We start from the raw sequence: 46,024 nt of genomic DNA on the forward strand, positions 1-46,024 counted from the left end.
CGCGGCGCTCCCCGCGCTGCGCCGGCTCGCCGGGAACCTGCACGAGGAAGTGGAGGGCTCATGACTGCGACCCGGAGCGGCGGCGACACCGGCGGTGCGTCGGACGACGGCCGCGGTGCGGCGGGGACCGGCGCTGGTGCGGCAGAGCACGGCAGCGGCGGTGCGGCAGAGCACGGCAGCGACGGTGCGGCAGAGCACGGCAGCGACGGTGCGGCAGAGTACGGCAGGGACGGTGCGGCCGTCGCCTGCAGCGGGCTCGAGTACGCCTTCGGGGAGACCAGGGCCGTCGACGGCGTGGACCTCTCGGTCCGCGCGGGCGAGGTCTTCGGTCTGCTCGGGCCGAACGGCGCGGGCAAGACCACCGTCATCCGCTGCATCACCACCCTGCTGCCGGTCCCGGCCGGCCGGGTGCGGGTGTTCGGGCACGACGCGGCGAAGGAGCGGATGGCGGTGCGGCGCCTGCTCGGCTACGTACCGCAGCAGCTCTCCGCCGACGCCGGGCTGACCGCGCGGGAGAACGTGGCACTGTTCGCACGGGTCTTCGACGTCTCCCGGCGCGAACGGGCCGAGCGCGTGGGCCAGGCGCTGGCCGCCGTCGGCCTCGACGGCACCGCCGACCGGCTCGCCAAGACGTACTCGGGCGGCATGATCCGCCGCCTCGAACTCGCCCAGGCGCTGGTCAGCGCACCCCGGCTGCTGATCCTCGACGAGCCGACCATCGGCCTCGACCCGATCGCCAGGACCAGCGTGTGGGAACACATCGACGCCGTACGCAAGGCCACCGGGATGACCGTGCTGGTGACCACGCACTACATGGACGAGGCCGAGCAGTACTGCGACCGGCTCGCGCTGATGCACCGGGGCCGGGTACGGGCGCTCGGCACCCCCGAACAGCTCAGAGCCGACCTGCGGGAGCGCCGCCGTGCGCAGAGCGGCAGCCCCGGCTCCGCCGACGGTGCCACAGCGGCCCCCGCCCACCACGGCAAGGACACCGAGCCCACCCTCGAGGACGTCTTCCGGGACGTCGCGGGCAGCGGGCTCGACGAGCAGGGAGGCGAATTCCGCGATGTCCGTTCCACCCGCCGCACCGCCACCCGCGTCGGCTGAGACCGGCCGGGCCGGGCTCGGGCTGCTGCTCGTCCCGCCGAAGGCGCGCACCGGCTGGCGGATGGTGCCGGCCAGGGCCGGGGCCATGTGCCTGGTCGAGCTGCAGAAGCTGCGCCACGACCGCACCGAGCTGTACACCAGGGCCGTCCAGCCGGCGCTCTGGCTGCTGATCTTCGGTGAGACCTTCACCCGCATCAGGGCCATCCCGACCGGCGGCATCCCGTACATCGACTATCTGGCGCCCGGCATCATCGCCCAGTCCGCGATGTTCATCGCGATCTTCTACGGCATCCAGATCATCTGGGAGCGGGACGCCGGAATCCTCACCAAGCTGCTGGTCACACCGACCCCCAGATCCGCCCTGATCACCGGCAAGGCGTTCGCCGCCGGGGTGAAGGCGCTGATCCAGGCGGTGGTGGTGATCGTCATCGCCGCGCTGCTCGGGGTCGCCCTGACCTGGAACCCGCTGCGGCTGCTCGGGGTCGCCGTGATCGTGATCCTCGGCTCGGCGTTCTTCTCCTGTCTGTCCATGACGATCGCCGGGATCGTGCTGACCCGCGACCGGCTGATGGGGATCGGACAGGCCATCACCATGCCGCTGTTCTTCGGCTCGAACGCCCTGTACCCGGTCGCGATCATGCCCGGCTGGCTCCAGGCGATCAGCAAGGCCAATCCGCTGAGCTATCAGGTCGACGCCCTGCGCGGGCTGTTGCTGGGCACCCCGGCCCATCTGGGCCTGGACTACGCGGTGCTGGTGGTCGCCGCAGCACTCGGCGTGCTCGCCGCTTCGTCGCTGCTGGGCCGCCTCGCCCGGTGACGCGCCCGGTTGCCGAGAGCCCGGACGCTCGACCCCGGAGTGTCACGGACTCAGGACGCTCCCGTCCAGCTGCGCGAGTGTGGTGGCCAGGACGTGGGTGCCGGTGACGAGCTGACTGAGGTCGGTCCACTCTTCGGGGCAGTGGCTGCGCCCGCCCCGGGAGGGGATGAAGATCATGCCCATGGGGCCGAGGTGCGCCATGTGGGCCGCGTCGTGGCCGGCGCCGCTGGGTACGGGCATCCAGGGGATGCCCAGCGTGTCGGCGGCCTGGGCGATCACGTCCTGTACGGATCGGCTGGCGAGTACGGGGTCCTGGTCGTTGAGCCATTCGACGTCCACTTCGACGCCGCGCTGGGCGGCTTCGCCGGCGATCTGTCCGGCGAGCGTGTGGCGCACGCCGGACAGCCAGGTGTGGTCGACGCTGCGGGTCTCGGCCCAGATCTTCGCCTCGTCGGGGACGATGTTGTACACGCCCGGCGAGGATTCGATGCGGCCGGTGGTGGTGACGCCGTGCACAGGGGCGCCGCAGCCCACCCGCTCGATGGTGAGGACGGCCTCGGCGGCGGCGATCAGGGCGTCGTGCCGCTGGCCCATCGGCATGGTGCCGGCGTGGTCGGCGCGGCCGCGGAAGGTGGCCAGCAGCCGCTCGATCCCGGCAATGGCGGTGACGACCCCGATCGGGATACCGTGCTGTTCGAGCAACGGGCCCTGCTCGACGTGGAGTTCGACGTATGCGTGCATGGTGTTCGCGCCCCAGCCGAGCCCCAGTGCCCGGTCCGGGTCGGCGCCGAAGTTCTGCATCGCCTCGCCGAGCCGCAGCCCGGTGGAGTCGGTGCGGGCCAGATGCCCGGGGGTGAGGATGCCGGCCAGTGACCGGCTGCCCATGCAGCTGATGCCGAAGCGGTTGGCCTCCTCACCGAGGAAGTCGACGACGAGCAGGTCGTGGGCGAGGTGGGTGCCGGTCTCGCGGATGCGCCTGGCGGCCTCGATGCCGCCCAGTACGCCGACGATGCCGTCGAAGCGCCCGCCGCCGTGCACCGTGTCGGTGTGTGATCCGGTGACCAGGGGCGGCCCGCCGTGTGTACCGGGAAGTCGGCCCACGACGTTGCCCGCGGCGTCGGTGGTGGTCTCCAGACCGGCGTCGCGCATCCGGTCCCGGATCCAGACGCGTTCGGCGCGGTAGGGCTCGGAGAACACCTCGCGGCTCCAGCCGGGGGCGTCGGGGTCGGCGTACTCGGACAGTGCGGCGAGGTCGGCTGCGAGCCGGTCGGCGACGGGTGCCAGCCCGGCCGTATTGAGGTGCAGGGGCATGGGCGGATGTCTCCTCGGTCCTGTTGACTGCTGGTCGGGTTCAGCGGGTGGGACGCGTGAGCGCGGCGGCGAGTGCGCAGGTGACAGTGACGGGTTCGACGACGGGGACGCCGAACTCTGCTGCCAGTGGGGCGGCGAGCGCGAGCATTCCCGCGCAGCCCAGGACGAGTGCCCCGGCACCGGCGGCCAGGGCGCGCTCGGCCGCGGCCCGGTAGGGGGCGAGGTCGGGTTCGTGCGCGAGGCCGTGGGCCACCGAGGTGTGAGTGGGCTCGACCGCGGCACAGCGGTCACCGAGGCCGGCGGAGCGCACCTGGTTCCACTTGCGCTCGACGAGGGCGCTGCCGAGGGTGAGCACGGCAAAGCGGTCGGCTGCCGCGGCCGCGGCGTGCAGAGAGGTCTGCCCGATGCCGAGCACCGGATACCGGGACTGTCTGCGCGCCTCCTGCAGGGCGGGGTCACCGTGGCAGGCGATGACCGCGGCGGCGTACCGGTCCTCGGCCGACCGCAGCCGGTCGAGTACGAGCGGTGCGACGGTGTGGTGGTCGGCGGGGCAGGTGATCTCGGCGGGGGCGTCGTCGAGCTGGTCGACGGTGAAGCGCACCGGACTGCCGAGGGCCCGGACCGCTTCCCCCAGTGCTTCGGTGACCGGCCGCGAGCTGTTCGGGTTGAGGATGAGGAGCGTCGGTGCAGTCATGCGGGCAGTGCCTCTCGGGGTCGGGAGGTGTCGGCGTCGGCTCCGGTGGTCCCTGCCGGGGTCAGCGCGGCGGCGAGCGGGCCGCCCGCTGTCCGGCAGGCCAGGCCGACCGCGAGATGCAGGAGGAAACCGAGCGCGACGCCGGTGAACCAGGCGTAGGTGAAGACCCAGTGCAGCGGGGCGACGGCCTGTGCGGTGAAGAGGAAGGCGACCACGGCGGCGAGGACGCCGAGCCCGACGGGGTTGAATCCGGCCCAGGCGCGATAGCGGCCGCTGCGCCGGTACAGAGCGGGCACATCCAGAGTGCGGCGGCGCAGTACGAGGAAGTCGGCGAGCAGGATGCCGGTGACCGGCCCGAGGACGGCGCCGAGGTTGTCGAGGACGGAGAACAGCGTCTGGGAGCTTGCCATCAGCTTCCAGGGCATACAGACGAATCCTGCAGCGATCGAGATGTAGGCGCCACGGCGGAACGTCAGCATGCCGGGCAGCAGGTTGGTCAGGTCGTAGGCGGGAGAGATGACGTTCGCCGGGATGTTGACGGAGATGGTCGCGGTCGCCAGGAGCAGTGCTCCCACGGCGCTCAGGACCGGATTGCCGAAGGCTCCGAGCACGTCCGTCGGGTTCCAGTACGTCTTGCCGTAGAGCTCTTTGACGGTCGAGACGATGACCGCGGCCATGCTGAAATACAGCAGACTGGCGATCGGCAGTCCGACCATGGTGCCCCAGAACTGACCGCGGTTGGAGCGGGCGAAGCGGGTGAGGTCGGGGATGTTGAGGACGGTGGTGGACCAGCTGCCGGCGATGTACGTGGCCACCGCCGGCCCGAACGCGACCGTCCAGAACCAGTGGGTGCTGTGTGCCGACGGGGCGGTGAGCAGGGTGCCGGTGCCGCCGGCCCGGCTGACGGCCCAGATCAGCAGGACCGCCATCACGACGAACACCATGGGCCCGGCCCAGGTCTCGAAGCGCCTTACGGCGTCCATGCCATGACGGACAATCAGGAAATTGAACGCCCAGTAGATCACCATGGTGATCCACAGGTTGGCCGGCATTCCCAGCCAGCCTGTGCGGCCGAGCGACCCCCAGCCCGGGACCACGTTGTCGAGCAGCAGGTTGCAGGCCGTGGCTGCCAGGTAGCTCTGCACACCGAACCAGCCGATCGCGGTGACGGCGCGCAGCAGAGCGACGATGTTGGAGCCGAAGGTGCCGAAGGCGCTGCGGGCCCACACCGCGAAGGGGATACCGAAGCGGGCGCCGATCCGCCCGTTGAGGCCGATCACGAACGTCTGGACGAGGTTGCCGGCCAGCGCGACGGTCAGCGCCTGCCATACCGACATGCCCAGGGCGACGAGCCCGCCGACCCAGGTGAAGTTGAAGATGTTGTGGACCATGCCCATCCACAGCGTGGCGAAGTGCCACCAGCTCCAGGTGCGTTGCGCGGCGGGGGTAGGTTCCAGGTCAGGGTTGGTCAAGGAGCTGTCGGCGTCCGAGGCCGCGAGGGAGACCGGGCAGCCGTCAGCAGTTGTGGTCATGGGACTGACACCTCCGATGGGCAGGACAGGAAGGGTGGAGCCAGGGCCCCCGGTACGGGCGGCGTGGTGCGGTGCGCGACGGAGCACGGGGCCCGGCCGGTGCCCGCGTTGGAGACGAAGCCGGTGCTGCCTACTGCCGGAGCGTTCTCGGGCCGGTCAGAGGTCGGCGGTGGCGGTGAGGGTCTGGCTCAGGCGCCGGCCGGCGTCATGCAGCAGTTCGAGCAGTTCGCGGGCGCGAGCGGCGTCGATCCGGTATGCGGGACCGGCCAGGGACAGTCCGCAGGCGAAGGTGCCGCGGCACATGACCGGGACGGCGATGCCGACGGCGTGCTGGTCGGCTTCGCTGTGAGTGGTGGCGTGCCCGGCCTGGCGGATACCGGCGAGCTGCGTGCGCAGCCGCCGGTCGGCGGCGTCCTTTCCGGGACCGTCCGGCCAGGCGTGCTCGATCACATCGTCGACCACCGCTGCCGGGGCGTGGGCGAGGACGATTTTGGCGGAAGCCCCGGCGTGCAGCGGCAGGAGGCTTCCCTGCTCGAAGGAGAGCCGGATGGCCTGCGGGGACTCGGCCCGGTCCACGACCAGTGCGGAGCGCCCCACGAGCACGGTCAGGATCGCGGACTCCCCGCTGGTGGTGCTCAGTTCGGCCAACAGCGGCGATGAGTACCGGGTGAGCCGGTCGTTCCAGCCGCTGGTGCGGGCGAGTTGAGCCAGGCGCTCGCCCGCCACGAACACTCCGTCCCGCGATTCGATGAACCCGAACGCGACCAGTTCGCGGACGTACCGGTAGACCGTGCTGGACGGCAGGCCGGTGCGCTCGGCGAGAGCGTCCACGCGCAGCGGGCCATGGTCGGCCAGGGCCGCCAGGACGGCCAGGCCCTTGCCCAGCGAGGTCTGCGGGGCGGCGTGGCGGGCGGGCGCGGAGGTCATGCCCGTTCCGCCTCGCCGAACTCGACGAGCCGGCCGCGGCCCGGACGGGAGGACAGCTTGCCGTCCTGGTGGACCGTCTCGCCGCGGGAGATCGTCCGTGTGACGCGGCCGCGCAGCTTGAGACCGTGGAACGGGCTCCACCCGGCGTTCGACTGCATGACCGTCTCGTCCACCTCCCACTCGGCCTCAGGATCGAATACAACCACGTCACCGTCCAGGCCGGCGCGCAGATCACCCTTGCGGTGGCCGATGCCGAACAGCTCGGCGGGCCGCCAGGAGCTGACCCGCACGAGCGACTCGATGCTCACCCCGCGCTCGTGCAGGCCGATCGCAGCGGTGACCGGAAAGAGCGTCTCCACGCCGGGCGCGCCGGAGGCGTTGTCGAAGATGTTCGGCTTGTCCTTCTCGACGATCGGCCAAGGCGCGTGGTCGGAGCTGAGGGTGTCGATGGCGTCGGCGGCCAGTCGGCTCCACATCCCGTCAGTGTCCTGCCGGGTGCGCACCGGCGGATTGACCTTGATGCGGGTGCCCATCGAGGCCATGTCGTCCTCGGTGAACATCAGGTACTGCGGGCACACCTCGGCGGTCGCGTCGACCCCTTGGCGCGCGTAGGCCTGTACGAGGTCGATGGAGTGCGGCAGGCTCATATGCACGAAGTGCACCTTCGCGCCGGCCGTGCGGGCCAGCTCCAGAGTGTTGGCGACCGCGGCGGTCTCGGTGACCGGCGGGCGGGCCGCGCAGTGTGCCCGTGGGTCCTCGGTCCCCGTCGCATACAGCTCCTCGACGAGCTTGCGGACGATTTCGTCGTTCTCGGCGTGCACGCACACCCGTCGGCCGGTGGCGGCGATCGCACGGAAGACCTCGACCATCTCGTCGTCCGGCGTACGCGGAAACCGGTCGGCATGGGTGTGATAGGTGGACACCTTGAAGGTGACGGCCCCGGCCTCGGCCATCGCGGCCACCTCGGCGACACCACCGCCGGGCCGTACGGTCGCGAACAGACCCACGTCGACATGGGCCTGCTCCGCGACCATCTGCTTCTTCGCCTCGACGCGCGCGGCTGTCCAGATCGGTCCGCTCTGGTCGAACGGCATCTCCAGGATCGTCGTCACCCCGCCGGCGGCCGCCGCCCGGGTAGCCGCCTCCACGCCCTCGCGCGGATCGCTCAACGCGTGCACATGCGGATCGATCACGCCCGGCAGGACATAGCTGCTTCCCGCGTCGATCCGCTCACGGTGCGGAGCGTCCCCGGCCTCCGGGAGCACCTCGACAATCCGGCCGTCACGGATGCGCACCTCGCCTCGCGGATAGTTGCCCGCCCGGCACACGACATGCCCGACCACCGAAAGATCACACGGTTCCTTCTCGCTGTTCATGTCCATGGGCACAGATCCTGCGGACTGCTCCCAGCATTCGGCAACACCGTTATCAACATGCGGGAAATCGCTCGGCCCGCGTGCGGTCGGGCCATGACGCGCCCGCCCCGCCTCAGGGCAGGCTCAGCCGGAACAGCGCCCCGCCGCCCGGCGCCTGCTCCGCGGTCAGCTCCGCCCCGTGCGCGCGGGCGATCTGGCGGGCCATCGCGAGACCGAGCCCGGAGCCGGGCAGCGCCCGCGCGGCGCGGGCCCGGTAGAAGCGGTCGAAGACGTACGGCAGGTCGGCGGGGGCGATCCCCGGCCCGTGATCACGTACCGTCAGCTCGGCCGAGGTGAGGGCGACCTCGACGGCACCCCCCTCACCGGAGAACTTCGCCGCGTTCGAGAGCAGATTGGCGAGCAGCCGGGAGAGCCGCGCCGGTACGCCGTTCAGCACCGGGTCCGCCGTGAGTTCCAGGGTGAAGGTCAGTCCCGGCCAGTGGCCGCGGGCCGCCGCCACCGCGTGCTCGGCCAGCGGAGCCAGCCGGACGCTCTCCACCAGCGGTACCGGCTCCTCGTCGCGGGCCAGTTCGATCAGGTCGTTCACCAGCGTCGTCACCTCATGGATCTGCCGGGTGAGGGCGCCGGATGCCCGGTCGCGCTGGGCGGACGTCAACCTGTCCGCCCTGGCGAGCAGTTCGGCGTTGGTCCGCAGCGCCGTGAGCGGGGTGCGCAGCTCGTGCGAGGCGTCCGCCACCAGCCGGCGCTGGGCGGTGACCGACTGCTCCAGCTCACCCAGCATGGTGTTGAACGTGGTGGCCAGCCGGGTGACCTCGTCCTCCCGGGTCGCGGGCCCCGGCGGCAGCTCGATGCGGTGGCGCGGGTCCCGGGTCGCGGCGATCCGCTCGGCGGCCCGGGTGAGCCGGGCGACGGGCGCCAGACCGGTGCGCGACACCCAGTAGCCCAGCGCCGCCGCGATCAGCACCCCGGCGCCGCCGACCGCGGCGAGCAGCTGGGCCGTGCGCCGCACGCTCTTCTCCACCGGGTCGGCGCGCAGGGCGACCTGCACCGCCTCACGGTGGCCGAAGGTGGTGGTGAGCATCCGGGTGGGGCGCCCCTCCAGAGTGATGTTGCTGAAGTACGGGGCACGGGTGCCCGCGGCGACCTCACGGACCGGGCCCGACACCGGGAGGAGATAGGGCTTGGCGGGGTCGGCCGCCGGGTCGGCCGGCACGATCTGTGAGCAGGCCGGTGACGCCAGGAACTGGCACTGGCCCTCGACGACCCCGGGCGTCCCGCCCCCTCGGCCGCCGCCGGACACCGACGCCGACTGGATGAGGTTCAGGTCCAGCTGGTGGTAGATCTCGTACCGCTGGACGAAGAACGCCGCTGCGCACACGCCGAGCGCCACCAGGGCCACGGCCGCCGAAGCGGTCAGAGCCAGCCTGGTGCGCAGCGGACGGCGGCGGCGCCAGCGCGCACCGAGCCGGTGGGAGTGCGACCGGCGCGGGCCGCTCCGGCCGGCGCGGTTTCCCCGGCCGTCACGACTTCCCCTGTCGCCCCTGTCGCCCCGGCCGGCCGGGGTGCTCATGCCGTGTCCAGCCGGTAGCCGACCCCGTGCACGGTGTGGACCAGGCGCGGTTCGCCCGCCGCCTCCAGTTTGCGGCGCAGGTAACCGACGTACACCGCCAGGGAGTTGGAGTCCGGCCCGAAGTCCTGCCCCCAGACCCGCTCCAGGATCAGCTCCCGGGTGAGGACCTGCCCGGGATGGCGCAGCAGCAGATCGAGCAGGGCGAACTCGGTCCTGCTGAACTCGATGGGGCGCCCCGCCCGGCGCCCGGTGCGGGTCACCGGATCCACGGTCAGATCCCCGTACGCCAGCGCGCCCGGCTCCTCCTCCACCGGCGCGGCCCGCCGCAGCAGCGCCCGCACCCGGGCGATCAGCTCGTCGAGCGCGAACGGCTTCACGAGATAGTCGTCGGCGCCCGCCTCCAGGCCGTCCACCCGCTCGCTCACCGAGTCGAGCGCGGTCAGCACCAGTACCGGCGTACGGTCACCGACGGCGCGCAGCCTGCGGCAGACCGCGAGGCCGTCGAGGACCGGCATCATCACATCGAGCACCACCGCGTCCGGCTGCCAGGAGGCGACGGCCGACAGCGCGTCGAGACCGTCCACGGCGCCCCGCACCTCGTACCCCTCGACGCTGAGACCGTCCTCGACCGCCACCCGGACCTCCGGCTGGTCGTCCACGACCAGGATCCTTCTCGGCCGGGGGCTCGCGGGCGGCGGCTGCGCGTGCGGATACGGGTTCATGGAGCAAAGCCTGCCAAACCCGCCTCTTAGAACCTTCTTACCCCGCGCGACGAGTGTGCCGCTCATGCGCACACCACTCTCCGTCGTGATCGGTGCGGGCGGCACCGGCGGTCATATCTACCCCGGTCTGGCCCTCGCCGACGCCCTGCGCCGGGCCGTACCCGGCGCGGTGATCTCCTTCGTCGGCACCGAACGCGGCCTCGAATCCACGCTCATACCCGGCGCCGGATACCCGCTGCACACCGTCGACATGATCCCCTTCGACCCGGCGCTCGGCGCCCGCCGCTATCTGCTGCCCGCGGCCCTGCTGAAGTCCGGTGTGCAGTGCCGGACGATCCTGCGCGAGCAGCGGGCCCAGGTCGCGGTCGGCATGGGCGGCTACCCCAGCGCTCCGGTGGTGCTCGGCGCCCGGATGGCCGGTGTGCCGAGCGTCATCCACGAGTCCAACGCGGTGCCGGGCCGCGCCAACCAGTTCGCGGCCCGGCTCACCCCGCATCTCACCGTCGCGTTCGACCGCAGCCGGGCCCATCTCGCGGGCGGCGAGAAGGCCGAGACGGTCGGGATGCCGATCGCCGCGCCGATCGCCTCACTCGACCGCCCCGCGCTGCGGGAACAGGCCAGGCACGCGCTCGGTGTGCCCGCGGGGGCGCGGCTGCTCCTCGTCAACGGCGGCAGCCTCGGCGCCGCCCGGCTCACCGCCGCCGCGGTCGGGCTCGCGGCCCGCTGGCAGGCGCGTACGGACGTCCATCTGCTCATCAAGACCGGTCCTGCCGCGCTGGAGGCGGCCCGCACCAGGCTCGCCGACGAGGGCGGGTGCCGGATCGCGCGCGCCGTTCCCTATCTGGACCGGATGGACCTGGCGTACGCCGCGGCCGACCTGGTCGTCTGCCGGGCCGGCTCCGCCACAGTGGCCGAGCTGGCCACCACCGGGGTCCCCGCGGTCCTCGTGCCGTATCCGCACGCGCCGGGCGACCACCAGACCCACAACGCCCGCGTCCTCGGCGACGCCGGGGCCGGGGTCCTGATCGCCGACGAGGAGACGACGGCGGAGCGGCTCGCGGAAGTGGCCGGCCCGCTCCTCGCCGACCCGGCCAGGCTCGCCGCGATGAGCGGTGCGGCCGACCCCTCCACCCACGCCCGGGCAGCGGATCTGCTCGCCGCCCGGGTCCTGTCCCACGCGAAGGAGTTCACCTCATGACCACCTCACCGGCCGCGCAGGCCACGCACTGGCAGAACCGCACCGTCCTCGTCACCGGGGCCGAGGGCTTCATCGGCTCGGCCTTGGTCGACCTGCTGGTGGAGCAAGGGGCCCGGGTCCGGGCTTTCGTGCACTACAAGCCGTACGGCGAGAAGGGCCACCTGGCGCGCCACCTGGGCAGCTCCCGGGTGGAGATGGTGGCGGGCGACGTCCGGGACGCGGGCCGGGTCGACGACGCCGTCGCCGGCTGCGACACGGTCTTCCACCTCGCCGCGCTGATCGGCATCCCGTACAGCTACGACGCCCCCGGCGCGTACGTCGCCACGAATGTCACCGGCACCGAGAACATCGCCGAGTCCTGCCGCCGGCATTCCGTACGCCGGCTGCTGCACACCTCGACGAGTGAGGTGTACGGGACCGCGCTCACCGCCCCGATCAGTGAACGGCACCCGCTCCAGCCGCAGTCCCCGTACTCCGCGTCCAAGATCGGCGCCGACATGATGGCGCTGTCGCACTGGCACGCGTTCGAACTGCCGGTGACGGTGGTGCGGCCCTTCAACACCTACGGCCCCCGGCAGTCCGCGCGCGCCGTCATCCCCACCATCCTCGCCCAACTCCACTCCGGGGCACGGGAGATCAAGCTCGGCTCGCTCACCCCGACCCGTGACTTCACCTATGTCACGGACACGGCGCGCGGTTTCCTCGCACTGGCCGACTGCGACCGGGCACTGGGCGAGAGCGTCAATCTCGGTACCGGGCAGGAGATTTCGATCGGGGACCTTGCGCAGGCGCTGATCGAGGCTTCCGGCCGGGAGGCGGAGGTCGTCGTCGACCCGGCCAGGCTGCGGCCTTCGGGCAGCGAGGTCCAGCGGCTGCTGTCGGACAACTCGCGGGCCCGGGAGTGGGCGGGCTGGCAGCCACAGGTCCCGCTGGCCGAGGGGCTGAAGCACACATCGGAGTGGATCGCGGAGAATCTGCAGCTGTTCGCGGCGGACCGCTACCAGGTCTGAGGCGAGGGCCGCCGGGCCGGAGGATCACACGGAGCCGCGCACGCCGGGGGCGTCGGGCGGGCAGCGGCTGGACCGGGGCGTTCAGGCACCTGTGACTGGGCCGGGCTTCACGCGGGCGGCGGCTGGGCCGGGGCTTCACGCGGGCGGTGGCTGGGCCGGGGCGTTGAGCCCGGTGCAGAGCAGCAGGGTGAACTCGCGCGCCCACTCCTCGTCCACCGGCTCCGCGCTGACCAGCGCCCGGTGCACCACCGCGCCCGCGACCACGTCGAAGATCAGGTCGGTGTGCCGGGCCGAGGTCTCGGGGTCGTCCTCCAGGGGGAGTTCGCCCCGGGCCTGGGCCCGCTCGCGGCCGATCGTCACCAGCCGCTTCTGCCGGTCGACGATCGCCGAGCGGATCCGGGCGCGCAGCGCTTCGTCGCTGATCGACTCGGCGACCACCGCCATCAGCGCGGTCTTGGTCTCGGGCCGGGCGAGGAGCGCGGCGAACTGGAGCACCACGCCCTCGATGTCGGCGGACAGACTGCCGCGGTCGGGCAGTTCGAGCTCGTCGAAGAGGACCGCCACGGCATCCACGACCAGCTCGTTCTTGTGCGACCAGCGGCGGTAGAGCGTCGTCTTCGCCACCCCGGCGCGGGCCGCCACATCGCCCATGGTCAGCCGCGACCAGCCCAGGTCGACCAGCGCGGCTCTCGTCGCGACGAGGATCGCGGTATCGGCCTCTGCGGAGCGTGGGCGACCCGTTCGGGAGGGCTTGCTGAGCGGCATGCCCGCGACCATACCGGTCAGTAGCTCAGCCGCCGTGAGTCAGATCACGGGAAACCGCCGGAGAATTTTCGCCCGCTGTTCCCGGTCGACCAGTTACGCTACGAGTCGTAGCGTAAAGAGGCGCGAGTGCGCCCCTTGCCTGCGGCCGCGTCACGAGCACGGCACGTGCACAGGACGAGCACGGCACCACGCGATGACCACGCGACAACCGGGTGACAAGAACAGCACGACAGAGCCACTGGCGCCAGGGTGGGGACCCCGGCGCCTGTCCCAGGGCCCGCGATCGGGCCGAAGGACCGCGTCCGCCCGTACGCCCCGCATCCGGCGGGGGGTGTACGGACGGGCCGGTCCCGTACCACCGGCGGATTTCGCCGACAGCTTTCCCGAACGGCTTTCCTGAACGAGTGGTGGAGGGGGGAGGATGTACGTATGCAGCCTAGGAACATGTCCATGAGCGGCGTCGTCGACCTCGCCGCAGTGAAGGCCGCCGGCGAGGCCCGGCAGAAAGCGGAGCAGGCGCGCGCCGAGACCGCACGGCAGGGCGGTGCCACGCCGGTCTCACCCGTCTCGCTGGTGATCGATGTCGACGAAGCCGGCTTTGAGCGCGATGTCATCCAGCGCTCCGCCGAGGTCCCGGTCGTCATCGACTTCTGGGCCGAGTGGTGCGAGCCCTGCAAGCAGCTCGGCCCCCTCCTCGAACGCCTCGCCGTCGAGTACAACGGCCGCTTCCTGCTCGCCAAGGTCGACGTCGACGCCAACCAGATGCTGATGCAGCAGTTCGGGATCCAGGGGATTCCGGCCGTTTTCGCCGTCGTGGCCGGGCAGGCGCTGCCGCTCTTCCAGGGTGCGGCGCCCGAGACGCAGATCAGGCAGACCCTGGACCAGCTGATCCAGGTGGGCGAGGAGCGCTTCGGCATCACCGGCATCCCGGTGGACCCCGACGCCGCGCCGCCCGCCGAGGACGCCGAGCCCGCCGAAGTGCCGGCCGGTCCTTATGACGCGCTGCTCGAAGCGGCCGTACAGGCGCTGGACGCCAATGACTTCGACGGCGCGATCCAGGCGTACCGCAACGTCCTCTCGGACGACCCGGCCAACGAGGAGGCCAAGCTCGGCCTCGCCCAGGCCGAACTGCTCGGCCGGGTCAAGGATCTGGACCCCCAGCAGGTCCGCAAGGACGCGGCCGACAAGCCCGCCGATGTCCCGGCGCAGCTCGCCGCCGCCGACCTCGATCTGGTCGGCGGTCATGTCGAGGACGCCTTCGGCCGTCTGGTCCAGACGGTGCAGCGCACGGTGGGCAGTGACCGCGAGGCGGCCCGCGTCCATCTGCTCCAGCTCTTCGAAGTGATCGGGTCCGAGGATCCGAGGGTGACCGCTGCCCGTTCCGCCCTGGCGCGTGTGCTGTTCTGACGTCGGGTCTGAACAGTCACTAAACGCGCGGTGTCGGCGGGTTGGCCCGGACGATTTGGCGACACAGCGATAACCGACGGCCGTACTTTGCCAAAACTTGGCAATTGCGGCCGTCTGTTACTCCGAGTAAATCCAGTACCTCCTTCTGCCCGGTTATGGGTGCCTACCGGCGGATGTAGCGCCGGCGTCGGGTCCACCCTGTGTGCCCGCGCGATATCGGCGGGTCGCGGTTCGGTTATCAGGCCGTTACTAGCCGGTAACGAGCCCCTTGTGTCACGGCCGCGAATGCACCACGATCGGCCACGCTCGGTCCAATAACGCACCAGCGCGACATCCGGTCGCGGCGTGGCCGCTTGGGTCCCCACCGAGCCGGTCGGCGGCAGTGGCGCCGGCTGCGGGACAGGGGGGTTCCTGCCACCCGGCGGGGCCTGTCCAGCGGTTGCGCGAAGGCGTGGCCAGTGGTTGTCGCTCGGGGGTGATCGCCGGTGCTTCGGACGCGGTTCGCGCTTCTGAACCGGGCGCTCTCCTTCCCGAGGACGTAGCACTTCTCCCATCCCAGGACGGGCTTCGAACCCGATCCGGAGATGTACGTCCGAGAAGGAGGAAACTAAGTGAGTTCCCAGGTACGTGGCGGAACCAGATGGAAGCGGTTCGCGCTGGTCATGGTGCCGAGCGTGGTCGCCACCGCTGCGGTGGGCGTCGGCCTCGCGCAGGGTGCGCTCGCCGCTTCGTTCAGCGTGTCCGGCCAGAGCTTCAAGGTCAGCGCCGACCAGCTGGTCGGCCAGGACTTCGTGCAGTACGGCAGTGTCGCGACCGGCAAGGACCTGAACGGCAAGAGCGCCGCACACGCGGTGGCCGTCTCGGGCTTCAGCAGCGCGAAGATCAACAACATGTGCCAGTCGGTGGTCACGCCCAACCTGCCGTTCGGGCTCGGCAGTGTCACCCTGCAGCTGCACGCGGGCACCGACGCCAAGAAGCCGGTCGAGGCGTCGAACCTGTACCTCGACGTCGCGAGCCTCGACGCCGATGCGACGTTCAAGAACATCGACATCGGTGTGGCCGCCGGTGACTCGTCGAACAAGACGGGCATCGAGCACGGTACGGAGAAGGCCGTCAACCCGAACGGCTTCGCACAGCGCGCCGACGAGGCGACGCTGAAGCACGTGAAGCAGACGGCGTGGGCGACCACGGCCGGCACCTTCAAGCTCAGCAACTTGAGCCTGAGGCTCAAGTCGGGCGTCAAGGAGTGCTACTAAGCACGCCCGGGTGGCCGGAGCGCGCATCTGGCGCTGCGGCCACCCGAACCCCCCTACTTCTCAGAGCAACACCGGTACCAGGGAGCTGTTTTCCATGAGCGCCGAGTCCACAGGTTCCCGCGATTTCACCTACTGGCGGCTTCGCTTCCGCGCCTGGCGGGGGAACCGACCCTTCTGGGCGGGCCTGTTCACCGTGGTGGGAGGCGTGCCGATCGCCTACTTCCCGTACGCCAACATGCACCTCGGCAATGTGACGCTGGCGATGTCCACCACCGGGGGCGCCGGGTCGCTGATCATCGGCGTGCTGCTCGTCACGCTCGGTGTGACCATGTGGTTCCACGGTGCCGTCCGGGTGTTCGCGGGGATAGCGGCGATCCTGCTGGCGCTGATCTCCCTCCCGGTGGCGAACCTCGGTGGCTTCATCGTCGGCTTCCTGCTGTCGATGATCGGCGGGGCGCTCTCGCTCTCCTGGGCACCGGCGAAGCCGAAGGCCGATCCGGCGGTGCCCGCGCAGGGCGGCTCCGTCGACGGGACTCCGCACGGAAGCACGCCCGAAGGCACCGCTCCGGCGGACGAGTTCTCCCCCTTCGGCCACGCGCCTGGCGTCCCTGAGCAGAAGTCGGCTGCGTATGACAAGGACACGACAGTGGATGCCAACGGTGGGAGGCACCGTGCGGGGTGACGAAGCGCAGCTGGATACCACCGAAGGCGACGACTTCCCGGAGAGAAGAGGGGGCCGTCACGCGGCCCCGAGGAAGTCGCTGCTGACGAAGCTGCACATACCCGCGAGCAAGGCGATAGCCCTGGCGGCCATGCCCACCGCGGTGTTCGTCGGGATGGGACTCACCCCCAAGCTGGCGATGGCCGACGACCAGGGCGACGTCCCGTTCGCAGCCGGTCCCTGTGTCTCCCGCTCCGACGACCCGAGCCCGTCCGCGAAGCCTTCGGACTCTCCGAGCCCCTCGGCCAGCGCGTCGGACGACGCGAAGGACAAGGCCAAGGACAAGGCCAAGAAGGACGACAAGCCGGCGGACGCATCGGACACTCCCTCGCCTTCGGCCACCCCCTCGGCGGGCGGGACCGGTTCCGCCGAGAAGGACAGCGCGTCGCCGTCCGGTTCGTCCGCGGGCGACCAGAAGTCCACCGCGGCCGACCCGTCGCCGAGCGCGACCGAGTCGAAGAACCCGCTGGACCCGCTGGGTGTGGGTGACGCGCTCAAGCACCTGTTCAACCCGGACAAGGACACGGCGAGCCCGTCCCCGGACCCGTCGTCCTCCGCGACATCCGAGAAGACCGCGGCCGAGAAGACCGCCGCCGAGAAGAAGGCAGCGGAGAAGAAGGCGGCGGAGAAGAAAGCCGCTGAGAAGAAGGCGGCCGACAAGAAGGCCGCGGACTCCGCTGCGAAGACGGCCGGTCAGGTCACCGGCGCGGCGAAGAGCACGGCCGACAAGACCGCCGAGAAGATCCGCGAGGCGGCCGCCGAGGCCGGCAAGTCGGTCAAGGAACTCCCCTCGGACGTCAAGGGACTGGACCCGAAGAAGGACACGGACATCCCGGACGGCGCCAAGCCGTCCTACCCGTGCCCGACCCCCGACCCCAAGGCGCTCGCCGCGGCCGATCTGGAACAGGGCATCCCCGCCCTGCCCGACGACCCGTGGACGCTGAAGAGTTCGATGCTGACCCTCAAGGGCCTCGACTACAAGGGCATCGTCGAGGTCAGGACGGCCAGCGGCAAGGTCAAGAAGGTCCTGAAGTTCACCTCGACCTCGCTGGACATCAAGGACCTGCACCAGATGACCGTCGGCCCGAACGGGGCCACCGGCCATGTGAAGGGCGCACCGGGCTCGACGTCGACCATCCGCGACGGCCAGGTCACGATGTACACGGAGTCGCTGAAGGGCAACCTCTTCGGCCTCATCCCGATCACCTTCAGCCCCGACACCCCGCCGCCGATCAATGTGCCGTTCGCGTTCTTCACGGACGTCACGGTGAAGCAGGCAGGGCAGTTCGGCGGCACGCTCCACATCCCCGGTCTGCAGAACTACTTCACGGGCGCCTGACCCCCCGGCGCGCGAACTTCCGGGAGCCGCGGAAACGGCTGTGGCCCGCACCCTCGAACCAGAGGGCGCGGGCCACAGCCGTTTCTACGGGACGGGGCCGCGGCACGCCCGCTCGCCGGGCGCAGGATCCCCCGATCTCCTCTCCTGATCCTCTTCCCACCCGAGGTGTGACAATCGGCAGGGGTCGGTGCTGACTTCCGTTGGCGCCGACGACGCAGATGCGCGGAAGCGCCGCCGGACGCTTTGGCACACGCCCGCCGCCCCCGGGCGGTGAAGACGGGAGAGACGTGGAACTTCAGGGGCTGCACGGGCAGGTGGTGGACCTGATCGGCCGGTCCCTCGCGGCGGAGGAGACCCGCGCAGGCGAGGTGCTGCGCCTGGAGGACGTTCAGGATCGATACGACGTCTCGCGTACCGTCGCCCGCGAGGCGGTGCGTGTACTGGAGTCGAAACGGGTGGTCACGAGCCGGCCCCGGATCGGCATCACGGTGCGACCGCCGGCTGAATGGAATCTCTACGATCCGCAGGTAATCCGCTGGCGGCTCGCCTCGCCGGCGCGCGCCGTCCAACTGCGCGAACTGGCCGAACTGCGTGCGGCCGTGGAGCCCGCAGCGGCCGTGCTCGCTGCTCAGTCGGCCGATACTGTGGCGCGGCGCGAGGCGCTCGGGCATGCACACGCCATGGCCGACGCGGCGGGCGAAGGGAACGCGGGAGCCTTCGTGGCCGCTGACACGGCCTTCCATCGCACGCTGCTTCGTTCCTCGGGCAACCGGATGTTCGCGCAGTTGGCGGAGGCGACCGAGGAACTGCTGCACGGTCGTCGCGACCTGCTGCTGATGCCGGACAAGCTGGACGACGCGGCCGTGGCGAGCCACTTGGAGTTGGCTGAAGCGGTGGCAGAGGGGCGTGCGGCGGAGGCCGCTGCCTGCATGCGGGCGATCTTGGAAGGTGCCCGGACGGAGACGGAAGAATTGCTCTGACCGAGCACGTGTCAGGACTGTGCGGTCACGTGCGGCATTCGGCCGGCAGAGCCGCGAGCAGGCAGGGAAACACAGTTGACCCGGCGGCGTAGAGGCGCGTGAACGAAGCGGCGCCTCCTTCTGTCGGCTCTACGGGGCAATGCGGCCAAATCGCTTGCACCCCCGGCCCGTTGTGAGGACGGCTCGGGCTGGTGCCGCGCGCGTGCCGAGAACCCCGCCGCATCGTTCGCAGAGCTTCTGGTGCCTGGCGCGGGCGGAGTACGGGTTCGCCGTCCTGGATACGCCGACGCTCGGCCGGGACGTGTGACGGCGCCAGGCTGCGGAGCCTGGCGGTCTGGGCGGGCGGCTCTCCCCGGTCCACAAGTGGTCGCGGCTGGATCTTGACTCCCACACTCATCCGCTGATAGTCATTTGATACTACCATTGCTGCGAAAGGTTCAGGCCATGCCCACGCAACCGGACAGCGTCGCAAAGGCAACAAAGCAATCCGCAGTGTCCGGAGAGGGGCGATTGCTGGGAGTCGCCGCAGGGGTGGCAGCGGTAGCCGGACTGCTCTTCGGCTACGACACCGGCATCATCTCGACCGCCTTGCTGTCCATCACGCAGGACTTTCATCTCAGCTCCCAGGGAAAGGAACTGGTGACCAGTTCGATCCTGGTCGGCGCCATCGCAGGGGCGCTCATCTCGGCCCGGCTGTCGGAGCGCCGGGGGCGGAAGTTCGCGGCCATACTGGTCGGGGCCGTCTTCGCACTCGGCACCGTAGGCTCCGCGCTCTCCCCCGATGTCGAGATGCTGATCGCCTCGCGTCTCGTCCTGGGCCTGGCCGTGGGCGGGTCCTCTCAGGTCATCCCCATCTACATCGCCGAGATCGCGCCCGCGTCCCGGCGCGGTCGGTTGGTGGTGATGTACCAGGTACTCATCGCAGCGGGTGTGCTGCTCTCCGCCGTCGTCGGTTACGCGACCCACGACTCCTGGTCCTGGCGGTGGATGGTCGCGGTCGCCGTGATCCCCGCGCTGCTGCTGGTGGCAGCCACGGCCTTTCTCCCGGAGAGCCCGCGCTGGCTGGTCGCGCACGGTCAGCCCGAGCGGGCCGGGAACGTTCTGCGTCGGCTGCGCACGACCCCAGAAGAGGCGGAGGCTGAGCTTCGCGAGGTCAGCGCCCTTCCCGAGCAAGGGAAACGCAAGGAGAAGCTGAGCGCGCGATGGCTGCGCCCCGCGCTGGTGGCCGGGCTCGGCGTGGCATTGTTCGCACAGGTCACAGGCATCAACGCCATCGTCTATTACGCGCCGACCTTCCTTTCCGAATCCGGGTTCGGGGAGTCGACGGCGCTGCTCGGGACCGTCGGTGTCGGTGCCGTCGAGACCGTGATGGTGATCATAGGAGCGATGACCGTGGACCGCATCGGCCGCCGTCGGCTGATGCTGTGGACCCTGCCGGGCTCCGCGCTGAGTCTCGTCGTCATGGGTGCGGCTTCACTCGCCGGGAACGCCGGGTGGGCGGTCATGCTGTTCATGCTGCTCTACATGGCGTTCAACAGCCTCGGCATGCAGGTCGTCGCCTGGCTCATGGGGTCGGAACTGTTCCCGCTTCCGGTGCGCGGCAAGGCGATGAGCGCCCACGCGACCACCTTGTGGGGGGCCGACCTCCTGGTCTCCATGACGACCCTGTCCCTGGTCGACGGCATCTCCCTGACCGGAATGCTGTGGGTGTACGCGGCGCTGAACGTCGCCGCGATCGTTTTCGTCGTGCTCCGGGTGCCCGAGACAACCGGGCGCTCCCTGGAACAGATCGAGTCGAGCCTGCGCGACGGGACGTTCGTCCCCCGGCGCAACGAGGGAATCGAAGGAGCGGAATGAATTCGTCGGAACGCGTCGTCTCGGAACGCGTCGTCCTGGTGACCGGCTCGACCCGCGGCATCGGCCGGGCGACGGCCGAGCTGTTCGGGGCCAGTGGATACCGCGTCGTCGTCCACGGCATGCGGAGCGAGGAGTGCGACGACACGCTGCATGCCATCCGCGGTGCGGGCGGCCACGCCGGTGTCGTCGCCGCCGACCTCACGCAGGAGGAGGCCCCTGAGTACCTGATCAATGCCGCCCGCGCGGTGTACGGACGGCTCGACGTCCTGGTCAACAACGCGGGGGCGAACGCCTTCACCGGCACGCTCGGCACGTCGATCGCGGAGTGGCAGCATGCCATCGACCTCGACCTGCGAGCCGTGTGGCTGTGCTCGAAGGCAGCGGCGCGCTCCTTGGAACGGCCGGGCGCCATCGTCAATGTGGCGTCGAACCACGCCTTCTCCACCATGGCCGGTTCCTTTCCGTACAACGTCGCGAAAGCCGGAGTCGTCGCTCTCGGGCAGTCGCTCGCCCTTGAGCTGACGCCGGATCGCATCCGCGTCAACACCGTCTGCCCCGGCTATATCGACACCCCGATCAACGAGACGTACTTCGGGGGCTTCGCCGATCCAGCGCGCGAACGAACCCGGGTCGAGGCGTTGCATCCCGTGCGGCGCATCGGCACGCCCCAGGACGTCGCGCGGGCCATCCGCTTCCTTGCCGACGAGCAGGAGGCCGGGTTCATCACCGGTACCAGCCTGCTCGTCGACGGTGGCAGATCGGCTCTCATGCAGGACCCCGACCCGGGACAAGCCCCGACACGGCCGTAACAGGCACGGCCGTGTCGCGGCCGCAGGAAGCACGGAAGAGCACCGCACAGCACGAGCAACAGGACAAGAAAGGCTGAGAAATGGGAATCAACAAGGTGGTCACGCTCGACGGCCCCGGCGCCGCCCTCGACGTACGCGAGCAGCCGATGCCGAAGGTGCAGCGGGATAATCTCCTCGTACGCGTCGAGCTCTCCGGCGTGTGCGCCACGGATCTGCACATTTGCCAGGGCGACATTCCCGGTTTCCGCTACCCCGTGACACCGGGCCACGAAGTCGTCGGCACGGTCGCCGAAGTGGGCGCCGACTTCACGACGGACGTCACCGGACGGCCGGTGCGGTCCGGCGACCGGGTCGTGGTGATGCCGGCGACGCCGGACGGTACCTGTCCGTCGTGCCGCCGTGCGCGGCCGGTCCCCGACTGCGACAACTTCGATGTGATCGGTTTCTCTGTGCCCGAAGAGCGTCAGGCGGGCGGCGGCTGGGGACAGTACGTGCTGTGCAACTCCAGCAGGGCGCGGGTGTTCGTCACCGAGGCGACCCCGGAAGCTGCGGTTCTGGCGGAGCCTGCTTCCACCCCGGTGGAAGGGATGCGCCGGGCAGGTGTCGCCTTCGGTGACAGCGTGCTCGTGCAGGGCACCGGCACCATCGGCCTGCTGGCGGTCGCCGCGGCCAGGGCTCTGGGCGCCGCCCGCATCGTCGCGATCGGAGGGCCTGAGCGCCGGTTGCGCATCGCCGAAGAACTCGGCGCCGACACCACCATCAGCATCGAAGGGACACCCGACTCCGAGGAACGTGTGCGGCTTGCGCTCGCCGCCAGCCCCGGTGGCCTGGGCTTCGACGCGGTCGCGGAGTGCGTGGGGGCGCCCGCGGTGCTGCCTGAGGGTCTCTCCTGCCTTCGCAAGGGGGGAAGTTACCTGGAGCTCGGGCACTTCTCCGATGTGGGCGAGGCCAGAATCAATCCCTACAGGCACCTGCTCGCCAAGGACGCGCGCCTCGTGGCGGTCTCCGGCTACACCCCCGAGTCGTTCCACCGTGCTCTGCTGATGGTGGAGCGACTGGGCCCCGCAGCGGAATCCCTGGTCACGCACCGGTTGCCGATGTCCAGGGCCCAAGAGGCGGTCAACGCTCTGGCGCCTGGCCGGCAGTACCTGCTGGACGGAACCGAGGTCGGCAAGATCGTGATCGATCCCAGGCTGTAGCTGCCCGCGCGGTTGCTGTCTCCAGTAGCCGGTTCGGGCAGGGGCCTTCCGTGAACTGCGCCCTGCCTGGACCGGCAGAGCTGCCGCTGACCGGTGAGGGCTCCGCCGGGCACCCATGAGTGCTTTGGCAGGTGGTGGCGCGCCGAAGCAGGAATAGGCCCGGTGGGGCAGAATCGCCTGAGCCGTACGGATGTCCGAAGCCGGGCGGAGACCGTGGGGGAGTGAGCGGTGGGGGCTGTCGACGGCTGCCGGGCGACCGGCGACGAGGGCGCGCCCGCCGGGCACATACAACCGCGCCCCGCCGCAGTCGGGTTCACCGCGTACGGCAGGAGGCTGCTGCTCGGCGAGTGGCGGCGGATCGTGGCCGAGCCCGCACGCGCCTGCCGGCGGCGCGGGGTCGCGGGGGTCGCGCTGGGGGTGCTGGCCGTCCTCGCGGTGATCGTCGTCCACGAGCTGATACGGACCCGCACGGGCGCCGTCGCGATACGGCTGACCGGCGAGGTCCGGGGCGATCTGCCCCTCCCGCTGGTCCTGCTGCGTACCCCCGTCTCACTGGTCCTCACGGACCCCGGGCTGCCCGTGTGGGCCGGGCTGCCCAGGCTGTTCCTCGCCTTCGCGCTCGCCGAGCTGGTCATCGGCCGCGCCCGTACCCTGCTGATCGCCTGCGGCACATCCCTCGCGGGCACGCTGGGCGCCCGGGCGATGATCGCCCTGGGCCACGGCCCGTTCGGGCTGCCGCCCGGCACCGCGCACGTCCTCGACACTGGGCCCTCCGCCGCTGTGGCCGGACTCTTCGCCTATCTGGCCGTGGTCAGGCGCGCGCCGGTGTTCGCCGTACTGACCAGCGGGGTGATCGTCGTCCAGTCGGCGCTCAGGCCGAATCTGGCGGGGCGCGAACATCTGCTGGCCGTGGGGGTGGCGCTGGTCTTCGGGGCCGCCGCATCCGTACGCTCCCGGCGTGCGCGCGGCACGTCCGCCGCCACTGTGGCCGGGTGACGGGGTTTCCGGGCGCCGCGGGCGTATTCTCCGGCCGCCTGCGGCATTCCGCCGGGCCCCCGCCGACCCCTGTGAGGACCGCGATGCGAAAGATCATCCTGATGATGTCGGTGTCCCTGGACGGGTACATCGAAGGCCCCGGCCGGGACATCGGCTGGCACCGGGTCGACGACGAACTCCACCGCTCGCTCAACGCGTATCTGGCGACGATGGGCGGCTTCCTGGACGGCCGGGTGACCCATGAGCTGATGGCCGGGTACTGGCCGACCGCCGACGCCGACCCGGCCGCCGCCGAGACCGTGAAGGAGTTCGCGGAGATCTGGCGCGAGATGCCCAAGACCGTGTACTCCAGGACCCTGGACCGGACCGACTGGAACACCACCGTCGTACGGGAGGTGGTCCCCGAAGAGGTGCGGGCGCTCAAGGCGCGCCCCGGCGGGGACCTGTCGCTCGGCGGTGCGAATCTGGCCGCGTCCTTCATGGCGCACGGGCTGGTCGACGAGTTCCGCATCTACGTCCACCCGGTGCTCATCGGCGGCGGCACACCGCTCTTCCCGGCGGCGGGCGCCACCGTCGGACTCGACCTCGTGGAGTCCCGCACTTTCGGCAACGGCGTCGTCCAGCTGCACTACCGGCGCACCCCGGAGTGACCGGCGGACGGAGACCGCCGGAAACAGGGCTGTGGCCCGCGCCCCCTTCGGAGGGGGCGCGGGCCACAGCCGTACGGCGGGAGACCGGGGGAGCGGGTCAGCTCCGGCTGTCCTCGCCGCCCAGGTGGTGCACCCGGACCATGTTGGTGGTGCCGGGGACGCCGGGGGGCGAGCCGGCCGTGATGATCATGCGGTCGCCGTCGCTGTAGCGCTTGAGCTTCAGCAGCTCGGCGTCGACCAGGTCGACCATCGCGTCGGTGTTGTCCACGTGCGGGACCACGTACGACTCGACGCCCCAGCTCAGCGCGAGCTGGCTGCGGGTCGCCTCGTCGGTGGTGAAGGCGAGGATCGGCTGGCAGGTGCGGTAGCGGGAGAGGCGGCGGGCGGTGTCGCCGGACTGGGTGAAGGCGACCAGCGCCTTCGCGTCCAGGAAGTCCGCGATCTCGCAGGCCGCGCGGGCCACCGAACCGCCCTGGGTGCGCGGCTTCTTGCCGGGCACCAGCGGCTGGAGGCCCTTGGAGAGCAGCTCCTCCTCGGCGGCGACCACGATCTTCGACATCGTCTTGACGGTCTCGACCGGGTACGCGCCCACGCTCGACTCGGCGGAGAGCATGACCGCGTCGGCGCCGTCCAGGATGGCGTTGGCGACGTCGGACGCCTCGGCGCGCGTCGGGCGCGAGTTGGTGATCATCGACTCCATCATCTGGGTCGCGACGATCACCGGCTTGGCGTTGCGGCGGCAGAGCTCGATGAGGCGCTTCTGCACCATCGGGACCTTTTCGAGCGGGTACTCGACGGCCAGGTCGCCACGGGCGACCATGACCCCGTCGAACGCCGCGACGACGCCCTCCATGTGGGCGACCGCCTGCGGCTTCTCGACCTTGGCGATGACGGGGACCCGGCGGCCCTCCTCGTCCATGATCTTGTGCACGTCGATGACGTCGCTCGCGTCGCGCACGAAGGAGAGCGCGACCAGGTCGCAGCCCATCCGCAGCGCGAACCGCAGGTCGTCGATGTCCTTCTCGGACAGGGCCGGGACGTTCACCGCCGCGCCGGGCAGGTTGATGCCCTTGTGGTCGGAGATGACACCACCCTCGATGACGATGGTCCTGACCTCGGAGCCCTCGACCTCGACGACCTTGAGCTCGACGTTGCCGTCGTTGATCAGGATCGGGTCGCCCTTGACGACATCGCCGGGCAGGCCCTTGTAGGTGGTGCCGCAGATGGTCTTGTCACCCGGGACGTCGTCGGCGGTGATGGTGAACTCGTCACCGCGCACCAGCTCGACGGGGCCCTCGGCGAAGGTCTCCAGGCGGATCTTGGGGCCTTGCAGGTCGGCCAGCACCCCCACGGCGCGGCCGGTGTCCTGGGACGCCTTGCGGACGCGGTGGTACCGCTCCTCGTGCTCAGCGTGGGACCCATGGCTCATATTCAGACGGGCCACATTCATGCCGGCTTCGATGAGCGTCTTCAGCTGCTCATAGGAGTCGACGGCTGGGCCCAGTGTGCAGACGATTTTGGAACGGCGCATGAGGCGGATCCTATCGGTTTGTTTCGCAACGGAATATTCCGTCTGGCGGAAAGTACAAATGGGCGGTACGGCGCTCAGGTGTCAGTCATTCACCAAGGCGTATACCTGCTGCGCGATTTCACGTTCCTCGTCCGTCGGAACCACGGCCACAGCCACCCGGGACCCCTCCGGGGAAATCAGCCGGGCTTTGTCGGAACGTACGGCATTGAGCCCCGCGTCGACCGTGAGGCCCAGCCCCTCCAGGCCCGCGACGGCCGCCGCGCGCACCGGGGCGGAGTTCTCACCGACCCCCGCGGTGAACGCCACGGCGTCCACCCGGCCGAGTACCGCGGTATAGGCCCCGATGTACTTCTTCAACCGCTGTACGTAGATATCGAAGGCCAGTTCCGCACGCTCATCGCCCTCGTCGGTCCTGCGGACGATTTCCCGCATGTCATTGTCCCCGCACAGCCCGACAAGACCGCTCTTCTTGTTGAGCAGCGCGTCGATATCGTCGATGGACATTCCGGCCACCCGGGTGAGGTGGAAGATCACCGCCGGATCGATGTCACCGGACCGTGTCCCCATCACCAGCCCCTCCAGCGGCGTCAGCCCCATGGAGGTGTCCACACAGACCCCGCCGGCCACCGCGGACGCCGACGCCCCGTTGCCGAGGTGCAGCACGATGACGTTGACCTCTTCGGGCGTCCGGCCCAGCAGCGCCGCAGTCCTGCGCGAGACGTACGCGTGGGAGGTGCCGTGGAAGCCGTACCGGCGGATGCGGTGGGCGTCCGCGGTCGCCACGTCGATGGCGTACCGCGCCGCGTACTCCGGCATCGTCGTGTGGAACGCCGTGTCGAAGACGGCCACTTGGGGCAGGTCGGGGCGGAGCTCGCGGGCGGTGCGGATACCGATGATGTTCGCCGGGTTGTGCAGCGGGGCGACCGGTACCAGGCGCTCGATCTCCTTGAGTACCGCGTCGTCCACGACCGTGGGAGCGGTGAACCGCAGCCCGCCGTGCACCACCCGGTGGCCGATCGCGGCCAGCTCGGGGGAGTCCAGGCCGAGCCCGTCGGCGTCCAGCTCGGCCGCCACGGCCTTCAGCGCCGCCGAGTGGTCGGCGATATGGCCGCTCTGCTCCCGGGTGGAGCCGCCGGGCGTCAGCAGGGTGTGCACACAGCGCGAGGCCGCCTCGCCGATCCGCTCGACCAGACCCGTCGCCAGCTTGCTGCCGTCCGCCATGTCCAGGAGCTGGTACTTCACCGACGAGGAGCCGGAGTTGAGAACGAGAACACGGGTGGCGGTCATACGGATCCCTCCTGGGCCCTGCTCCGGCCCACGCCCTGAGCCTGGATCGCGGTGATCGCGACGGTGTTGACGATGTCCTCGACGAGCGCGCCCCGCGACAGGTCGTTGACCGGCTTGCGCAGCCCCTGGAGCACCGGGCCCACCGCCACGGCCCCGGCCGAGCGCTGCACGGCCTTGTAGGTGTTGTTACCGGTGTTGAGGTCGGGGAAGACCAGCACGCTGGCCTGCCCGGCGACCGCCGACCCCGGCAGTTTGGTGGCGGCCACGGACGGCTCCACCGCCGCGTCGTACTGGATGGGCCCCTCGATCAGCAGATCGGGCCTGGCCGCCCTGACCAGCTCGGTGGCCCGGCGCACCTTGTCGACGTCCGCACCGGAACCGGATGTGCCGGTCGAGTACGAGAGCATCGCGATGCGCGGCTCCACCCCGAACTGGGCGGCGGTCGCCGCCGCCTGCACCGCGATGTCCGCGAGCTGCTTGTCGTCCGGGTCCGGGTTGACCGCGCAGTCGCCGTACACGAGCACCTTGTCGGCGAGACACATGAAGAACACCGACGAGACGATCGACGCGTCCTCCTTCGTCTTGATGATCTCGAAGGCGGGCCTGATCGTCGCCGCCGTCGAGTGCACCGCACCCGAGACCATGCCGTCGGCCAGGCCCTCCTGGACCATCAGCGTGCCGAAGTACGAGGCATCAGCGACCACGTCGTGGGCCAGCTCCACGGTGACGCCCTTGTGCGCCCGGAGCTTCGCGTACACCTCGGCGAACCGCCGGCGCAGCTCCGATGTCACCGGGTCGACGACATCGGCCGCCGACAGGTCGATGCCCAGGTCCGCCGCCTTCTTGCGGACGGTCTCCGGATCGCCCAGCAGCGTCAGGTCGCAGACCCCGCGGCGCAGCAGGACGTCCGCGGCGCGCAGCACCCGCTCCTCGGTGCCCTCGGGCAGCACCACCCGGCGGCGGTCCGCCCGCGCGGTCTCCAGCAGCTCGTGCTCGAACATCATCGGGGTGACCCGGCCGCTGCGCGCCACCGAGAGACGTTCCAGCAGCTCGGCGGTGTCCACATGACGTTCGAAGAGGCCGAGCGCGGTCTCCGCCTTGCGCGGGGTCGCCGCGTCCATCCGCCCCTCCAGGGCGAACAGCTCGCCCGCCGTCGGGAACGACCCGCCCGTCACGGCGACCACCGGGGTGCCGGGCGCCAGCCGGCCCGCCAGCCGGAGGATCGCCTCGCCCGGACGCTCGTCCAGTGTCAGCAGCACACCGGCGATCGGCGGGGTGCCCGCGCTGTGCGCGGCGAGCGAGCCGACCACCAGGTCGGACCTGTCCCCGGGGGTCACGACCAGACAGCCGGGCGTGAGCGCGTTCAGCAGATTCGGCAGCATGGCCCCGCCGAACACGAAGTCCAGCGCGTCCCTGGCCAGCCCCGCCTCATCGCCGAGCAGGACCGTGCCGCCCAGCGCATGGCTGATCTGGGCGACCGTCGGCGCGGCCAGCGCCGGCTCGTCGGGCAGCACCGAGCACGGCACCGGAAGCTGCGCGGCGAGCTGTCCGGCCAGCTCGTCGCGGTCGCCCGGGGCCACCCGGTTCACCGCCATGGTGATGACGTCGCAGCCCAGCACCTCGTACGCCCGGTAGGCGTTGCGGGTCTCGGCGCGTACGGACTCGGGCGGCTGGCCCTTGCCGCCGACCACCGCGATCACCGAAGCGCCGAACTCATTGGCCAGCCGGGCGTTCAGCGCCAGCTCGTCGGGGAGCTGGGTGGCCGCGAAGTCGGTACCGAGGACGAGCACCACCTCGTACGCGCGGGCCACCTCGTGGAAGCGGCCCACCAGATGCGAGACCAGCTCGTCCGTGCCCTGCTCGGCCTGGAGGGCGGACGCCTCGTGGTAGTCCATGCCGTACACCGATGCCGGGTCCTGGCTCAGCCGGTAGCGCGACCGCAGCAGCTCGAACATCCGGTCGGGACCGTCGTGCACCAGTGGCCGGAAGATCCCGACCCGGTCCACCTGGCGGGTGAGGAGTTCCATGACCCCCAGCTCGACGACCTGGCGGCCGTCGCCGCGGTCGATCCCGGTCACGTACACGCTGCGCGTCACGCGTGCTCTCCGTCCTCTGCCTCGTCGTCTGCTTCTCGTTCCTGACGGGGGCCGCGTGATCGGCGGGCCCCGTGGCGGCCCTGCGCGCCCTCTTGACAGTACCCTCGGGGCTGGCTACGCCGCCTGTCCACGCCCTGCGTACGGGACGGCGGCGAAACCGCACGGCCCACCGGCCGTGGAAGAATCGGCACGGCTCGCAGGTACCACTAGGAGCAGGAGAATCAGCACGATGCGCATCGGAGTCCTCACCGCGGGCGGCGACTGCCCCGGCCTCAATGCCGTCATCCGGTCGGTCGTGCACCGTGCCGTTGCCGGGCACAACGACGAAGTCATCGGCTTCGAGGACGGCTTCAAGGGCCTGCTCGACGGCCACTACCGCCCCCTCGACCTCAACGCGGTCAGCGGCATCCTCGCCCGCGGCGGCACCATCCTCGGCTCCGCCCGCCTGGAGCGCGACCGGCTGCGCGAGGCCGCCGAGAACTGCGCCGAGCTGACCGAGCGCTACGGCATCGACGCGCTCATCCCGATCGGCGGCGAGGGCACCCTCACCGCGGCCCGGATGCTCTCCGACGCCGGGATGCCCGTGGTGGGCGTCCCCAAGACCATCGACAACGACATCTCAGGCACCGACCGCACCTTCGGCTTCGACACGGCCGTCGGCGTCGCGACCGAGGCGATCGACCGGCTGAAGACCACCGCCGAGTCGCACCAGCGCGTGATGGTCGTCGAGGTCATGGGCCGGCACGCCGGATGGATCGCCCTGGAGTCCGGCATGGCGGGCGGCGCCCACGGCATCTGCCTGCCCGAGCGCCGCTTCGAGGTCGACGACCTGGTCAAGATGGTCGAGGAGCGCTTCGCCCGCAGGAAGCGGTTCGCCGTCATCTGTGTCGCCGAGGGCGCCCACCCGGCCGAGGGTTCCATGCCGTACGAGAAGGGCGTCATCGACCAGTTCGGCCACGAGCGCTTCACCGGCATCGGCACCCGCCTCGCCATCGAGCTGGAGACCCGGCTCGGCAAGGAGGCCAGGCCGGTCATCCTCGGCCACGTCCAGCGCGGCGGCACCCCCACCGCGTACGACCGGGTCCTGGCGACACGCTTCGGCTGGCACGCGGTGGAGGCGGTGCACCGCGGCGACTTCGGCAATATGACGGCGCTGCGCGGCACGGACATCGCGATGGTGCCGCTGGCGGACGCGGTGGCCCATCTGAAGACCGTCGACGAGAGCCGGATGTACGAGGCGGAGTCGGTCTTCTAGCGCCTGGCCGCCCCACGGAGCGTCTCGCCTCGGCGCCTGCCGTCCCGCGGAGTCTCTCGCTCGTCGCCTGCCGTCCAGCGCCCGTCGCCCGGCGGCTCCCGTTCAGTCCCCGACGAGCTCCCAGAAGCGGACCACGATCGAGTCCAGGAACGCCTGCCCCGCGTCGCCCGTGCCCGCCTCCTCCGTCGACCCCCAGTTGAGGGTGGCCACCATCAGCGCCTGGTAGTCGGAGTGCAGCCGCTCAAGCACCCGCTCCAGCTCGGTGCGGGGCAGCGGTACGAGCTTGGCCGTGGCTTTGACGTGGGCCTGCCAGCGGGTGGTCACCGCGCTGGTCAGGATCCCGGCCAGCTCCCCGTCGCGGCCCGTCGCCGTGAGGAAGGCCGCCGGGGTCAGCGAGAGGGCGTCGGCGAGCGCCGCCGACTGGCGTTCATTGCCGCGCCAGCGCCCCGACTCCTCGACCTTGACATAGGCCCCGGTGTCCATGCCGACCCGCCGGGCCACGTCCTCCGGTGCCATGCCGCGCGCCAGCCGGTGCTCGCGCAGCGTGACCGCCTCGACCAGCAGGTCGCCGGGGGAGCACCACAGCACCCCGGCGAGCGCGGTCAGTTCACGCGCGGTCGGTGACTGGAGGCCGCGTTCCCAGGCGGCCACCACATCCGGGGTGACGAGGAGTCCGTACTGGGCGCGCAGCCCGTAGGCGACATGGCCGGGCGCCATGCCCAGTGCCTCGCGGAGACGGCGTGCGGCGGGGGCATCGAAGGGCGGGGTCTGGTGCACGGGCACACCGTAAGGGCAAGGGGGGTCCCGCGAATACGGTTTGTTCACACAGTCTCGGTATGTGGAGAAACGTATGGGAGACCGGTCACCCGGCCGTCACCTCCGGCCCGTTCCCCGCTCGTTCCGTCCCGCTCGCCCCGCCCCGCTCGTTCCGTCCCGCTCGCCCCGCCCCGCTCGCCCCGCCCAGCTCGGCCCGTCCCGCTCGTCCCGCCCCGCTCTCCCGCCCCGCTCTCCCTCCCCGCTCGCCCCGTCCCGCCGTCATCCCTTGACGGCCCCGCCCAGCGCGAAGCCGCCGCCCAGCCGCCGCGAGATCAGGATGTACAGCACCAGAACAGGCGTGGAGTAGAGGATCGAGAAGGCCGCCAGCTGGCCGTAGGCCACCGATCCGTAGTTGCCGAAGAGGGTGAAGATGGTGACGGAAGCGGGGAGTTGGTCCGGGCTGAGCAGCAGCATGAACGGGACGAAGAAGTTCCCCCAGAGCATGATGAACGTGTAGATCATCACGACCGCGGCCCCCGGCCCCATCAGCGGCAGCACCACCCGCCGCAGGGTCTGCGGCATGGACGCGCCGTCCGTCCAGGCCGCCTCCTCCAGGACCTTCGGGACCCCGTCCATGAAGTTCTTCATGAGCCAGATGGCGAACGGGAGCTGGGAGGTGGCGAGGAAGAGGGCCGTGCCGTACACCGTGTCGACCAGGTTGACCTGCACGAAGAGTCCGTACACCGGGACCATGACCGCGGTGATCGGCAGACAGGTCGAGAAGAGGATCGTGAGCAGGTACGGCCGGTTGAACCGCGAGCGGTAGCGGGACAGCGGGTACGCGGCGAGGACCGCGCAGACCACCGTCAGTACGGTCGCGCTGCCGCAGAGCACCAGGCTGTTGAGCATCGGCGTGAAGGTGATCTCGTCGGTGAGGACCGCCGAGAAGTTGTCCAGGGTGGGCGACGCGGGCACCCGTACGCGCAGGTTCGCGCTGCTGTCGAACGAGGCCAGCACCAGCCAGGCGAGCGGCAGCACGAACGCGGCGGCCACCACCAGCAGCGCCGCGTCCGCCGCCAGCCTGCGCCGGGTACGCCGGGTCAGCGCCGTGTGCACCGGGCGCATCAGACCTCCACCTTCATCAGCCGGAGATAGACGACCGAGAAGAGCGCCCCCACCAGGAGCAGCAGCAGCGCCACCGCGGTGCCGTAGCCGATGAGGCTCTTGGTGAACGCCTGGTCGTACATGAAGACCGGCAGCGTCTGGCTGCGGTCACCCGGGCCGCCGCGGGTCATCGCCCAGATCAGACCGAACACCGAGAGGGTCTGGAGGGTGTTGAGCATCAGATTGGTGCCGATCGAACGCCGGATCATCGGCAGCGTGATGTGCCACACCGCCCGCCAGCCGCTCGCGCCGTCCACCTCCGCCGCCTCGGTGATCTCCCCGGGGATCTCCGCGAGCGCCGCCGAGTAGATCAGCATCGAGAAGGCGGTGCCGCGCCAGACGTTGGCGAACGACACGGCAATGATCGGCAGGGTGAACAGCCAGTTCTGGCCCGGGAGACGGAGCCAGTGCAGTACGGCGTCGAGGGTGCCCTCGCGGCGGAAGAACGCGTAGAGCAGAAAGGCCGCGACGATCTCCGGCAGCACCCACGCCGTGATGACCAGGGCGCCGGTCAGCGTACGGACGGGGCGCGAGGCGCGGCGCATCAGACCGGCCAGCGCCAGCCCCAGCGTGTTCTGGCCGACGACCGATGAGAGGAAGGTGAAGACCAGCGTGAGCCACACCGCGTTGCGGAACCGTGCGTCGGACAGCGCCTTGCGGAAGTTGGCCAGGCCCACGAAGTCCGTGTGGGAAGCGCCGGTGAGCTGCATGTTGGTGAAGGCGATATAGACGCAGTAGCAGATGGGGCCGGCCAGGAAGAGCAGCAGCAGAAGTGTGGCGGGGGCCAGTGGCAGCCAGCGGACCGGCTGCCGCCGCACTCGGGGCACGGCGCCCGTCCCGCCCTGGGAGCCCGTCCAGCTCTGGGCGCCCGTCCCGCCCTGGGCGCTCATCCGGTCCTGTCGACGACCGCGCCGCCGGTGACGGACTTCAGCTGGCCGTCGTACGACTTCGCCGCGCCGACCGGGGTGGAGTCACCGGTGGTCACCGACTCCAGGGCCTCGCCGATCGCGGACGACACCTGCGGATAGACCGGCAGCGCGGGCCGGTAGTGGGTGTTCTTCACCAGGGACGTGAAGAACTTGATGCCCGGCATGGAGTTCAGGTACTTCGGGTCCGCCGCCACGTCGTCGCGCACCGCGATCTGGGCGTCGGCGATGTCCCACCTGACGGCGTTCTCCTTCTGCTGCAACTGCTGGATGAACTCCCAGGCGAGCGCGGCATTGTGGGACTTCTGCGGGATCGCCCACGTCCAGCCGCCGGACATCGAGACCTCGCCCGGGGACTGCCCGTGCTGGGTCGGCATGGGCGCCTGCCCGAGCGTGGTGCTCCACTCGGGCCACTTCTTGGTGCCGTTGCCGAGCCAGAGCTGGCCGAGCCAGGACCCGTCCAGATCGATGGCGAGCTTGCCCTCGGGCAGCAGCTCGGTGCCCACGGTCGTATTGATGTTGGCGTCGAGGGCGTCCGACGGGTCGGGGCCCAGCTTCTCGCCGTACACCGTGTGGACGAAGTCCAGCGCGTCCTTGAAGCCCTTGCCCCCGGTGACCCACTTCTTCGCCGCCGGGTCGTAGAGCGGATTGCCGCCGGTGCCGTACAGCAGCATCTCGAAACCCTGCATCACCGCGACCTCACCGGGTGCCTTGCCGGTGTAGACGTTCAGCGGGATGACGCCCGGGAGCTTCTTCTTGATGGTGCGGGCGGTGTCCAGCACATCCGCCCAGCTCTTCGGATGCCAGTCGGCGGGCAGCCCCGCCTTGGCGAACAGCTTCTTGTTGAACCAGAGCCCGCGGGTGTCCGTGCCGTCCGGGACGCCGTACGTCTTCCCGTCCCCGGCCTTCGCCGCCGACTTCGCGGTGTCCGCGAAATGGTCCCAGGCCGGCCACTTCGCCAGATAGCCGTCCAGCGGCCGCAGATACCCCGCCTTGATGTCGGAGTTGATCCGGAACGTGTCCTCGTAGACGAGGTCGGGCGCGGTCCTGGGGGAGCGCATCATCTGCTGCACCTTGGTCGCGTAGTCGTCGTCCGGTGCCTGGATGGGGACGAGTTCGATCTTCTTGCCGGGGTGGGCCTTCTCGAACTGCTTCTTCATGGAATCCAGGAACTGGTCCTTGAAGCGGACGTTGTTGTCCGTGTTCCGGTTGTAGGCGACCTTGACGGTGTCCGGATCGCTGCCGGACCCACTCCCGCAGGCGGTGAGGGACCCTGCGGCGAGGACGGTGGCTGCGGCGGCGAGGATGAGCGGGGCGGTGGGGCGCACGGGCACGACCTCCTCTGGCGCGAACCGCGGTCAGCGGCTGCCCGGCGAAGGTATGGCGGTCCGCAATTCAAGGTCAATGCCCGTGCATGACAACGTTGTTGGGCCGGCCGGCCGAAGGGCCCGCGCGGTCCGCTACGGCCGGCTCAGCCACCGGTACTGCAGTTCCGGCCGCCCGACCTGACCGTACTGCGGGCGGCGCACCGCCCGGCCCGTCGTCACCAGGTGTTCCAGATAGCGGCGCGCCGTGATCCGTGAGATACCGACCGCCTCACCCGCCGCGGTGGCCGTCGTCCCGTCCGCCGCCGCCCGCAGGGTGCGGGTCACCGCCTCCAGCGTCGGAGCGCTCAACCCCTTGGGGAGCGACGCCGGTTCGGGTGTACGCAGGGTGGCGAGCGCCCGGTCCACCTCGTCCTGGCCGCTCGCCTCACCCGCAGCCGCTCCCCGGAAGTCCGCGTACCGGACGAGACGGTCGCGCAGCGTGGCGAAGGTGAACGGTTTCAGCACGTACTGCACCACACCGAGCGAGACCCCCTCCCGTACGACGGCCAGGTCGCGCGCCGAGGTCACGGCGATGACGTCGGCGGTGTGCCCGGCGGCGCGCAGCGACCGCACCAGCTGCAGGCCGTGGCCGTCCGGCAGATGCAGATCGAGCAGCAGCAGATCGACCGGTGTACGGTCCAGGATCCGTACGGCCTCCGCCCTGGAGTGGGCCTTCGCCGTCACGCCGAAACCGGGCACCCGGCCCACGTACAGCTCGTGCGCGTCCGCCGCGACCGGGTCGTCCTCGACCACCAGCACCCTGATCACGCCGGGGTCACCTCCTGTCGGACCGGCAGCCGTACGACGAACTCCGGGCCCGCCGCCGTGACCGTACCCCCGCCGCGCAGGACGGTCTGCCTGACCAGGGCCAGGCCGAGGCCGCGGCCGGTGCTCTTGGTGGACCAGCCGAGCCGGAACACGTCGTCGCCGGGCGCGACACCCGGGCCGGTGTCGCGGACCCGGATCAGCAGCTCACCGTCCGCCGCGCGGACCGTCACGGTGACCCGGGCGCCTTCGCTGCCCTGCGCGGCGTCGACCGCGTTGTCGATGAGGTTGCCGAGGATCGTGACCAGGTCACGGGCGGGCAGCAGCCCGTCGTCGAGGACACTGTCGTCGGCCAGCACCAGCTCGACCCCGCGCTCATTGGCCTGCGCCGCCTTCCCGAGCAGCAGCGCGGCCAGCACCGGTTCGTCCACGGCGCCCACCACCCGGTCGGTGAGGGTCTGCGCCAGTTCCAGCTCGCCGGTCGCGAACTCGACCGCCTCCGCCGCCCGCCCCAGCTCGATCAGCGAGACGACCGTGTGCAGCCGGTTGGCCGCCTCATGGGCCTGCGCGCGCAGCGCCTGCGTGAAGCCGCGCTCCGAGTCCAGCTCGCCCGAGAGCGCCTGGAGTTCGGTGCGGTCGCGCAGGGTGACGACCGTGCCCCGGTGCTCGCCCGACGAGACCGGGCGGCTGTTGACGACCACGACCCGGTCGGCGGTCAGATGCACCTCGTCCACCCGCGGCCCCTCGGCGAGCAGCAGCCCGGTGAGCGGCGCGGGCAGCCCCAGCTCGGCGGCGCTACGCCCCACCACGTCGTCGCCGAGCCCCAGCAGCTCCCGGCCGCCGTCGTTGATGAGCGCGATCCGGCGGCCGCTGTCCAGCATCAGCAGCCCCTCCCGCACGGCGTGCAGGGTGGCCTGGTGGTAGTCGTGCATCCGGCTCAGCTCGGCCGGGTTCATCCCGTGCGTGTGGCGGCGCAGCCGCGCGTTGATGACGTACGTACCGATGCCGCCCAGCGCGAGGGCGACCCCGGCGAACCAGAGCAGCACACTCACCTGCGCCTGGAGCTCCGCGTCGATCCGGTCCACGGTGATGCCCGCGCTGACCAGCCCGGTGACCTTGCCGTGCGCGCCGCCGTCGGCCCGGACCGGGGTGACCACCCGGGCGGACGGGCCGAGCGTGCCGGTGTACGTCTCGGCGTACGTCCTGCCGTGCAGGGCCTCAGCGGTGTGGCCCAGGTAGTGCTCACCGATCCTGCCGGGGTCGGGGTGCGTCCAGCGGATCCCGTGCACATCCATGATCGTCACGAAGGCCACCCCGGTGGAGCGGCGCACCTGCTCCGCGTACGGCTGGAGCACCGCCGACGGGTCGTCCGAGACGGTCGCCCGGCGCACGGAGGGGGAGAGGGCCACGGCGGTGGCGGCGGCGGTGGCCTGGCGCCGCGCGGCCGCCCGGGCCTGGCGCTGGTCCGACACATAGCTGAACACCGCGCACCCGGCCACGATCACCGCGACCAGCACGACCTGCATCGCGAAGAGCTGGCCGGCCAGGCTGCGGGGCCGCGGGGCGCGTATGTGCATGGCCGACAGTCTGCACGCTGCGAAATGCGTGAACGAAATGCACGCAAGGGTGACCGCGGTCACAGGCTGATGGAGAGTCTCGGGGATCCACCGGGATGGTCAGGGATGTGGATCGGACGTGGACCGGGCGTGGACCGGTCATGGATCGGTCGGTGTACCGGTCCTGTACGAGGAGGCAAGCGTGGCCGCAAAGAAGCGGGACCGTACGCACTATCTGTATCTCGCGGTGATCGCCGCGGTGGTGCTCGGCATCGTGGTCGGCTTCGCCGCACCCGGGGTCGCCGTCGAACTCAAGCCGCTGGGCACCGGGTTCGTGAATCTCATCAAGATGATGATCTCGCCCATCATCTTCTGCACGATCGTGCTCGGGGTCGGCTCGGTCCGCAAGGCGGCCAAGGTCGGCGCGGTCGGCGGTCTGGCGCTGGGCTACTTCCTGGTGATGTCGACGGTGGCGCTGGCCATCGGGCTGGTCGTCGGGAACGTACTGGAGCCGGGCTCCGGGCTGCATCTGACGGAGGCGGTGCGGCACGCGGGCGCCGCACAGGCCACCGGAGCGGGGGACTCCACCGCGGACTTCCTGCTCGGCATCATCCCGACGACCATGGTCTCCGCCTTCACCGAGGGCCAGGTGCTCCAGACGCTGCTGATCGCGCTGCTCTCCGGGTTCGCGCTCCAGGCGATCGGCCCGGCGGGCCGGCCTGTGCTGCGCGGTATCGAGCACATCCAGCGGCTGGTGTTCCGTATCCTCGCCATGATCATGTGGGCCGCTCCGGTGGGCGCGTTCGGCGCGATGGCCGCGGTGGTCGGCGAGACCGGGGTGGACGCGCTGAAGTCACTGGCCGTCATCATGATCGGCTTCTATCTGACCTGTGCGCTCTTCGTCTTCGTCGTGCTCGGCGCGCTGCTGCGGCTGATCGCCGGCATGAACATCTTCATGCTGCTGAAGTATCTGGGCCGTGAGTTCCTGCTGATCCTCTCGACCTCGTCGTCGGAGTCGGCGCTGGCGCGGCTGATCGCCAAGATGGAGCACCTGGGTGTGAGCAGGCCGGTCGCCGGGATCACGGTCCCGACCGGGTACTCCTTCAACCTCGACGGCACCGCGATCTATCTGACGATGTCGGCTCTCTTCGTGGCCAACGCGATGGACAAGCCGCTGAGCGGCGGCGAGCAGATCTCGCTGCTGCTCTTCATGATCGTCGCGTCGAAGGGCGCGGCGGGCGTCACCGGCGCGGGCCTCGCCACGCTCGCCGGGGGCCTCCAGTCGCACCGCCCCGATCTGGTCGACGGGGTCGGCCTGATCGTCGGCATCGACCGCTTCATGAGTGAGGCGAGGGCGATGACGAACTTCGCCGGGAACGCCGTCGCGACGGTCCTGGTCGGCACCTGGACGAAGGAGATCGACAAGGCACGCGCCGTGGAGGTGCTCTCCGGGCGGCTGCCGTTCGACGAGGCGTCGCTGATGGACGACCGGCCGGAAGGCGCCGGGAGCGAGGGCGCCGAGGACGGCGGCGCTGCGGACGCAGAGGGGGCCGGGCCCCGGGAGCAGCAGGACGTGCCGGCGTCCAGGGACGGCGGCAAGGAGACGGCGGCCAGGGGCTGAGCCCGGAGTCTCTGGAGTCTTCGTGTCCGGCTCAGCCCGGCAGCGGCACCGCTCCCGCTGCCGGACAGCCCGTCCAGTGGTCGTCGACGACACCGACGGCCTCCAGATAGGCGTAGACGATGGTGGTGCCGACGAAGGTGAACCCGCGCCGCTTCAGATCCTTGCTGATCCGGTCGGACAGCTCGGTGCTGGTCGGCAGCGGGTCGCCCGGCCCCGGCCGGCTGACGACCGGCTTCCCGTCGGTCCACTGCCAGAGGTACGCGTCGAACGAGCCGAACTCCCGCTGGACGGCGAGGAAGGCCCGGGCGTTCTTCACCAGCGAGGCGACCTTCAGCCTGTTCCGTACGATGCCGGGGTCGCCGAGCAGCTCAGCCAGCTTGTCCTCGTCGTACGCGGCGATCCGCACCGGGTCGAACCCGTCGAGCAGCCGCCGGTAGTTGGCCCGTTTGTTGAGCACGGTCGACCAGGAGAGCCCGGCCTGGGCGCCCTCCAGGACGAGGAACTCGAAGAGGTAGCGGTCGTCGTGCGAGGGGCGGCCCCACTCCTCGTCGTGGTAGGCGGCCATCAGCTCGGAGCTGTCCGCCCAGGCGCAGCGGTGTTCGGCGTGCTTCATACGGATTCCCTGGGGTGCGGGGGCGTGGAGTTGCGCAAGGGACACGGCAGCAGCCGACCCGCTTCACATGCTGTCACCGACCACTGACAACGGGCCCGCGAGCCGACGCCGCCACCCGGCTGCCCTCCGGCACACCCCCACTGAGCCGGCACGATCCACCGCCCGCGGCCGCGCCCCCGGGCGCGCGTGCCGATCCGCCGGACAGTGCCCACACTGGAAGGAGCGGTCAGCACCCCGACGCCCGAGCACCCCTCGTACGCCCGACCCCGCGGAAGGCAAGGAAGCCCCATGACATCCACGCCCACGTCCCCCCGCGCCATGCAGGTCGCCGAGCCGGGCGGCCCCTTCACGCTCGTACACACCGACCTTCCCGAACCGGGGCCGGGCCGCGTCAGGATCGCGGTGGCGGCGTGCGGGATCTGCCACTCCGACGCGATGATCACCGGCGGAATGCTGCCCGGAGTGACGTTCCCGGTGACCACCGGCCACGAGATCGCGGGCCGCGTCGACGCGCTGGGCCCCGGCGCCGACGGCTGGCAGGCCGGGGACCGGGTCGCCGTCGGCTGGTACGGCGGCAGCTGCGGCTACTGCGGGGCCTGCCGGTCGGGCGACGCCGTCAACTGCGCCCGGCTGGAGATTCCCGGTGCCGCCTACCCGGGCGGCTACGCCGACACGGTCGTCGTTCCCGCGGTCGCGCTGGCCCGGGTCCCCGACGAACTGACCTCGGTCGAGGCCGCCCCGCTGGCCTGCGCGGGTGTCACCGTCTTCAACGCGCTGCGGCGCAGCGCGGCCGTCCCGGGCGACCTGGTCGCGGTCCTGGGCATCGGCGGCCTCGGCCACCTCGGCGTGCAGTTCGCGTCGAAGATGGGCTTCCGTACGGTGGCGATCGCCCGCGGCGCGGAGAAGGCGAAGCTCGCCTACGGCCTCGGGGCCAGGCACTACATCGACAGCACGGCGGAGAACGTCGCGGACGCGCTCCAGGAGCTGGGCGGCGCGAAGGCCGTCCTCGCCACGGTCACCAACGGCCCGGCGATGACGGCGACCTTCGACGGTCTCGGCAGGCGCGGCGAACTGATCGTGGTCGGCGCGACCCCGGACGAGATGACGTTCAGCGGGACGCAGTTCATCAACGGTACGAAGAAGGTCTACGGCCACGCATCGGGCACCGCGGTGGACACGGAGGACACCCTGCGCTTCGCCGCACAGACGGGCGTCCGCTCGTGGACCGAGGAGGCCCCACTGGAGGAGGCGGACGAGGCGTTCGCCCGCATGCTGTCGGGCTCGGCCCGCTTCCGTATGGTCCTGACCACGGGGCGCTAGTGCCGGATCAGGCCGGCACCAGTGTGATTCGTATGCCCAACGGGATCGCCCGGACAGGCGCACACCCAGGGCGACGCTCCCCCCAGGCCACCGTCAACGGCCTCTTCATGGCGGCTGGTTCCTTCGAACCGCGCAGCGGTCACCCGGAACCGGGCCCCCTCCCGAGCGCCACGTCCACCACCGCCGTCGCCCGCGCCGCCGGTACGCCCGCTGTCATCAGCAGGGTGCCGGCTGCCGCCGCTCCGCCCTCGGCGGCCGGGAGCGCGCCCTCGTTGACCGCCTCCATCAGGCCGAACAGTGCCTGCTCATGGACGTACGCCAGAGCCGCCGCGGTCAGCGGTGAGGTGAACGCGCCCTCGTCCAGGCCTCGTTGGATCAGTGCCGTGCAGATCTCGCGTACCGGGGTGAGGCGCTGTTTGATGCCTGCCATCGTGACGCTGCGCTGGGCCAGTGCGACCAGCAGGCGGTAGCGGTCGGCGATCTCCCAGACCGCGAGGGTCGCGCGGGCCAGTGCCTCGGCCGGGTCGCTGATGCCCGCGCGGCCGGTGGCGTGCGCCTCGACCACGGCGGCCGTCGCGTTGTCGACGAGGGCGGCGATCAGTGCCTCGCGGCTGGGGAAGTGGCCGTAGACCGTGCGGCGTACGACCCCGGCCGCGCGGGCGATCTGGTCCATCGAGGCGTCCGGGTCGTGCAGCAGCTCGGTGAGCGCCACATCCAGGATGCGGCGGCGGTTGGCGTCTGCTCGTCCGGAAGTCACGGGCCCCATTTTGCACCGCGCCGGGAAGCGCGCTAAATTGCACAGCAGTGTGTAATTGCACAGGCTTGTGCAAGTCGGTGTACGCACGGAGCCATGCGCCGGCAGGTGTGCGCGTGGGCGTGCGAGTAGTGGAGTGGTGGAACGTCATGAATCTCGTGGTGAGAGAGCCGGTCGCCGAGATGGCAGGGCCGTACCGGCGCCGCTGGTGGGCGCTGCTGGTCCTCTGTCTGAGTCTGCTGATCATCGTGATGGCGAACACCGCCCTGACGGTCGCGGCCCCCGACATGACACAGGATCTGGGGCTCAGCAGCGCGGACCTCCAGTGGGTCATCGACGGCTACACCGTCCCGTACGCCGCGCTGATGCTGCTGCTCGGCGCCATCGGCGACAAGTACAGCAGGCGGGGCGCGCTCGTGCTGGGGCTCGTCGTCTTCGGCGGTGGAGCGGTCGCCGGCTCGCTGGTCGGCAGTGCGACGGGCGTCATCGCGGCCCGCGCCGTCATGGGGATCGGCGCGGCGATGATCATGCCCGCCACGCTCTCGCTGCTCGCCGCGAGCTTCCCGCGCGCCGAGCGGGCCAAGGCGATCGTCCTGTGGACGGCCACCGCCGGGCTCGCCATCGCGGCCGGCCCGCTGGTCGCGGGCGCGCTGCTCCAGCACCACGGCTGGGCCTCGACGTTCCTGATCAATGTGCCGATCGCGGTGCTCGCCATCATCGGCGCCTTCGTCCTCGTACCGCCGTCCAAGGCCGGTCACCACGACCGGATCGACTATGTGGGCGGGCTGCTCTCGGTGGTGTCCGTCGGCGCCCTCGTCTACATGATCATCGAGGGGCCGCACTTCGGCTGGGGAGCCAAGGCCGTCACCGCGGCCGTCGTGGCGGGCGCCGGGTTCGTGGTCTTCGTGCTGTGGGAGCTGCGGCACCCGCGCCCGGTGCTCGACGTACGGCGCTACCTCGACCGCGGGTTCGCCGGGTCGAACCTCGCCGTCGCGCTCTTCTTCCTGGCCGTGTTCGGCGCGTTCTACTACCTGACCCAGCACCTCCAGTTCGTCCTCGGCTTCGACGCCTTCGAGACCGGCGTACGGATGCTGCCGCTGGCCGGCGCGGTCTTCGTCGGGTCCGCGCTGACCGGAGTCCTGACCCCGCGGCTCGGGATGCGTGTGACGGTCACCGCCGGCATGGTCGGCGGCACGGCGTCGCTCGCCCTGCTCGCCCGCATCGACGCGGCTTCCGGGTACGGCGAGTTCGTCCTGCCGCTCATCCTGCTCGGCCTGGCCATCGGTCTCGCGCTCTCGCCGTGCACCGACGCGATCATGGGCGCGTTCCCGGAGTCCGAACTCGGTGTCGGCGGCGCCGTCAACGACACCTCGATCGAGCTGGGCGGCTCGCTGGGCATCGCGATTCTCGGCTCTGTGCTCTCCGGTGCGTACTCCTCGCACCTCGCGGACGCGGCCGGCGGCAAGCTGCCCGCCGGTGCCCTGAGCACCGCCCAGGACTCGGTGGGCGCGGGCCTCGCCGTGGCGCGCAAGGCCGCCGCCACGGCGGGCCCCGAGCAGGGGCGCGCCCTGGCGGACGCGGTGGACGGGGCCTTCTCGCAGGCCGTCGCCCACACCAGCCTGATCGGCGCGGTGATCCTCGGGGTGGGCACGGTGCTGGTGGCCGTCCTGATCCCGGGGCGCGGTCGGCGTACGGAGCCCGGGGCGGCGCCCCAGGAGGAGCCGGTGGCCACCTCGGTCTGAGGGCCCGGCCCGCAACCCCGGTGCCCCGTACCCCCGTTCTCGCCCCCCGTGCCTCCGCGCCCCGCCCCTTCGCCTTGTGCCCTTGCCTTGACGCCGACGTCAAGGATTACCGTCGGGGCATGCGAATCGGCGAGCTGGCGGAGCGGGCCGGTACCACCACCCGTGCTCTGCGCTACTACGAGTCCCGGGAGCTGTTGCCCGCCCGGCGGGCGGTGAACGGCTACCGGACCTACGACGAGGACGATCTGCGGCTGCTCCAGCAGATCAGGACGCTCCAGGACTTCGGCTTCGACCTGGAGGAGACCAGGCCGTTCGTCGAGTGTCTGCGCGCCGGGCACCCGGCAGGGGACGTCTGCCCCGCCTCACTCGCCGTCTACCGCCGCAAGCTGTCCGAGCTGGACGCCCTGATCGGGGAGCTGCAGGGCGTCCGCGCCCGGGTGGGCGCGGAACTGGCCCGCGCGGAGGCGGAGTTGCCGGGCGGCCCCGAGCCGCGCTGCGAACTGTCCGGCGGAGCCGTGTCCGAGAACGAGTGGGAGGAACACCCGAGATGATCCACGCCGAGGGCGTCGACACCGTGACCGACGCCGATTTCGACAGCGAGGTGCTCGCGGCCGGACTGCCCGTCCTGGTCGAGTTCACCGCCGACTGGTGCGGGCCGTGCCGCCAGCTCGCACCCGTGCTCAGCGCCGTCGCGGATGAGGAGTCCGCACGCCTCAAGGTCGTCCAGCTCGACGTCGACAGCAACCCGGAGGTCATGGTCAGGTACGGCGTGCTGTCGATGCCGACCCTGATGGTCTTCCGCGACGGGGAGCCGGTGAAGTCGATGGTGGGCGCCCGCCCGAAGCGCCGGCTGCTCCAGGAGCTGGCCGACGTGCTCTGACGCGGCGCCCGGGGCGGCGCTGGTACGGGCCGGTGCTGGTACCGGCCGGTGACCGTACGGAAAAAACCGCACAAAAAATACCCCGGGCGAATTGGCGTCCGGGGTATTGCTGCGCGTACAGTGAGAGCTTCTTGTCTTTGCGCAGAGCAGAACAAGAAGAAGTCTTATAACGGCACCGTATCGCGTCAGGAGCTGCATTGTCAACCGAGGAATTGCAGAACGAGCAGCAATTCGTCTCACGGCTCTACGGGCGGCTGGACGCGCTCAGGGAGCGCGCCGAAGCCGCTGTCCAGGGCTCGTTCGCCCAGGTGGGCAAGGGGCTTCAGGCGCGGGTCGAGCGCGATGTGCTGGTCGCCGAACGGTCCGGGCTGCTCAGCGCGCTGAATTCGGTGGAATCCGGACTCTGCTTCGGCCGTATTGATTTCACCGACGGATCCCGCTACCACATCGGCCGTATCGGAATCCGCGAAGAGGCGGACGAGAACAACGAACGCATCCCGCTGGTGATCGACTGGCGGGCCGAGATCGCGCGGCCTTTCTACCTCGCCACCGGGCATTCCCCGATGGGGCTGCGCCGCCGCAGGCACCTCACCACCGAGGGCCGTACCGTCACCGCGCTGCACGACGAGATCCTGGACCTCACCGACACCGAGCGGACCGGGCACGAGGGCTCCGACGCCGACGCGGTGCTCCTCGCGGCCCTGGACTCCGCGCGCACCGGCCGGATGCACGACATCGTGCAGACCATCCAGGCCGAACAGGACGAGATCATCCGTGCCCCGCACCACGGCATCCTCGTCGTCGAGGGCGGCCCCGGCACCGGCAAGACCGCGGTCGCGCTGCACCGTGCCGCGTACCTCCTCTACGCGCACCGCGACCAGCTCGCCCGCAGGGCCGTCCTGGTCGTCGGCCCCAACCCGGCCTTCCTCGGCTACATCGGCGAGGTGCTGCCCTCGCTCGGCGAGACAGGCGTGCTGCTCGCCACACCGGGGGAGCTGTTCCCCGGCGTGACCGCCACCGGTACGGACACCCCGGCGGCCGCGGCCGTCAAGGGGCGCACCGGCATGGCGGACGCGCTGGCCGCCTTCGTGCGCGACCTCCAGCGCACGCCGGAGCCCGGCGAGCCCCTGGTCATCCCGCACGACGACGGCGATCTGCTGCTCGACTGGACCATCGCCGACGCCGCCCGTGAGCGGGCCCGCGCGACGCTGCTGCCGCACAACCTGGCCCGCCCGCACTTCGCGTTCCGGGTCATCGACGACCTGACCGCGCAGCTGGCCGACCGGCTCGGCGCCGACCCGTACGGCGGGCCCAACTTCCTGGGGCCCGACGACCTCGCGCAGATCGGCAAGGCGGTCGCCTCCAGCCCCGAAGTACACGCGGCCATCGAGGAGTTGTGGCCCACCCTGACTCCGCAGCAGGTCGTCGCCGACTACCTCACCGACCCGGTGCACCTGCCGGACGCCGACGCGGAGGCCATCCGCCGCAAGAGCGGCGACTGGACGCCCGCCGACGTCCCGCTGCTCGACGAGGCCGCCGAACTGCTCGGCGAGGACGACTCCGCGGTACGCGCCGCGGCCGAGGCCGCCCGCCAGGAACAGGTCGCTTTCGCCCAGGGCGTCCTCGATCTGTCGCTTGGCTCCGAGTCCTTCGAGTTCGAGGACGAGGAGTCCGAACTGCTCGCGGCGCACGACATCATCGACGCCGAGCGGATGGCCGAGCGCCACGAGGAGGCCGACCACCGCAGCGCCGCCGAACGCGCGGCGGCCGACCGCACCTGGGCCTTCGGCCACATCATCGTGGACGAGGCGCAGGAGCTGTCGCCCATGGTGTGGCGGCTGCTGATGCGGCGCTCGCCGACCCGCTCGATGACCCTGGTCGGCGACCCCGCGCAGACCGCGGAGCCGGGCGGCGTGGGCGACTGGGCGACGATGCTCGCCCCGTACGTCGACGACCGGTACGAGCAGGTCCGGCTCGGCATCAACTACCGCACCCCCGCCGAGATCATGGACGTCGCGGCCGCGGTCCCGGCGGCCGCCGACCCGTCCTTCCGGCCGCCGCGCTCCATCCGCTCCACCGGGGTACGCCCCTGGGTGCGGGCCACCGGTGACCTGCCGGGCGCCGTCGCCGCCGCCGTCGCGGACGAGC

General features: G+C 70.9%; 40 protein-coding genes. 21 read left to right on the plus strand and 19 right to left on the minus strand.

Annotated elements, in window-relative coordinates; genetic code table 11:
- Positions 1–60 precede the first annotated feature (60 nt).
- Positions 61–1,107 (plus strand): ATP-binding cassette domain-containing protein, encoded by a 1,047-nt coding sequence (locus G3I19_RS09125; RefSeq protein ID WP_164261808.1) that lies wholly within the window; start codon positions 61–63, stop codon positions 1,105–1,107.
- Positions 1,067–1,924 (plus strand): ABC transporter permease, encoded by an 858-nt coding sequence (locus tag G3I19_RS09130; protein ID WP_164261811.1) that lies wholly within the window; start codon positions 1,067–1,069, stop codon positions 1,922–1,924. The genes G3I19_RS09125 and G3I19_RS09130 overlap by 41 nt, the downstream gene beginning before the upstream one ends.
- A gap of 42 nt (positions 1,925–1,966) precedes the next feature.
- Here G3I19_RS09130 and G3I19_RS09135 read toward each other — a convergent pair whose 3' ends face one another.
- The 7 genes from G3I19_RS09135 to G3I19_RS09165 all read right to left on the minus strand — a co-directional run bounded on the left by G3I19_RS09135 (position 1,967) and on the right by G3I19_RS09165 (position 10,056).
- The gene (locus G3I19_RS09135) at positions 1,967–3,235 is read right to left on the minus strand and encodes a M20 family metallo-hydrolase (RefSeq protein ID WP_164261814.1); all 1,269 of its coding nucleotides are present in this window, start codon (positions 3,233–3,235) and stop codon (positions 1,967–1,969) included.
- Positions 3,236–3,275: 40 nt separating this feature from the next.
- Positions 3,276–3,929, minus strand: coding sequence for an aspartate/glutamate racemase family protein (locus G3I19_RS09140; RefSeq protein WP_164261816.1), 654 nt, complete (start codon positions 3,927–3,929; stop codon positions 3,276–3,278).
- Positions 3,926–5,461 carry an NCS1 family nucleobase:cation symporter-1 gene (locus tag G3I19_RS09145; protein WP_164261819.1) on the minus strand — a complete coding sequence of 512 codons (1,536 nt, stop codon included), beginning with the start codon at positions 5,459–5,461 and terminating at the stop codon, positions 3,926–3,928. The genes G3I19_RS09140 and G3I19_RS09145 overlap by 4 nt, the downstream gene beginning before the upstream one ends.
- 156 nt (positions 5,462–5,617) lie before the next feature.
- On the minus strand, positions 5,618–6,388 hold the full coding sequence (locus tag G3I19_RS09150) for an IclR family transcriptional regulator (protein WP_164261822.1): 771 nt from the start codon (positions 6,386–6,388) through the stop codon (positions 5,618–5,620).
- Positions 6,385–7,770 (minus strand): amidohydrolase family protein, encoded by a 1,386-nt coding sequence (locus G3I19_RS09155; protein WP_164261825.1) that lies wholly within the window; start codon positions 7,768–7,770, stop codon positions 6,385–6,387. Before G3I19_RS09155 ends, G3I19_RS09150 begins: the two co-directional genes overlap by 4 nt.
- A gap of 106 nt (positions 7,771–7,876) precedes the next feature.
- A complete protein-coding gene (locus tag G3I19_RS09160) occupies positions 7,877–9,334 on the minus strand; it encodes a HAMP domain-containing sensor histidine kinase (protein ID WP_164261829.1) in 1,458 nt (485 codons plus the stop codon).
- On the minus strand, positions 9,331–10,056 hold the full coding sequence (locus tag G3I19_RS09165; protein ID WP_164261832.1) for a response regulator transcription factor: 726 nt from the start codon (positions 10,054–10,056) through the stop codon (positions 9,331–9,333). The genes G3I19_RS09160 and G3I19_RS09165 overlap by 4 nt, the downstream gene beginning before the upstream one ends.
- Before the next feature lie 64 nt (positions 10,057–10,120).
- Between G3I19_RS09165 and G3I19_RS09170 the strand changes: the two genes are divergently transcribed.
- Both G3I19_RS09170 and G3I19_RS09175 read left to right on the plus strand, forming a co-directional pair.
- Positions 10,121–11,254 carry a UDP-N-acetylglucosamine--N-acetylmuramyl-(pentapeptide) pyrophosphoryl-undecaprenol N-acetylglucosamine transferase gene (locus tag G3I19_RS09170; RefSeq protein ID WP_164261834.1) on the plus strand — a complete coding sequence of 378 codons (1,134 nt, stop codon included), beginning with the start codon at positions 10,121–10,123 and terminating at the stop codon, positions 11,252–11,254.
- Complete coding sequence (locus G3I19_RS09175) at positions 11,251–12,264, plus strand: SDR family NAD(P)-dependent oxidoreductase (protein WP_164261837.1); 1,014 nt, start codon at positions 11,251–11,253, stop codon at positions 12,262–12,264. Before G3I19_RS09170 ends, G3I19_RS09175 begins: the two co-directional genes overlap by 4 nt.
- 135 nt (positions 12,265–12,399) lie before the next feature.
- Here G3I19_RS09175 and G3I19_RS09180 read toward each other — a convergent pair whose 3' ends face one another.
- A complete protein-coding gene (locus G3I19_RS09180) occupies positions 12,400–13,029 on the minus strand; it encodes a TetR/AcrR family transcriptional regulator (RefSeq protein ID WP_164261840.1) in 630 nt (209 codons plus the stop codon).
- 429 nt (positions 13,030–13,458) lie between these two features.
- On the opposite strand from G3I19_RS09180, the gene G3I19_RS09185 reads away from it, so the two are divergent.
- The 10 genes from G3I19_RS09185 to G3I19_RS09230 all read left to right on the plus strand — a co-directional run bounded on the left by G3I19_RS09185 (position 13,459) and on the right by G3I19_RS09230 (position 24,243).
- Entirely contained in the window at positions 13,459–14,436 is a 978-nt protein-coding gene (locus tag G3I19_RS09185) for a tetratricopeptide repeat protein (protein WP_164261843.1), read from the plus strand.
- A 611-nt stretch (positions 14,437–15,047) separates the two neighbouring features.
- Entirely contained in the window at positions 15,048–15,692 is a 645-nt protein-coding gene (locus G3I19_RS09190; RefSeq protein ID WP_164261846.1) for a DUF6230 family protein, read from the plus strand.
- 94 nt (positions 15,693–15,786) lie between these two features.
- Positions 15,787–16,374, plus strand: a complete 588-nt coding sequence (locus G3I19_RS09195) for a DUF6114 domain-containing protein (protein WP_164261849.1) — start codon at positions 15,787–15,789, stop codon at positions 16,372–16,374.
- A complete protein-coding gene (locus G3I19_RS09200) occupies positions 16,364–17,752 on the plus strand; it encodes a hypothetical protein (protein ID WP_164261908.1) in 1,389 nt (462 codons plus the stop codon). Before G3I19_RS09195 ends, G3I19_RS09200 begins: the two co-directional genes overlap by 11 nt.
- Positions 17,753–18,039: 287 nt before the next feature.
- Entirely contained in the window at positions 18,040–18,732 is a 693-nt protein-coding gene (locus tag G3I19_RS09205) for an FCD domain-containing protein (RefSeq protein ID WP_203599364.1), read from the plus strand.
- A 531-nt stretch (positions 18,733–19,263) separates the two neighbouring features.
- Complete coding sequence (locus tag G3I19_RS09210; protein ID WP_164261851.1) at positions 19,264–20,589, plus strand: sugar porter family MFS transporter; 1,326 nt, start codon at positions 19,264–19,266, stop codon at positions 20,587–20,589.
- Entirely contained in the window at positions 20,586–21,398 is an 813-nt protein-coding gene (locus G3I19_RS09215; protein ID WP_164261854.1) for an SDR family oxidoreductase, read from the plus strand. Before G3I19_RS09210 ends, G3I19_RS09215 begins: the two co-directional genes overlap by 4 nt.
- Before the next feature lie 95 nt (positions 21,399–21,493).
- Complete coding sequence (locus tag G3I19_RS09220) at positions 21,494–22,597, plus strand: alcohol dehydrogenase catalytic domain-containing protein (protein WP_164261857.1); 1,104 nt, start codon at positions 21,494–21,496, stop codon at positions 22,595–22,597.
- 228 nt (positions 22,598–22,825) lie between these two features.
- The gene (locus tag G3I19_RS09225) at positions 22,826–23,593 is read left to right on the plus strand and encodes a hypothetical protein (RefSeq protein ID WP_164261859.1); all 768 of its coding nucleotides are present in this window, start codon (positions 22,826–22,828) and stop codon (positions 23,591–23,593) included.
- Positions 23,594–23,676: 83 nt separating this feature from the next.
- Positions 23,677–24,243, plus strand: a complete 567-nt coding sequence (locus G3I19_RS09230) for a dihydrofolate reductase family protein (protein WP_164261862.1) — start codon at positions 23,677–23,679, stop codon at positions 24,241–24,243.
- A gap of 97 nt (positions 24,244–24,340) precedes the next feature.
- On the opposite strand, the gene pyk is transcribed toward G3I19_RS09230, so the two are convergent.
- The 3 genes from pyk to pta form a co-directional block, all read right to left on the minus strand.
- A complete protein-coding gene (pyk, locus tag G3I19_RS09235; protein WP_164261865.1) occupies positions 24,341–25,774 on the minus strand; it encodes a pyruvate kinase in 1,434 nt (477 codons plus the stop codon).
- 81 nt (positions 25,775–25,855) lie between these two features.
- A complete protein-coding gene (locus G3I19_RS09240; protein ID WP_164261867.1) occupies positions 25,856–27,061 on the minus strand; it encodes an acetate kinase in 1,206 nt (401 codons plus the stop codon).
- Positions 27,058–29,157 (minus strand): phosphate acetyltransferase, encoded by a 2,100-nt coding sequence (pta, locus tag G3I19_RS09245; protein WP_164261870.1) that lies wholly within the window; start codon positions 29,155–29,157, stop codon positions 27,058–27,060. The genes G3I19_RS09240 and pta overlap by 4 nt, the downstream gene beginning before the upstream one ends.
- A gap of 229 nt (positions 29,158–29,386) precedes the next feature.
- Here pta and G3I19_RS09250 point away from each other — a divergent pair, with 229 nt between their 5' ends.
- Positions 29,387–30,412 carry an ATP-dependent 6-phosphofructokinase gene (locus tag G3I19_RS09250; protein ID WP_164261873.1) on the plus strand — a complete coding sequence of 342 codons (1,026 nt, stop codon included), beginning with the start codon at positions 29,387–29,389 and terminating at the stop codon, positions 30,410–30,412.
- A gap of 102 nt (positions 30,413–30,514) precedes the next feature.
- On the opposite strand, the gene G3I19_RS09255 is transcribed toward G3I19_RS09250, so the two are convergent.
- From G3I19_RS09255 to G3I19_RS09280, 6 genes are all read right to left on the minus strand, one after another.
- Positions 30,515–31,189: a helix-turn-helix transcriptional regulator gene (locus G3I19_RS09255; protein WP_164261876.1), complete on the minus strand. Its 675-nt coding sequence runs from the start codon at positions 31,187–31,189 to the stop codon at positions 30,515–30,517.
- Positions 31,190–31,447: 258 nt separating this feature from the next.
- Positions 31,448–32,293: a carbohydrate ABC transporter permease gene (locus G3I19_RS09260; RefSeq protein WP_164261879.1), complete on the minus strand. Its 846-nt coding sequence runs from the start codon at positions 32,291–32,293 to the stop codon at positions 31,448–31,450.
- Positions 32,293–33,222 carry a sugar ABC transporter permease gene (locus G3I19_RS09265; protein ID WP_164261882.1) on the minus strand — a complete coding sequence of 310 codons (930 nt, stop codon included), beginning with the start codon at positions 33,220–33,222 and terminating at the stop codon, positions 32,293–32,295. Before G3I19_RS09265 ends, G3I19_RS09260 begins: the two co-directional genes overlap by 1 nt.
- Positions 33,219–34,586, minus strand: a complete 1,368-nt coding sequence (locus tag G3I19_RS09270; RefSeq protein ID WP_164261885.1) for an extracellular solute-binding protein — start codon at positions 34,584–34,586, stop codon at positions 33,219–33,221. The genes G3I19_RS09265 and G3I19_RS09270 overlap by 4 nt, the downstream gene beginning before the upstream one ends.
- Positions 34,587–34,718: 132 nt before the next feature.
- Entirely contained in the window at positions 34,719–35,393 is a 675-nt protein-coding gene (locus tag G3I19_RS09275) for a response regulator (RefSeq protein WP_164261888.1), read from the minus strand.
- Positions 35,390–36,967, minus strand: coding sequence for a sensor histidine kinase (locus tag G3I19_RS09280; RefSeq protein WP_164261892.1), 1,578 nt, complete (start codon positions 36,965–36,967; stop codon positions 35,390–35,392). Before G3I19_RS09280 ends, G3I19_RS09275 begins: the two co-directional genes overlap by 4 nt.
- A 181-nt stretch (positions 36,968–37,148) precedes the next feature.
- Between G3I19_RS09280 and G3I19_RS09285 the strand changes: the two genes are divergently transcribed.
- Positions 37,149–38,567, plus strand: a complete 1,419-nt coding sequence (locus tag G3I19_RS09285; protein WP_343235036.1) for a cation:dicarboxylase symporter family transporter — start codon at positions 37,149–37,151, stop codon at positions 38,565–38,567.
- A 31-nt stretch (positions 38,568–38,598) separates the two neighbouring features.
- Here the strand turns inward: G3I19_RS09285 and G3I19_RS09290 are convergent, their stop codons facing one another.
- A complete protein-coding gene (locus tag G3I19_RS09290) occupies positions 38,599–39,180 on the minus strand; it encodes a DNA-3-methyladenine glycosylase I (RefSeq protein WP_164261894.1) in 582 nt (193 codons plus the stop codon).
- Positions 39,181–39,468: 288 nt separating this feature from the next.
- Between G3I19_RS09290 and G3I19_RS09295 the strand changes: the two genes are divergently transcribed.
- A complete protein-coding gene (locus tag G3I19_RS09295; RefSeq protein ID WP_164261897.1) occupies positions 39,469–40,500 on the plus strand; it encodes an alcohol dehydrogenase catalytic domain-containing protein in 1,032 nt (343 codons plus the stop codon).
- A 139-nt stretch (positions 40,501–40,639) separates the two neighbouring features.
- Here the strand turns inward: G3I19_RS09295 and G3I19_RS09300 are convergent, their stop codons facing one another.
- Positions 40,640–41,266 (minus strand): TetR/AcrR family transcriptional regulator, encoded by a 627-nt coding sequence (locus tag G3I19_RS09300; RefSeq protein WP_164261899.1) that lies wholly within the window; start codon positions 41,264–41,266, stop codon positions 40,640–40,642.
- A gap of 137 nt (positions 41,267–41,403) precedes the next feature.
- Between G3I19_RS09300 and G3I19_RS09305 the strand changes: the two genes are divergently transcribed.
- From G3I19_RS09305 to G3I19_RS09320, 4 genes are all read left to right on the plus strand, one after another.
- Complete coding sequence (locus G3I19_RS09305) at positions 41,404–42,996, plus strand: MFS transporter (protein ID WP_164261917.1); 1,593 nt, start codon at positions 41,404–41,406, stop codon at positions 42,994–42,996.
- A gap of 119 nt (positions 42,997–43,115) precedes the next feature.
- Complete coding sequence (locus G3I19_RS09310; protein WP_164261902.1) at positions 43,116–43,547, plus strand: MerR family transcriptional regulator; 432 nt, start codon at positions 43,116–43,118, stop codon at positions 43,545–43,547.
- Entirely contained in the window at positions 43,544–43,876 is a 333-nt protein-coding gene (gene trxA, locus G3I19_RS09315; RefSeq protein ID WP_164261904.1) for a thioredoxin, read from the plus strand. The genes G3I19_RS09310 and trxA overlap by 4 nt, the downstream gene beginning before the upstream one ends.
- 212 nt (positions 43,877–44,088) lie before the next feature.
- A partial coding sequence (locus tag G3I19_RS09320) for an AAA family ATPase (protein ID WP_164261921.1) occupies positions 44,089–46,024 on the plus strand: 1,936 nt, incomplete at its 3' end.

This window comes from Streptomyces sp. SID10853, assembly GCF_010548145.1.
In the GTDB taxonomy this organism is placed as follows: domain Bacteria; phylum Actinomycetota; class Actinomycetes; order Streptomycetales; family Streptomycetaceae; genus Streptomyces.

Bases quoted from the DNA above. Each gene is read 5' to 3' on its own strand.
- G3I19_RS09125 (WP_164261808.1), top strand. From the start codon at position 61: ATGACTGCGACCCGGAGCGGCGGCGACACCGGCGGTGCGTCGGACGAC.
- G3I19_RS09130 (WP_164261811.1), top strand. From the start codon at position 1,067: ATGTCCGTTCCACCCGCCGCACCGCCACCCGCGTCGGCTGAGACCGGC.
- G3I19_RS09135 (WP_164261814.1), bottom strand. From the start codon at position 3,235: ATGCCCCTGCACCTCAATACGGCCGGGCTGGCACCCGTCGCCGACCGG.
- G3I19_RS09140 (WP_164261816.1), bottom strand. From the start codon at position 3,929: ATGACTGCACCGACGCTCCTCATCCTCAACCCGAACAGCTCGCGGCCG.
- G3I19_RS09145 (WP_164261819.1), bottom strand. From the start codon at position 5,461: ATGACCACAACTGCTGACGGCTGCCCGGTCTCCCTCGCGGCCTCGGAC.
- G3I19_RS09150 (WP_164261822.1), bottom strand. From the start codon at position 6,388: ATGACCTCCGCGCCCGCCCGCCACGCCGCCCCGCAGACCTCGCTGGGC.
- G3I19_RS09155 (WP_164261825.1), bottom strand. From the start codon at position 7,770: ATGGACATGAACAGCGAGAAGGAACCGTGTGATCTTTCGGTGGTCGGG.
- G3I19_RS09160 (WP_164261829.1), bottom strand. From the start codon at position 9,334: ATGAGCACCCCGGCCGGCCGGGGCGACAGGGGCGACAGGGGAAGTCGT.
- G3I19_RS09165 (WP_164261832.1), bottom strand. From the start codon at position 10,056: ATGAACCCGTATCCGCACGCGCAGCCGCCGCCCGCGAGCCCCCGGCCG.
- G3I19_RS09170 (WP_164261834.1), top strand. From the start codon at position 10,121: ATGCGCACACCACTCTCCGTCGTGATCGGTGCGGGCGGCACCGGCGGT.
- G3I19_RS09175 (WP_164261837.1), top strand. From the start codon at position 11,251: ATGACCACCTCACCGGCCGCGCAGGCCACGCACTGGCAGAACCGCACC.
- G3I19_RS09180 (WP_164261840.1), bottom strand. From the start codon at position 13,029: ATGCCGCTCAGCAAGCCCTCCCGAACGGGTCGCCCACGCTCCGCAGAG.
- G3I19_RS09185 (WP_164261843.1), top strand. From the start codon at position 13,459: ATGCAGCCTAGGAACATGTCCATGAGCGGCGTCGTCGACCTCGCCGCA.
- G3I19_RS09195 (WP_164261849.1), top strand. From the start codon at position 15,787: ATGAGCGCCGAGTCCACAGGTTCCCGCGATTTCACCTACTGGCGGCTT.
- G3I19_RS09215 (WP_164261854.1), top strand. From the start codon at position 20,586: ATGAATTCGTCGGAACGCGTCGTCTCGGAACGCGTCGTCCTGGTGACC.
- G3I19_RS09230 (WP_164261862.1), top strand. From the start codon at position 23,677: ATGCGAAAGATCATCCTGATGATGTCGGTGTCCCTGGACGGGTACATC.
- pyk (WP_164261865.1), bottom strand. From the start codon at position 25,774: ATGCGCCGTTCCAAAATCGTCTGCACACTGGGCCCAGCCGTCGACTCC.
- G3I19_RS09240 (WP_164261867.1), bottom strand. From the start codon at position 27,061: ATGACCGCCACCCGTGTTCTCGTTCTCAACTCCGGCTCCTCGTCGGTG.
- G3I19_RS09250 (WP_164261873.1), top strand. From the start codon at position 29,387: ATGCGCATCGGAGTCCTCACCGCGGGCGGCGACTGCCCCGGCCTCAAT.
- G3I19_RS09260 (WP_164261879.1), bottom strand. From the start codon at position 32,293: ATGCGCCCGGTGCACACGGCGCTGACCCGGCGTACCCGGCGCAGGCTG.
- G3I19_RS09265 (WP_164261882.1), bottom strand. From the start codon at position 33,222: ATGAGCGCCCAGGGCGGGACGGGCGCCCAGAGCTGGACGGGCTCCCAG.
- G3I19_RS09280 (WP_164261892.1), bottom strand. From the start codon at position 36,967: ATGCACATACGCGCCCCGCGGCCCCGCAGCCTGGCCGGCCAGCTCTTC.
- G3I19_RS09290 (WP_164261894.1), bottom strand. From the start codon at position 39,180: ATGAAGCACGCCGAACACCGCTGCGCCTGGGCGGACAGCTCCGAGCTG.
- G3I19_RS09295 (WP_164261897.1), top strand. From the start codon at position 39,469: ATGACATCCACGCCCACGTCCCCCCGCGCCATGCAGGTCGCCGAGCCG.
- G3I19_RS09300 (WP_164261899.1), bottom strand. From the start codon at position 41,266: ATGGGGCCCGTGACTTCCGGACGAGCAGACGCCAACCGCCGCCGCATC.
- G3I19_RS09305 (WP_164261917.1), top strand. From the start codon at position 41,404: ATGAATCTCGTGGTGAGAGAGCCGGTCGCCGAGATGGCAGGGCCGTAC.
- G3I19_RS09310 (WP_164261902.1), top strand. From the start codon at position 43,116: ATGCGAATCGGCGAGCTGGCGGAGCGGGCCGGTACCACCACCCGTGCT.
- trxA (WP_164261904.1), top strand. From the start codon at position 43,544: ATGATCCACGCCGAGGGCGTCGACACCGTGACCGACGCCGATTTCGAC.